We start from the raw sequence: 56,803 nt of genomic DNA on the forward strand, positions 1-56,803 counted from the left end.
ACCGATCACCAGCACCGGCGACGTTCCGCTGAGATCGACCTCGTCGACCGTGCCCGTGAGGCTCGTATCGACCGAAACGCTCGAGCCGGTGGCATCCGTGGCCGCCACCTTGATCGAGTAGTTCCCGCCGGGCGCGGTCAGGCCGGCCGAGGTCTTGCCGTTCCACGTGTAGGTCTGGCTGCCGGCATTGAGCGCGGTGGTCTGCGTGGCCACGACGTTGCTCTTCGAGTCCAGGACCGTGATCACCGCCTTCGAGGCGGCCCGGGCCGGGTTCAGCGTCCAGGAGGCGGAGCCGCCGGACAGCTGCGAGGCGCTGCCGTCGGCCGACACGGTCTTCCCGATGTAGCTCGTGGCCGAGGCCGAGCTCGCCGATTGCGAGGCGCTCAGGATGCTGTCGAGGCGGTCGTTGGTCTTGAGCTGCTGCTCGACGCCGGCGAACTGCACCAGCTGCTGCGTGAACTGGTTGGTGTCCATCGGGTCGAGGGGGTTCTGATTCTTGAGCTGCGTGGTCAGCAGCGTCAGGAACTGCGTGAAGTTGCTGGCGATCTCGGTGGCGTTGCCGCTGCTGCTCGTGGACGAGCCCGTCGTGTTCGTCGTGCTCGTCAGGCTCGATATACCGCTCGTCATGCTGATCTCTCCTGTGCCGCGTCCTGGCGCAGGGGCCGGATGCGCGTCGTGTCTGTGTGGGTCCGCGATGCGGGCGCCGCGCGTACCGCCTAGATCCTCATGTCGAGGCCGCCGTAGCCGCGCAGGACGCGGATCGGGGCGACCTCGTGCGGGGCTTCCGCCTGATCGCGCGACCAGCCCGTGCCGCCCCCGCGCGGGGAATCGCCCGGCTGACCGCCGCTGCCGCCGCTCTGGGCGCTTCCGTCGCCCCGCAGCGACAGGTTGATCCCGCCGGCCGAGGGATCGAAGCCGGCCTGGGTCAGCGCCTGCTGCAGCTGGCCGGCGTCGCGCTGGAGCAGCGCGAGGGTCTCGGGCCGGTCGACCACGAGGTGGGTCATGACGCGGCCGTGTGCCTTGTCGATCTCCAGCTTAACGTCGATGCGCCCGAGCTCGGCCGGGTCGAGCCGGATCTGGAACTCGTTGGATCCGCGCAGCGACCTCAGGCCGATGGTCATCGGCACCTGGCCGATCGGGATGGGTGGGTCGGTCTGGAGCGACGCGGTCTGCGTCGGCGCGGCGGTCTCCTGGGCGGCGCGCGTCGTGTCCACGGCCTGGCCGGATGTCGCGGGCGGCGCCGGACCACCCTGCGCCGCCGCGGGCAGCGTCTGAAGCGGACCTGCGCCCTGGCCAACGTCGGTCAGGGCGGTGAGGAAATCCTGGGCCGCCGCATCGGACGTCGCGGCCGCCGCGCCGCCGGCCGTCAGGCCGTCGACCGGGACGCTGCCCGGTCCGACTTTGCCGGGTTCGTGACCGGCGCCCGCCGATGCCGGAGCGGTCCCGGCGATGCTGGGTACGGTTCCGGCCGCGCGGCCGCCGCCCTGAGCGTTCGTGCCGGAAGGGCCCGCGGTTGCGCCGGTTCCGGAGAGAGCCGCCGAGCCGTCCTGCGCTGGCGCCGTGCCGCTACCCGCATCCGTCTCAGCCTCGGCCTCGGTCTTGACCGTCCCGGTCGCGCCGCCCCCCTCGGACAGCGCGGCGATGAGGGCCAGCAGGGAGGCGGACGGCCCCGAGGCCGCGGGCTGCGCGGCGGGCTCGGCCTTCTGCGGCGGCACTGCCGCGTCGGCCTCGGGGCCTGCGGTGCCGGCCGCCTCGGCGGCCGGATCCTGCCCGGCCGCGACGGCCTCGGAATCCTGCTGCCCGGCGGCTCCCGTCCGGCCGGTCTCGGCGGTGCGCGCCGCGCCCGCCTTCGGAGCCTCGGCGCGCGCGCCCGCGGCGGAGGGCGGTCCCTCGGCCCGCGCGGCCGAGGCCGGCGCATCCGCCGGCTTGGCGAGGCTGACCCTCTTGTCCGCGACCCGGGCCTCGGTCTGAAGCGCCGCATCCCGGGCGCGGTCGCCGGCCAGCCGCGCGGCGTCGGCCTGATCGCGCAGGTCGGCCTGACGGGCGCGGGCCGAGGCGGCGACGTCGCGCTGATCGGCGGCGCGGGCCCGCGCCGTCGCGGCGTCGTCGCGGGCCTGGGCCGCGCTCAGGGCGGCGCCGAAGCGGTCCTGCGCGGAATTGCCGGCGCGGGCCGCCACGCCCGCGGCCTCCCAGCCCGAACGCTGCGCCTGCGCGTTCCGCGCGGACGGAATCCACGTGGTGACATCCAAACGATCCGCCGCGCCGCTCGCCATTCCGGACTCCTCTGGGCCGCACAGCAGCAAGGCGCGCGCCACCGTACCGGACGGATAAGTCTCTGAAAAATATCGTTCTCTGCTTGCAGCGCGCGGGTCGGACCTGATCGAAGCTGCCGCCCGCCCGGCAGGATCTGCCGAGTGTCCGATCCCGCTGCCCTGGAAAGCCGGGCGAAGTCCCGCTATAGACGGCCCGTGCAGCCAGGGAGCTTTCGGGCCGGCGGCTGCGGACCCTCGCGATGAACGCCCTCGATCTTCCCAAAGCCCCCCACGAGACGCGCGTCGTCGTCGCCATGTCGGGCGGCGTCGATTCCTCCGTGGTCGCGGGCCTGCTGAAGCGGCAGGGCTTCGACGTGGTCGGCGTCACGCTCCAGCTCTACGACCACGGCGCGGCGAGCCACCGCAAGGGCGCGTGCTGCGCCGGCCAGGACATCCACGACGCCCGGGCGGCGGCGGAGCATCTCGGCATCCCGCACTACGTCCTCGACTACGAGGATCGCTTCCGCGACGAAGTCATCGAGAAGTTCGCCGAGAGCTACCTCGCGGGCGAGACGCCGATCCCCTGTGTCGAGTGCAACCGCACGGTGAAGTTCCGCGACCTGCTGGGCCTCGCCCGCGACCTCGACGCCGACGCGCTCGCCACCGGCCACTACGTGGCCAGCCGGGCGCTCCCGGGCGGCGGCCGCGCGCTCTACCGCGCCCTCGATCCCGCCCGCGACCAGAGCTACTTCCTCTACGCGACCACGGCGGAGCAGCTGGACTTCCTGCGCTTCCCCCTGGGCGAGATGGAGAAGACCGAGACCCGCGCGCTCGCGAAGGATCTCGGCCTGTCGCTCGCCGAGAAGCCGGACAGCCAGGACATCTGCTTCGTACCGCAGGGCCGCTACAGCGACGTGATCGCGCGTCTGCGCCCCGACGCGGCGCGGCCCGGCGAGATCGTCGACCTCGCCGGCCAGGTTCTCGGCCGGCACGACGGGATCGTGCATTACACGGTGGGCCAGCGGAAGGGCCTGGGCCTGTCCGGGCCCGAGCCGCTCTACGTCGTGCGGCTGGAGCCGGACTCGGCCCGCGTTGTGGTCGGGCCGCGCACGGCGCTGGCCACGACCCGGATCCGCCTCTCGGACCTGAACTGGCTCGGCGAGGGGCCGGTGGCGGCCGTGCGCGACCTGCCGGTGGCGGTCCGCGTGCGCTCGACCCGTCCGCCGCGCTCGGCAACGCTGACGGTCGGGCCGGACGGCGCGGCCGAGGTCGTGCTCGCCGAGCCCGAGGACGGCGTGTCGCCGGGCCAGGCCTGCGCGATCTACGCGGATGACGGCCCCCGGGCCCGGGTCCTGGGCGGCGGCACCATCCGGCGTGTCGACGCGTTGTCGGCCCGGCCCCGCGAGGCCGCCTGATCTCAACCTCTGGAAACTTCGAACGATGCTGAGCGAGCCGCAGATGGCCGGGCCGAGCACGGCCCTGATGCGCAAGGCCTATGCCCGCTGGGCCCCCGTCTACGACGTGGTCTACGACAAGCTCACCGAGCCCGCGGCCCGCGCCGCCGTCGAGGCGGCGGCCGAGCACGGGCCGCGGATCCTGGAGGCCGGCGTCGGCACCGGGCTGGCGCTGGGCTACTATCCGAAGGCCAGCTTCGTCTGCGGCGTCGACCTCTCCGAGGACATGCTCAAGCGCGCCCGCGCCAAGGTCCGGCGCCGGAACCTGGCCCACGTGAAGGGCCTCCAGGTGATGGACGTCTGCCACCTCGGCTACGCCGACGCGAGCTTCGACGCCGTCGTGGCCCAGTTCCTGATCACCCTGGTGCCCGACCCCGAGGCCGCGATGTCGGAGTTCCTGCGGGTGGTGCGCCCGGGCGGCGGCATCGTCCTCGCCAACCATTTCGGCCAGAGCGACGGCCCTCTGGCCCGGGTCGAGGAAGTCGTGGCGCCGCTCTGCACGAAGATCGGTTGGTCGTCGGACTTCAAGGCGACGCGGATCGAGGCCTGGGCGCGGCGCAACGGCGTCGAGGTCCTGGGGTTGAAGCCGACCTTCCCGGGCGGGTTCTTCAAGATCCTGCGGATGCGCAAGCCCGGGTGAGCGAGACCGGCAACGCCCCCGTCGCCGAAGGCTGCGTCGAGAACCGCGAGGGGCGCTGGAAGCGCCTGCGGCGCTGGCTCCCGCTGGCGCTGCTCCTGACGGTGTCGGCGGTGGTCCTGGTCTCGGGAGCCGCGCAACTCCTCAGCCTCGACCGCCTGCTCGCGTCCCGCCTCTGGCTGCGCGGCTTCGTCGAGGCCGGGTATCTCCGCGCGCTGGTCGCGGCCTACTGCCTCTATGTCGGGGCCGTCGTCGTGTCGGTGCCGGCCACGCTGATCCTCACGATGGTCTGCGGCTTCCTGTTCGGCATCGTGCCGGGGGCCCTCACCGCGGTCTGTGCGGCCACGACCGGGGCGGCCATCGTGTTCGCGATCGGCCGCGGGCCCGGCGCCGACCTGCTGCGGCGCATGGGCGGCACGCGCCTGGCCGGGCTGGCCGAGGGCTTCCGCCGCGACGCCTTCGGCTACATCGCGGTGCTCCGCCTCCTGCCGCTGTTCCCGTTCTGGGTGACCAACCTCGCGCCCGCCGCCTTCGGGGTGAAGATGCGGGTCTTCGTGCTCGCGACGTTCCTGGGGCTGCTGCCGGGCGCGGTCGTGTACGCCACCACGGGCGCGGGCATCGAGGACGTCGTCGCCGCCCACGAGGCCGCCAGGGCCGCCTGCCTCGCGACGGGGTCGGGCGGCTGCGACCAGGCCCTGACCCTGCGCGCCCTGGTCACGCCCAAGATGGTTGCAGGTCTCGCGATGCTGGCCGTCTTCGCCCTGGTCAGCATGCTGCTGAGCCGCCGCGCCCGACGCGGCTGAGATGCGCCGCCGAGACGCGCGATCCGCCACCGGCTGTGTTTTTCGGTGTCTGAGGGCGCGTGCAACCGCTTGGAGGGTGATATCGTATAGTGCTCGCCGCCGGGAGCCTGTATTCCCGCCTGCGAATCTGTGGCTTGCGAACATGTATCCCGCGAAGGCCGAACCCGGCTCGAGCTTTCTCAATCCTCTCTCCGCCGATCCTCATCCGCGATGCCGGCGCGGAGCGTGACCGGCGTGTCCCTCGAGTCCCATCAGGCCGCGGCACCGGCAACGCCGGCGCCCGCACCGGCCCGCGACGTCCCCGAGCGGCGCACCGCGCGCCTCGGCCTGTCCGGGCGCCTGTTCCTCGTCACCGTCGCGTTCGTGGTGGTGGCCGAGGTGCTGACCTACGTGCCGGCGGTGGCCAATTACCGGATCGAGTGGATGTCCGACCGCCTGGCGGCCGCGCAGGTCGCCGCTCTGGTGCTCGACGGGCGGACCGGCGAGCCGGTCTCCGAGCCGCTCGAGAGCCGGCTCCTGGCCGGCGTGAACGCCCGCGCCATCGCCGTCCGCGGCGGCGGCGCCCAGCGTCTGCTCGCCATCGAGCCCATGCCCGAGCAGGTCGCCGACACCGTCGACCTGCGCGACGTCACCGCCCTGTCGGCGATCCGGGGCGCGTGGCGCACCCTCGTGGCGCCGGTCCACGAGCCGATCCGCGTGGTCGGGGAGGGCGGCATCGGTTTCGACCGGGTCGAGATCCTGCTCGACGAGGCGCCGCTGCGCACCGCCATGATCGACTACGCGCTGCGCCTGCTGGTCTCCTCGCTGATCATCGCGGCGGCCGCCGCCGGTCTCGTCTTCGTGGTGCTGCAGGTGCTGATCGTGCGCCCCGTGCGGCGGCTCGCCACCAGCATCACGGCCTTCGCGGACGATCCGGAGGATGCCGGGCGGATCATCGCGCCGTCCCGCCGCAGCGACGAGATCGGCCAGGCCGAGCGGGCGCTCGGGCGGATGCAGCGCAGCCTCGCCGATCAGCTCCGGCAGAAGCGGCGACTCGCCGAACTGGGCTTGGCGGTCAGCAAGATCAGCCACGAACTGCGCAACCTGCTGACCGGCGCGCAGCTCCTGGGCGACCGCCTGGAGGGGACCGAGGATCCGACCGTGCAGCGCGTGGCCCCCCGCCTCGTCGGGACGCTGGCCCGCGCGATCCGCTTCTGCGAGGCGACCCTCGCCTACGGGCGCGTCTCCGAGCGGGCGCCGCTCCTCACCAGCACGCCGCTGGCACCGGTCTTCGCGGAACTTCCGGATCTCGCCGCGCTGGCGGCGCATCCGGTCAGCGTCCAGGTCGCGGCGGGCGATCTCTCCGTGCAGGCCGATCCGGAGCAGCTCGGGCGGGCGCTGGCCAACCTCGTGCGCAATGCCGTGCAGGCGCTGGACGGGGCGGCCGTGCCGGAGGCCGCCGTGAGCGTGGTCGCCGCCCGCGCGGCACCGGGCCGGGTCACGATCCTGGTCGCCGATAACGGTCCCGGTCTCCCGGCGCGCGCGCGGGAGAACCTGTTCGCGCCGTTCCAGGGATCCATGCGGTCCGGTGGCACGGGCCTCGGGCTGCCGATCGCCGCCGAGCTGATCGGGATCAACGGCGGCACCCTCACCCTCGACGATTGCGAGGCCGAGGGGCTGAGCGGCGCGCGCTTCCGGATCGTGCTGCCGGAGGGCTGACGGGACCGGACCCGCGAGACGGTGCCCCGCTGCCGCTACTCGGCCGCGGCCCGGACGGGCTCCCCGACCCGGATGCCGAGATCGGCCAGCAGCGCCGCGTCGTCGTCCTGCCCGTTATTGGCGGTGGTGAGCAGCCGCTCGCCGTAGAAGATCGAGTTGGCGCCGGCGAGGAAGCACAGCACCTGGGCCTCGCGGGTGAGGCTCTTGCGGCCGGCGCTGAGCCGCACGCGGGAGCGCGGCATCACGATCCGCGCCGTGGCGCACATGCGCACCAGATCGAACGGGTCGACCGCCGGCTGGTCCTCCAGCGGGGTGCCGGGCACCGCCACGAGGGCGTTGATCGGCACGCTTTCCGGATGGGGGGCGTGGTTGGACAGAACCTGGAGCATCGCGGCGCGGTCGGTGACACCTTCGCCCATCCCGACGATACCGCCGCAGCACACGCCGATCCCGGCCTCGCGGACGTTCGCGAGGGTCTGCAGGCGCTCGTCGTAGGTCCGGGTGGAGATGATGTCCTCGTAGAAATCCGGGCCGGTATCGAGGTTGTGGTTGTAGGAGGTCAGCCCAGCCTCGGCGAGGCGTCCGGCCTGCGAAGGCGTGAGCATGCCGAGCGTCACGCAGGCCTCCATGCCGAGGCCGCGCACGCCGCGCACCATGGCGAGCACCGCGTCGAATTCCGGGCCGTCCTTCGGCTGGCGCCACGCGGCGCCCATGCAGAAGCGCTGGGCGCCGGCGGCCTTGGCGGCGGCCGCCTCGGCCAGCACCGTCTCCACGGGCATCAGCCGCTCGCGCGCGACGCCCGCGCCCTTGTGATGGGCCGATTGCGGGCAGTAGGCGCAATCCTCCGGGCAGCCGCCGGTCTTGATCGACAGGAGCGAGGCCCGCTGGATGTCGGCGGGGTCGTTGTGCCGGCGGTGCACCTGCGCGGCCCGGAACACGAGGTCCATCAGCGGCAGGTCGTGGATCGCGCGGATCTCCGCCACGCTCCAGTCGTGGCGGATGTCGCCGAGGTCGGGCTGCTGGGAACCGGGGAGGGAAGTCGCGCTCATGCGGTGTTTGAGCCGGATCGGCGGCCAGAAATCAAGCGGGCCTCGCGCCCGAACCTCCGACCGAGGGGTCGGTCTGGACGATCATGCCGTACCAGCCCAGCCCGCGATAGGTCTCGTATCCCGGTGTCCGATGGAAGGCCGTGACCGTGCCCGACCGCGGATCCCGCACGACTCCGCTCGTCTCGCCGTCCATCCGGCAGGAGACCCGCTCGGTCAGGAGGCCGACCTGATCCGAGGCGGCCAGCACCCGGCCGCCGGCATCGACCAGCAGGGCGCGGGTGCGCCCCCGATCTTCCGGCGCGACCCGGATCCCCGAAACGATGGCGTGGGCCTGCGGTGCCCAGTCGAAGTGGATCGCCAGGACGCCGAGCGGTGCGCCGGTCGCCTGACCGCCCGCCCGCACGCTCGCCGCGTAGGTGGCGACCTGCGCGCCGCCCAGCGCATCCTCCTGCCGCACGTCGGCGCAGACGAAGGCGTCGCCGCTCTCCAGGGCGAGCGCCTCCCGGAACCACGCTTCCCCCGCGACGCTCCGGCCCTGCAGTCCCGGGTAGCGATCGGCGCGGCCGGTCGCGAGGATGCGGCCGTCCAGGCCGCAGATCCAGAGATCGAGATAGACCGTGTAGGCCGAGAGGATGATGCCGAGGCGGTCGCCCGCGAAGGCCGCCGCGGCCGGGCCGGGATCGGCCGCACAGGCGACGACGGCGGCGTCGGTCGCCCACCAGCGCACGTCGCAGGTCCGCTCGTAGAGGTTGCGATCGATCAGCTCGACCGCGTTGAGCGCGAGATCGACCAGGCGTTCTCCCTGGACGCGGCCCGCCATCGTCTCGACGGTGCGCTGCAGCTCGACGATGCGGCCGGACAGGTGAAGCTCCAGCTCGCCGGCGATGACGTCCACGGACTCGCCGAGGGCGCGCACTTCCTGGGCGACGACCGCGAAGCCGCGTCCCTCATCTCCGGCGCGCGCGGCCTCGATGAGCGCGTTGAGGGCGAGGATCTTGGTCTGCGCCGTGATCCGCCGGATCCGGCCGGTCTTCTCCTGCGCCGCCTGCTTGACGGCATCGGCCAGGATCTCGATCGACCTGAGCGTCGGTGGCTCGGACTCCGATCCGGAGGTCCGGTCATTGGGGAAATCAGTTTTCGCAGTCATGCCGGGCCCGATCGACGAGGCGGGCATTTTACAGCTATAATATAATACAGTCTTAACCGATCAAGGTCGACGATATAACTTACAATAATAAAATCAATCCATAATTCAATCGAGAGTATATAAATCCCGTCGGTCGCGGGTGCCGGGCGCTCGCCAATATCGATGACGTTGCCTGGACGCGGGGCCGCCGCCCGGACGCGGGCGGCAGCCCGTCTGTCAGCCCGTCTGTCAGTGCGTCGGCTCGCCGGACGAGACCTTGGCGGTCCAGTCGTCGAAGGCGATGACCTTCTGTCGCTGCTCGCCGAGCCGGTCGATGCGCAGGACCATCTCGTCCCCGGCCTTGAGGTAGTGCGGCGGCTTCATGCCGAGGCCGACGCCCGGCGGCGTGCCGGTGGTGATCACGTCGCCCGGCTCCAGCAGCATGAAGTGCGACGCGTAGGCGACGAGTTGGGGAACGTCGAAGATCATCGTTGCGGTCGAGCCGGTCTGACGGCGCTCGCCGTTCACGTCGAGGCTCATGGCGAGGTTCTTCAGGTCGGGAATCTCGTCGAGGGTCACCAGCCAGGGGCCGAGAGGGCCGAAGGTCGGCGCGCTCTTGCCCTTGGTCCAGGTCGGACCGCGGTTCATCTGCCACTCGCGCTCGGAGACGTCGTTGCAGATGCAGGCGCCCGCAACGTAGCTCAGCGCCTCGTTGGCGTGGACGTAGCTGGCGCGCCGCCCGATCACCACGGCGAGTTCCACCTCCCAGTCGGTGCTGTGCGACCCCTTGGGAATGATGACCGTGTCGTTCGGCCCGCACAGGCTGGACGGGGCCTTGTTGAAGATGATCGGCTCCGCGGGGATCGGCGAGCCGGTCTCTTCGGCGTGGTCGGCGAAGTTCAGGCCGATGGCGACGACGTTCCGGGTGCCGCCGACGCAGGGGCCGAGCCGCACGTCCGGGGGCAGCTTTGGCAGGGTCTCGGGATCCAGGGCGCGCAGCCGCGCCAGCGAGTCGGGCGCGAGGGCCGGCCCGGCGATGTCGCGCACGATGCCCGACAGGTCGCGCAGCCCCCCGCTGGCATCCACGAGGCCGGGCTTCTCGTCGCCGCTCGGGCCGTGCCGGAAGAGCTTCATGGCCGCACTCCTCATCCTTCCCTGAACCGGTCTGCGCCGGACGCCGGGACCATGGCCGGGCCTCGACCCGGGTGCAAGGCCGGCCGCGTCGGCGTATCGGTCCGCCGGGTGTCGCCGCAGGGCAACAGGACGGCGGAAAAGTGCAGGGTCGGCGACGTTCGGATATATTGTTCCTGTCGCCGTCTCGGTGTGACAGCTCGGATCAAGACTGAAAAATCTCGATCATCACGGGCTTTCGCTCGTGAAGGTGCCGTTTACCGCTCCTTATCTACTACTATTCCTCTCGGTGCCGAAAATGGTCGGGGTCATTGCGGTTCCGCATCCGAAACCGGCACCATGCATGGAAGGTCGCCGCATAACGGGTCTCGAACAATCGACGGCGCCCAGCAGAACGAAGGCTTGGGGGAAGAGATGGGCGGGACGGTTCGCGCTGCGATGCTGGCGGCGACGGCGGTGGTCCTCGGCGCCGGGCAGGTGCAGGCGGGGGCGTTCGGGATCCGGGAGCAGAGCACCGAGGCCCAGGGGCTGGCCTTCGCGGGCGCGGCGTCGGGATCGGGCGGCGTCTCGTCGATGTTCTGGAATCCCGCGACGATCACGATGAACCCGGGCTTCGTCGCGGAGCAGAACTTCACCTATATAGGCCTGTCCTCGGAGATCCGGCCCGCGCCGGGCACCAATCCGGGCTTCGCGCGGCTGGGCGGCTCGGGTGAGCTGGGCCAGGGCGCCGTCGTGCCGGCGGGCGCGACCTCGTACCAGTTGAACGACCGCCTGTGGCTCGGCCTCTCGACCGGCGCCCCCTTCGGCCTCGTCACCAAGCCGCGGGACGTGTGGGCCGGCGAGGTCTACGGACGCTCGTCGCGGATCTTCTCGCTGGCGATCAACCCGGTCATCGGCTTCAAGGTCAACGAGTGGCTCTCGATCGCGGCCGGCCCGAACATCGAGTATTTCCGCCTGACCCTGCGGCAGGCGCTGCCGATCCCCGGCATCCTGCCGACCTCGTATCCGAGCTCCTTCCTCAAGGGTGAGTCCTGGGGCGCGGGCTTCACCGCCGGCGCCACGCTGACGCCCCGCGACGGGACCGTGCTGGGCATCGGCTACCGCTCCTCGGTGCACCATGACATCGACGGCTCGATCGGCGTCCCGCTCGTCGCCCTGGCGCCGCTGGCCGGACAGGTCCGCGCCAAGCTGAACACGCCCGAGAAGCTGAGCGTCGGCCTGACCCAGGCGGTCTCGCCGGTGGCGCGGGTGAATCTCGGCTTCGAGTGGGACAACTGGTCGAGGCTCGGCACCATCGGCATCGTGTCGAAGACGATCGGCCTGCCGGTGAACAACCTGCCGCTCAACTACAAAGACGGGTTCACCTACGCGATCGGCGCCGAATACGACGCGTCGCCGAACCTGACGCTGCGGACCGGCTTCGCCTACGAGACCTCGCCCATCGACTTCCGGAACCGCTCGGTGCGCCTGCCGGACGGCGACCGGTACAACGTCTCGGTCGGCGCCAGCTACCGCTGGAGCCAGCAGCTGACGCTGAACCTCGCCTACTCGCACTTCTTCCTGGACCGCTCGCGGATCCTCGCGGGCATCGGCCGCGACTACAACATCAGCAACATCGCCTTCGCGGGCGTGGTGGATTCCAGCGCCGACATCGTCTCGGTGGGCTTCCGCTACGTCTTCGGCGCGCCGCCGGCCCCGGCCCCGGCGCCGCTCGTGCGGAAGTACTGACGGGCAGCTCCGGTCGCGTCCCGCGCTGCCGCCGTCTTCGCGAGCGGAATGAAGGGATCCAGGGCAGCGCCACGCCGACAGGTGTCGCGCTGCCCCGGGTCACGTCGCTCCGCTCGTGATGACCGGGCGGCTCCGTGATCGTCGCGGCCGTTCACCCATCGATCCGCGTGCGTCGCGCGCCTCAGGCGCGCATCCGCACGTATGTGCCGGGCGCGGGCCCTAAGGATTGCAGCGCGTCGCCGCCCGGCTGCCGGGCCGGCACCCGCTCCGGGGCCTGCGCCTCGATCCACTGGAACCAGTAGGGCCACCACGAGCCCTTGGTCTCGACCGCGGCCCTGATCCACTCCTCGAGCGTCCCCTTCACGGGGCCGCCGGTCCAGTAGCCGTATTTCGGCTTGGACGGCGGGTTGATCACGCCGGCGATGTGGCCGGAGCCGGCGAGGACGAAATCGACCTTCCCGCCGAAGACCTTCGAACCCTCGAAGACCGACAGCGCCGGCGCGATGTGGTCCTCGCGGGTCGCGAGGTTGAAGATCGGCACCTGGACCTTCCTGAGGTCGAGGCGGACGTTGCCGAGCACCATCCGCCCCTGCGCCAGCGTGTTGTCGAGGTAGCAGTTGCGCAGGTAGAACGAGTGGTTGGCTGCCGGCATCCGGGTGGCGTCGGAGTTCCAGTACAGCAGGTCGAAGGCCGAGGGTGCCTTGCCCTTGATGTAGTTGTTCACGACGTAGGGCCAGATCAGGTCGTTCGGCCGGAGCATGTTGAAGGCGTTCGCCATGCGGGCGCCCTCCAGGTAGCCCTGCTCGGCCATGCGCGCCTCGACCTGGCGGATCTGCTCCTCGTCGGCGAAGACCTTCAGGTCGCCCGCGTGGGTGAAGTCGACCTGCGTGGTGAGCAGCGTCGCGCTCTTGATCCGTCGGTTGCCGGTGGCCGCCTGCATGGCGAGCGTCACCGCGAGCAGCGTGCCGCCGACGCAGTAGCCCGCCGCCGTGACCTCGCTCTCACCGGTGGCGACGCCGATCGCGTCGATGGCCGCCTCGATCCCCTCGCGCATGTAGGACTCGAAGTCCTTGTCGGCGTGGCGGGAATCGGGATTGACCCAGGAGATGCAGAAGACCGTCAGGCCCTGGTCGACCATCCACTTCAGGAAGCTCTTCTGCGGATTGAGGTCGAGGATGTAGAACTTGTTGATCCAGGGCGGGACCATCAGGAACGGGCGCCGCAGCACGGTCTCGGTGGTGGGCGCGTACTGGATCAGCTCGATCAGGTCGTTGCGGAACACCACCTCGCCGGGGGTGACCGCCATGTTGCGCCCGACCTCGAACCCGCTCGGGTCGGTCTGGCGCACGCGCAGCTGCCCGCCGCCGGCCGCCAGATCCTCCTCGTACATCTTGAGGCCGCGGACGAGATTGGCGCCGTTCTCCTGCAGGGTGTGGCGGATCAGCTCCGGGTTGGTCGGCAGGAAGTTCGAGGGCGACAGCATGCTGGTCACTTGGCGCAGGTAGAACTGCGCCTTGTGACGCGTGTGCGCGTCGAGCCCCTCGGCCTCGTCGACGAGGCTCTCGGCCCAGCGGGTGGCGAGCAGGTAGGCCTGCTTGAGGAAGTCGAAATACGGGTTGGTCGTCCACTCGGCGTGGGCGAAGCGCGCGTCCCGGGGCTCGGGCAGCGCCACCGGATCGGCGGGCTGGCCCTGCAGGCGCAGGTAGGTCGAGCCCCAGAGCGACAGGAAGGCCTGCGACAGGCGCGCCTGCGCCTCGGCGCTGCGGTTCGGATCGGCGAGCCAGGCCTCGGCCACCTGGCCGAGCACCTTGGCCGCCTCGTTCATCTCGCTGCCGGGTGCGCCCGCCTGGCCCTCGGGCCCGAGGAGGCGGGCGACGTTGCGCCCCATCGCCTCGACGAACTGACCGGCATTGCGGGAAATCGCCTCGAAATCCGGCATCGGGGCGACCGTGCCGTCCGGCATCGCGCCGTTCGAGACCGACTTCGGAGGGGCGGTCCGATCCGGCGCCTGCGGGCTCGTCAAACGTGCCTCCCTGTGCTTCATCTGTTGACCCGATGGCGCGGGCCTCGTTTCCGACAAAATAAGGAGTGAGCCAGAGTTTTCGCCAGCCCGGCTCAGGACGTCGCCGAAACATCCGTCCGATCTTTTCATACGCATGTGACGATGGATCGTGCCATTTTGAACCCCGCTATCCGCCCGCATCGCGCCGGTCCGCTGCGCCGCCTGACGCGCGCGGCCGGCCTGGGCGTGCTGGTCGGCGCGCTCGGGGCTTGCTCGGGCGACGTCGTCCGCTCGCTGGCCTCCGATGCAGGCTACGGGCCGCGGGTCGTCGCGGCCCCGGATTTCGTCACGGACACCCGCAGCAAGGCGCAGCCCGACTTCATGCCGGTGGGCGTCGACGCGCCGAAGCGGCCGGTCCGGGCCAAGTCGGTCACGGGCCAGAAGGCCCTGGAGGCGGAGCTGGAGGGTGCCCGCGGCCGCAACGAGGCCCGGGGCCGGGCCGCCGAGAGCGCCGGGCGGGGCGCGGCCGCCACCGTCAAGCCGGCTCCGGCGGCGTCGCAGTAGCGGCCCTTTTTCAGGGTCGGCGGCGGCCCGCAACTCTGCTAGAGCACGTGGTTCGCCCGACCGGCCCAGACGAGAGACGCCGGATCCGGGACGCGCCGATGGACACGCCCATGACCGACTTCCACCGCATCAAGCGACTGCCGCCCTACGTCTTCGAGCAGGTCAACCGGATCAAGGCCGCCGCCCGCGCGCAGGGCGCCGACATCATCGATCTCGGCATGGGCAACCCCGATCTGGACGCCCCGAAGCACGTCATCGCCAAGCTGTGCGAGACGGCCGGGCGGCCGCGCACGGATCGCTACTCGGCCTCCAAGGGCATCGCCGGCCTGCGCAAGGCCCAGGCGGGCTATTACCAGCGGCGCTTCGGCGTGACCCTGAACCCCGACACCCAGGTGGTGGCGACTCTCGGGTCCAAGGAAGGGTTCGCCAACATGGCCCAGGCGATCACCGCGCCGGGCGACGTCGTGCTGGTGCCGAACCCGAGCTACCCGATCCACGCCTTCGGCTTCCTGATGGCCGGCGGCGTCATCCGCTCCGTGCCGGCCGAGCCGACGCCGGCGATGTTCCCCGCCCTGGAGCGGGCCATGCGCCACTCGATCCCGAAGCCGGTGGCGCTGGTCGTCTGCTACCCGTCGAACCCGACCGCCTACGTGGCGAGCCTCGACTTCTACCGCGACCTCGTGGCCTTCGCGAAGCAGCACGAGCTGATCCTGCTGTCGGACCTCGCCTACGCGGAAGTCTATTTCGACAACAACCCGCCGCCCTCGGTGCTGCAGGTGCCCGGCGCTATCGACTGCACGGTGGAGTTCACCTCGCTGTCGAAGACCTACTCGATGGCCGGCTGGCGGATGGGCTTCGCGGTGGGCAACGAGCGCCTGCTCGCGGCGCTCACCCGGGTGAAATCCTACCTCGATTACGGCGCCTTCACGCCGATCCAGGTCGCCGCGACGGCCGCCCTCAACGGCCCGGACGACTGCATCCACGAGATGCGCAGCATCTACAGGAAACGTCGCGACGCGCTGGTGGAGTCCTTCGGCAAGGCCGGCTGGACTATCCCGTCGCCCGCCTCGTCGATGTTCGCCTGGGTGCCGATCCCCGAGCGGTACCGGGAACTCGGCAGCCTCGAATTCTCCAAGCTGCTCCTGGAGAAGTCCGACGTGGCGGTCGCGCCCGGCATCGGCTTCGGCGAGTTCGGCGACGAGTACGTCCGCATCGCGCTGGTGGAGAACGAGCAGCGCATCCGGCAGGCGGCGCGCAATATCCGCCGGTTCTTCGACGGCACCGACAAGACGCTGCACAACGTCCTGCCGATGGCCCGGACCGGCTAGACCGGCCCGCGCAAATTGTTGCCGCGGGGCGACAGACGCCGTCAAAGGTGTCGGCGCCCCGCGCCGGCGCTTGTCAGCGCGGGGCGCGATGGCCAGGGTCAGGTGCGGGGGTCTTCCCGCGTCCCGAGTCTCGCATGCGCCGCCTGAACCTCATCGCCGCCCTGCTGCTCGCCGCCGCGGCCTCGGCCTGCGCGCCGAACCCGATCATCGCCCGGGACCCGATCCCTGCGCCGGGGCCGGCGGACGTGTACGCGTGCGACTCGAAGCCGTTGCCGGTCAACGCCTTCACGACCGATTGCCGCCCCGTCCCGGCGAGCCCGCAGGTCGTGCTGCGCGCGCGGGGCTGAACCCGCCCGGAATTTCGGTAACCGGTCGATTCGGACGGGCCGGACAAGCCGCCCGCGATCAGCTAGACTGTAGGCCAGATGCCGGCCCGCCCGGCCCCCTGACGGAGCATCGCGTGAGCACCAAGACCCTGATCGCCGCCGGATTGCTCGCCCTCCTGGCGGGGCAGGGCGCCTCGGCCTCCGACGCCGCCTACCCGCCGGCGCCCTACCAGCCCCGCGCCTTCGTGTTCACCGCCCCGAACGGCCCGACGGTCCTGCAGACCGAGGGCTGCTGCCAGGTGGTGGTGCCGCCGGGCCGGCCCGATCTCGCCCAGCCCGCCGTGCCGGTGGCCGAGGTGATGAACGGCGGCGGCTTCGGCTACACCGGGTTCGACTACTACAACGACCAGATCACCGAGGGGCGGTTCGGCGCGCGCAAGCGGCCGCGGGAGTACGTGATCGCTCCGTCCTACATCGTGCCGCCGCGCTACTGAGCCGCCGGGCGTTCCGGGGCCTCAATCCTTCTGCGGATCGTGGCCCCAGTTCATCAGCGACATCCGCCACGGGGAGTCGGGGTCCTTCCGGGCCTCGCCGCCCTGCTTGAGATGGCGGTGGACGTAGCCCACGACCTTGCGCATGGCGGCGTAGTCGTCGTCCGTCAGGTCGGCCTTCTTGGTGTCCTTGATCGCCAGGATCCGCCGGCCCATCTCGTGCCCGGTCGACTCGCCGCCGTCCTTCTTCTGGCCGACCTCCCGGCTCGCCGCGCTGTCGAGGTGCTTCTTCAGCGCCGCCGGCGTCATGTTGACGGCCTCGTTGAAGTCCTTCCACGTCGCCGCGTGATCGTCCGCCATCCGTCTGCCTCCCGGGCCGTGTCGCTCGTCCCCGACAACGCGCCCGAGGCTCGCCGGCTCGCCGCCATCCCTGCGGTCGGGCGCCGCACGGGCAACGGGCGACGCGGCGGGCGACGTGGCGGGGAAGCGTTTACAGGCCGGGTCACGGGGGGTATCACCCCGACCCGACGAGCTTCCATTCTCTCCCCACACCCCATTCCCGAAAAGCCAGATGCGCGCCGAGATCGAGCAAGCCTCGGATGCCGCCAAGCAGTCTATAGGGCTGCTGAGGAGGCATCTTTGACTGGGATACAGTCGATAAACGCCTCGCGGAGCTGAACGCGGCTTCCGAGGACCCCGACCTCTGGAACGACGCCGAGGCCGCCCAGAAGGTCATGCGCGAGCGCCAGCAGCTCGACGAGGCCGTCACGGCGATCAAGAAGCTGGAGCGCGACCTCGAGGACGGCGCCACGCTGATCGAGCTCGGCGAGATGGAGGGTGACGAATCCTCGATCCGCGAGGGTGAGGCGGCGATCCTGGCCGTCGAGAAGGAGGCCGCGAGCCGGCAGGTCGAGACGCTTCTGTCGGGCGAGGCCGACGGCTTCGACACCTATCTCGAGGTCCATGCCGGGGCCGGCGGCACCGAGAGCCAGGACTGGGCCAACATGCTCCAGCGCATGTATGCCCGCTGGGCCGAGCGCCGGAAGTACAAGGTCGAGGTCGTCGAGATGACCGACGGCGAGGAGGCCGGGATCAAGGGCGCCACGCTCCTGATCAAGGGCCACAACGCCTACGGCTGGCTCAAGACCGAGTCCGGCGTGCACCGTCTGGTCCGGATCTCGCCCTACGATTCCAGCGCCCGGCGGCACACCAGCTTCGCCAGCGTCTGGGTCTACCCGGTGATTGACGACCGGATCGAGATCGAGATCAAGGAATCCGACTGCCGGATCGACACCTACCGGTCGTCCGGCGCCGGCGGCCAGCACGTCAACACCACCGACTCGGCGGTGCGCATCACCCACAACCCCACCGGGATCGTGGTCGCGTGCCAGCAGGAGCGCTCCCAGCACAAGAACCGGGCGACCGCCTGGAACATGCTGCGCGCCCGCCTGTACGAGCTGGAGCTGAAGAAGCGCGAGGAGAAGGCCAACGCCGAGGCCGCCGCCAAGACGGATATCGGCTGGGGCCACCAGATCCGGTCCTACGTGCTGCAGCCGTATCAGCTGGTGAAGGACCTGCGCACCGGCACCCAGTCCACCGATCCGGACGAGGTGCTCGACGGCGACCTCGACCCGTTCATGGAGGCCTCGCTCGCGCAGCGGGTCTACGGCGGCGGTGAGGCGGTCGAGGATATCGACTGAGGCGGCGTGAGCTGCCTCCCCGTCATCACGAGCGCAGCGAAGTGACCCAGGGCGGCGCGCGATCGATCAGCGTGGCGCGACCCTGGATTGCTTCGCTCCGCTCGCAATGACGGCGGTGCTGACAGAGAGCGCCGTTGAGGCCGCCAAAGGATGAGCGCCGGCGGCGCCCATCCTCCCACGCCTCTCAATACCCCAGCGCCGCCCCGTCCTTGCGCGGGTCCGAGCCGGCCGCCAGCGTGCCGGCCTCCCGGTCGATCCAGATGACCTGACCACCGCCGAGCGGCAGGGGTGCTCGGATCGCCGGATGGCCGCGTTCCTTCAGCCCCGCCATCACGCTGTCCGGGATCCCGCCCTCGACCTCCAGGCTGCCGCCGTAGGCGAAGCTGCGCGGGGCATCGAGGGCCTCCTGCACGTCGAGGCCCCGGTCGAGCAGGCCCGACAGCAGCTCGACATGGCCCATGGCCTGGTAATGGCCGCCCATGACGCCGAACGGCGCGACGGCCTGCCCGTCCTTCATCAGCATGCCGGGGATGATCGTGTGCATCGGCCGCTTGCCCGGCCCGACGCTGTTCGGGTGGCCGCCCTCGGTGCGGAACGACAGGCCGCGATTGTGCAGCAGCACGCCGCTCTCGGGCGCCAGGATGCCGGAGCCGAAGCCCTGGAAGATCGAGTTGATCAGCGACAGCGCGTTGCCGTCCCGGTCGACCACGCAGAGGTAGACCGTGTCCTTGTGGGCGCGGCCCTCGGCCATCTCGCGGGCGATCTCGGGATAGATCTCCGGCTCGCGGGCCCGGCCCATGTCGATCGCGCCGTGGGCGGCGGCCCTCCAGGCGTCGGAGAGCAGGTGCTCGACCGGCACGTTGGCGAGGGCCGCATCGCCGAACAGCACGTCGCGGTGATGGTAGCCCTGCTTGCAGACCTCGGCGAAGAGGTGGAGCCGGTCGAGGTCGGAGAGCGCGCCGACATCGTAGTGCGACAGCACGTTCAGCATCATCAGCGCCGCCAGACCCTGGCCGGCGGGCGGGCACTCGTAGACGTCGTAGCCACGGTAGCGGGTCGAGACCGGCGCGACCACGTCGGGCCGCGCGGCGGCGAAGTCGTCCAGCGTGTGCAGGCCGCCGAGGGCGTTCAGCCGGCTCACCATGTCCTCGGCGACGGGGCCCTCGTAGAAGGCGCGCGCCCCCGCCTCGGCGATCGCCCGGAGCGTCGCCGCGAGCTTCGGCAAGCGGACGACGCTGCCGATCGCCGGCACCTCTCCGCCGGGCAGGTAGGTCGCGGCGGCGTGGGGATCGGCGGCGACGCGCTCGGCGCCGCGCAGCCAGTCCCAGCCGACCCGCTGCTGGACGACGAACCCGTCCTCCGCGTAGCGGATCGCCGGCTGGAGCAGCTCGCCCATCGACCGGGTGCCGTGCTCGCGCACCAGCAGATCCCAGGCCGCGACCGCGCCCGGCACCGTCACGGCGTGGGGGGAGGTGGGCGTGATCGCGACGCCGTGCTCGGCGTACCAGTCGGGCGTCGCGGCGGCGGGCGCGCGGCCCGAGCCATCGAGGGCGATGGGCTTGGTGGCGCCCGCGGGGGCGTAGAGCGCGAAGCAGTCGCCGCCGATCCCGGTCATCAGCGGGTCGACCACGCACTGCACGGCCACCGCCGCGATACCGGCATCGACGGCATTGCCGCCCGCGCGCAACACCTCGATGGCGGCGAGCGTCGAGAGCGGGTGCGAGGTCGCGACCGCGGCGTTGGCGGCGTAGACCGGGGAGCGGCCGGGGGCGGAGAAGTCTCTCACGGGATGTCCTGCTCTGCTGGGTGACTTAAAGAATCACCGCTCGATGCACATCGCCACCTCGGGATGAGGCGGTGACGCAGATGACGGCGCGGCCTCGGCCATGACGGATGGCTTCGCCGCCTCGTCTCTGCGAGCGCAGCGGAGCAATCCAGTCGGCGCAACGCCGGGCAACCTCGCGCTGCCCTGGGTCACTCCGCTGCGCTCGTGATGACGGCGGAGGCCGGGCTGACCGGTTGTTCCGATCGAGGATCGCCTGGACGATCACGCGTGCTGCCCTCTCGGCAGCGCCACCCAGTGCCCCGGCGCCACCTCGGTGAGCGGCCCGTCGGGCGGCTGGTCGTGGCCGGCGAGGTCCCGCGCGGCGAGGCGGGCGCGCTCGTCGGCCGGGTGCGGCACCGGCACCGCGGCGAGCAGGCGGCGCGTGTAGGGGTGGCGCGGATCCTCGTAGAGCGCGTCGGCCTCGGCGAGCTCGACGATCCGCCCGCGCCAGAGCACCGCGACCCGGTGGCAGAGGTAGCGCACCATCCGCAGGTCGTGCGAGATGAACAGGTAGGACAGGCCCATCTCGTCCTGCAGGTCCTGCAGCAGGTTCACCACCTGCGCCTGGATCGAGACGTCGAGCGCCGCGATCGGCTCGTCGGCGACGATGAAGCTGGGCTTCAGGGCGATCGCCCGGGCGATGCAGATGCGCTGGCGCTGGCCGCCCGAGAACTGGTGCGGGTAGCGCCCCATGAACCGCGGATCGAGCCCGACTCGCTGGAACAGGGCCGCCACCGCCTCCCGCCGCTCCGGGCCGCGCATGTCCCGCCGATGCAGCTTGAACGCCTCCGCGACGTACTCGCCGGCGCTCATCCGCGGGTTGAGGGCCGCGTAGGGATCCTGGAACACGGTCTGGATCCGCGCGCGCATCTTGCGCATGGCGCCCGCCGAGAGCTTGGCGAGGTCGGTGCCCTCGAAGGCGATGGTGCCCGAGGTCGGCGGGTTCAGCATGGTCACGGCCCGGCCGATGGTGGATTTGCCGGAGCCGGACTCGCCGACGAGCCCGAGGGTCTCGCCGGGGCGGATGTCGAAGCTCACGCCCTCGACGGCGCGGAACACCGCGCCCTTGCCGCCCCACCAGGAGCGGAGGGGATAATGCTTGGACAGGTCGCGCACCGAGACGACCGGCTGCTGCGACGCGTTCATCGCGCGGCCTCCTCACCCAGGAGCTTCGGCAAATCGTACCAGGCGGCGACGAGGTGGCCCGGAGCGGCGCCGGGCGCCTGCGCCAGGGGCGGCATCTCGGCCCGGCAGCGCGGCGTCGCGTAGGCGTTGCGCGGCGCGAACGGGTCGCCCGGCGGGAGATGGCGCATGTCCGGCGGCGCGCCCTCGATCTGGTGGAGGCGCCGCCGCCCGGCGCGGCCGCCGGAGAGATCCGGCAGGGACCGCAGCAGGCCGAGCGTGTAGGCGTTGCGGGGATCGGCGAAGATGTCGTCGACCGGGCCGCGCTCCAGGATCCGGCCGGCATACATCACCTGCACGGTGTCGCTGATGCCCGCCACCACACCGAGGTCGTGGGTGATCCAGATGATCGCCATGCCGAGCTCACGCTTCAGCTCCTGCACCAGGGAGACGATCTCGGCCTGGACGGTGACGTCGAGCGCCGTGGTCGCCTCGTCGGCGATCAGAAGCTTCGGCCGGCAGCTCAGGCCGATCGCGATCATCACGCGCTGGCGCTGGCCGCCGGAGAACTCGTGCGGGTACTGGTCGAGGCGCGCGGCCGCGTTCGGGATGCGCACGAGGTCGAGCAGCTCCCGGGCCCGGGCGCGGGCCGCGCGGGCGTCGAGGCCGAGATGGATGCGCAGCGGCTCGACGATCTGCGCCGCCACGGTCATGCCGGGATTGAGCGAGCTCATCGGGTCCTGGAACACGAAGCCGATCGCGCCGCCGCGGATCTTGCGCAGGTCCCGCTCCTTCAGGGCGAGGAGGTCGCGTCCCTCGAACAGCACCTGTCCGCCGGTGATGCGGCCGGGCGGGCGCGGGATCAGGCCCAGCATGGCCAGCACGTGCACGCTCTTGCCGGAGCCGGACTCGCCGACGATCCCCAGCGTCTCGCCCTCGTGCAGGGTGTAGGACACGCCGTTGACCGCGTGGACCGCGCCGCCGTCGGTGTCGAAGGCGACCGCGAGGTCGCGGACGTCGAGGAGGGGCTTCGTCATCGCGGCCGTCATGTGCGCTGCCTCGGATCGAGGGCGTCCCGCAGGCCGTCGCCGAACAGATTGAAGGCGAGCACCGCGAGGAAGATCGACAGGCCGGGCCAGATCGCCATCCAGGGCGCCTCGTCCATGAAGTTCTTGGCGGTGTTGAGCATCGCCCCCCAGGACGGCTCGGGCGGCTGCTGGCCGAGGCCGAGGAACGACAGGCTCGCCTCCGCGATGATCGCGGCCGCGATGGTCAGCGTCGCCTGGACGAGGATCGCCGGGACGATGTTGGGCAGGATGTGGACGCGGGCGATCCGCCAGGGCGGGTTGCCCATGGCGCGGGCCGCCTCCACGAACTCCTCGGCCGCCACGGCGCGCACCTGCGCCCGGGTCAGGCGGATGAAGGTCGAGGTAGCCGACAGGCCGATGGCGATCATCGCGTTGACGAGACTCGGGCCCAGGAAGGCGGCGAGCGCGATCGCCAGGATCAGGAACGGGATCGCCAGCAGCGCATCGGTGAGTCGGGAGATCGCGCCGTCGATCCAGCCGCCCGAGTAGCCGGCGAGCAATCCCAGGGGCAGGCCGAGGGAGACGGCGAGCGCCACCGAGACGAGGCCGGCGCCGAGGGAGGCCCGCGCGCCGAAGATGATCCGCGAGAGCACGTCGCGCCCGACCTCGTCGCCGCCGAACGGGTGTGCGAGGCTCGGCGCGCCGCGGACGTTGGCCCAGTCGGTGGCGGTCGGATCGTAGGGGGCGATCCAGGGGGCGAAGGCCGCCATCACGATCAGCAGGCCGACGATGACGAGGCCGGCGACGGCGCTCTTCCGCGCGCGCAGGCGCCGCCAGAAGGCCGCGAGCGTGCCGGGTTCCTGGATCAGAGCCGGGGCTCCGGCGGGGGCGCCGAGGCCGGCCGCCTCGGCGATGGGGGTGCCGGTGCTCATGCCCGCCTCAGCTTCGGATTCACGGCCGCGGAGAGCAGGTCGGCGGCGAGGTTCAGGGCGATGTAGGTGGCGGCGGTGCAGATCACGACGCCCTGCACGGTCGCGAAGTCCCGGTTGAACACCGCATCGACCATCAGCTTGCCGAAGCCCGGCACGGAGAAGACCTGCTCGGTGAGCACCGCCCCCGACAGGAGCTGCCCGAATTCCAGAGCCCCGAGCGTGATGATCGGGATCGCGGCGTTGGGCAGGGCGTGCCGCAAGGTGACGCGCAGTGGCGAGACACCCTTGGCGCGGGCCGTGCGGACGTAGTCGGAGCCCAGCACGCCCAGCATCGCCGCGCGGGTGTGGCGCATCATCACCGCCGCGATGGCGTTGCCCAGCACGAAGGCCGGCATCACCATGGCGGCGAGGTTTTCGGAAAAACTCTCGAACGGCGAGACGTAGCCCGAGGCCGGCAGCCAGCCGAGTTCCACCGAGAACAGCAGGATCAGCAGGATCCCGAGCCAGAAGTTCGGCACCGACAGGCCCCAGAGCGCCACGCCGTTGGCGATCGTATCGGCGGCCTGGCCGCGCTTGACCGCCGAGAGCACCCCCATCGGCACGCCGATGGCGAGCGCCACCAGCATGGCGAGGCAGGCGAGTTCGAGCGTCACCGGCAGCTTTTCGACGATCAGCTCCGAGACCGGCTTCTGCAGCCGGATCGACTCGCCGAGATCGCCCCGCAGCACGCCGCCGGCCCAGTAGGCGTAGCGCACCGGCAGGGGCTCATCGAGGTGGTATTTTTCCCGGATGAAGGCGATCACCTGCGGATCGCGCTCCTCCCCGGTGAGCGCCGTGGCGACGTCGCCCGGCAGCAATTGCTGCAGGGCGAAGATGATCATCGAGGCGAGGATCAGGGTCGGGACCGCCAGGGCGAGGCGTCGCGCCAGAAACCGGAGCATCAGTTGAGCTTCAGCCCGGTGAAGCGCACGAGCCCGTCCGGATAGGGCACGAAGCCGGTGATCTTCTGGCTGTAGGCCCAGAGCAGCTTGCGGTGCAGGATGTAGATGCCCGGCCGGTCCTTCAGCACCTGATCGGCCAGGGCCTTCCAGGCGGCCTTGCGCTTGGCCGGGTCGATCGTGCCCCGCTCGGCCTGGAGCGCCGCGTCGGCCTCCGGGCTGCAGTACTTCGGGTAGTTCAGCGCCGCCTTGCAGGAGAGAAAGCTGAACGTGTTGCCGTCCGGGTCCGAGCGGCCGCTCCAGGAATAGAGCTGCGCCTCGTAATTCCCCTTGTCGGCGGCATCGAGCGCCGTGGTGAAGTCCACGGCCTGGATCTTCACGTCGAAGCCGGCCTCCTTGGTCATCGCCTGGATCACCTGACCCACCTGGGGCGACTCGCTGTTGGCGTAGACGGTCAGCGTGATCTGCGGGTTCGGCTTGCCGGCCTCGGCGAGCAGCGCCTTGGCCTTGGCGACGTCTCGCTTCGGGATCGGGTACTCGGCCACGTAGTTCGGGTTCTTCGGGTTGACCCACTGGTTCCCGGCCAGGAACTCGCCGTTGTAGACGACCTGATTGATGGCGTTGCGGTCGATGGCGGCCTCGAAGGCCTCGCGCACCTTCGGGTCGGCCACGGCCGAGCCGGCCTTATGGGGGTTGAACAGGATCTCTTGGAAGCCGAGTTCGGTGGTCGAGTCGAGCTTCAGTTTGGCGTCGCGCTTCACCTGCGCCACGTCGGTGGGGGCGAGCCGCTCCAGGAGGTCGAGCTGCCCGGCCCGCAGGTTGGTGAGCCGCACGGTCGCGTCGGGGATCGGCCGGAACTCGATCCGCGGGATGTGGATCGCATCCTTGTTCCAGTAATCGGGGAAGCGCTCGACCACGATCCGGTCCTGCGGCACCCGCTCGACGAACTTGTACGGCCCGGCGCAGACGGGCCCGGAGGCGAATTTGTCGCCCAGCCGCTCGGCGGCCTTGGGCGAGACCATCATGCCGGCGCGGTCGGTGAACTGCGCCAGCAGCGGCGCGAACGGCTGCTTCAGGTTGATGCGGAAGGTCAGGTCGTCGACCACGTCAACGGTGTCGATCGGCGCGATCTCCGAGCGGCGCTGCGAGCCCGGCATCTTCATGTGCCGCTCGATCGAGTACTTGGCCGCCGCGGCGTCGAGCTTCTCGCCGTCGTGGAACAGCACGCCCGGACGCAGGTGCATGGTCAGCGCCTTCTCGTCGGGCGACAGCTCCCAGGAAGTCGCGAGCTGCGGCACCGGCTTCAGGTTTGGGCCGATATCGACGAGCTTGTCGCAGAGCGCCGCGAACACCATCCGGCTCGCGAAGGTGCGGGCGAGCGTCGGGTCGAGGGCGTCCGGATCCTCCATCATGCCGTAGCGCAGGGTCTGCGCGGCGGCGGGCCCGGTGAGGGCGAGCCCGGCGAGGAGACAGGCGGCGTAACGCAACATGAGACCGATCCGGGTGGAGGCGGGAGAAGCGGAGCGGACCGGCCGGTCCGTTCCGGAGGCGGCCGGCAGTGTTGCGCGGCCGTTTGGCATGCACAATCCCAGGCAGCATCCATGCCATACAATCAGGATGCATCTTTTATTCAATCCGCGCCGCGAGCCTCTGAGGCCACCGTTTCGAGCCGGCCGGCGGCGTTCGATGACGGCGCGACCGCGCCAAGGTCGAGATCGGCCTGCGAACAGCTTCGTGAGCGCCGGATCTGAGGTGCGACTTAGATCGGGATAAGTCCAATTTTACGCATTGCCTGAACAGGCCAGAAGAAACTTCGGCCCCAGAAGGTCGCCGATGTATTCTTTATGATGATGCGGGTGTGATGGTCCGGCGGCACATCGTCATGTTGCCCGCGTTGTGCTGGAACCAGCGGCGTCGCGATTTCTACGCCGTGACCGCCGACGTCTCGACCGAGGGCATCCGGTTCCGCTCCTCGTCGCTCTTGGTGCCGGGTGAGCATCTCACCTGCAGCATCCGCCATATCGGCACGCTCGAGGCCCGCATCGCCCGCGTCGCCGGTCAGGAGTTCGTTGTCTGTGTCCGCGGTGGACGCGCGATTCTCACTCACGTCGCGCGTCAGTTCGTGACGCTGGCAAAGGCCCAGGACCTGCAACCCGAACCGATCCGCGCGCACCGTCGGATCGTGCCGAAGCAGAAGATCGTCCAGATCACCACTGCATCGGGCGAGGCCCTCCAGGGACACGTCCTCAACGTTTCGGCCTCCGGCGTCGCCCTGCTCGTCGACCACGCGCTGGAGATCGGGGCGATGATCCGGGTCGGGCGAAAGACCGCCACCGTGATGCGCCACTTCACCCACGGTGTCGGGGCCGCCTTCTCGGAGCCGTTCGCGCCGTCCGCGGTCCACGAGGCGATGTCGCTCTGAGGGCCGCCCGCGAAACCGGGCGCCGCCGCGGTGCGGCGATCATCGGCCACCCGCCCCTCGCAGAGGCGGCGGAAGGGCGCTACAACTTCGCGGGTCCAGCGAAGGATCACCGATGAAGCGACCGCTCTCCGCCCGTTCCGCCACATGCCTCGCGCTCCTGCCGGCCGCACTCGCCCTGCTGCCCCAGGCGGCCTTCGCCCATCCGGGGCACGGCACCGCGACGGGCGCGGAGGCGGGGTTCCTCCATCCGCTCCTGGGCGCCGATCATGTTCTCGCGATGGTCGCGGTCGGCCTCCTCGCCAGCCTGCGAGGCGGACGGGCGCTCTGGGCGCTGCCCCTGTCGTTCCTGGCGTTGATGAGCGTGGGGGCGGGGCTGGGTATGGCCGGCGCGGTGCTGCCGCATGTCGAGCTCGGGATCGCGCTGTCCATCGTCGTGTTCGGCCTCGCCGCCATCGTCGGCCTGCGCGCGCCGGTGGCCCTGCTGGCTGCCCTGGTCGGCGTCTTCGCGGTGTTCCACGGCTACGCCCACGGTGCCGAGATGCCCGAGACCGCCTCCGGCCTGTCCTTCGGCCTCGGGTTCCTCGCGGCCACCGCGCTCCTGCACGCCGCGGGGATCGGACTCGGCGCCGCGGCGTCGCGGATCGGAGCGACGCGGGCCGCCCCGGCCCTCGGTGCCGGCCTCGCCGCGGCCGGTCTCGCGCTGCTGGCGCTCCCCGCCTGAGCGCCGTACCCGACCCGCTCCGGAGCCCCGCCCGGGCCGCGGGCGCGGCGCCCCGGCTGAGCATCCGCATCGATCTCGGGCCGGGGCACCGCCTCGGCCCCGGCAAGGTGCGGCTCCTGGAGATGATCGCCGAGCACGGTTCCATCGCGGGCGCCGGCCGCGCGCTTGGCATGTCGTACCGCCGGGCCTGGCTGCTGGTCGAGGCGATGAACACCGGCTTCGGCCGCCCCGTGGTCGAGGCGCAGACCGGTGGCCGGGCCGGCGGGGGCGCGCGCCTCTCGGCCTTCGGCGCCGACGTGGTGCGGCGCTACCGGGCCGTCGAGGCGGCCGCGGAGGCTGCGGCCGCGCCGTTCCTGATCTGTCTGGGACAGGCCGGGGACGCGTAACCGGGCCGGGCACGGGCGCGAACCCGGATGCGATGTCACAGGCCCTCGTGGGCTGACGTCCCATCATCCCGCCCCACGTCCAGCCGGTCGCGACAATCCCGGCACCAGGAAGAGAACCCCCATGGCAAAACTCACGACGCTCGCCCTGATGGGGCTGCTGGCCGTCACCACCGGTGCGCAGGCGGCGCCGAAGGTCGAGCGCCTGCGCGGGACCGTCGAGGCGGTCGCGGGCGGCGGCTTCACGCTGAAGACACGGGACGGCGCGTCGGAGACCGTGGTGCTCGCCCCCGACGCCAAGGTTTCCTGGGTGGTCCCGTCAAGTCTCGACGCGATCAGGGACGGGGTCTTCATCGGCACGGCCACGAAGGGCGAGCCGCCGGTGGCCCTGGAGGTGGTGCTGTTTCCCGAGGCGATGCGCGGCACCGGCGAGGGGCACTACGACTGGGACATGATCCCCGACCACACGGCGGGCGGGGCGCCGGTGCGGAGCGCCATGACCAACGGAACCGTGAAGGCGGACGTGCGCTCGACCGCTCCCGACGCGCCCCGCGTGAAGAGCGCGATGACCAACGGGACGGTCAAGGCGAGCCGCGGCGGGGCGGAGCGGACCCTCACGGTCGATTACGGTCAGGGCCAGTCGCTGCAGATCCTGGTGCCGCCACAGGCGCCGGTCGTCAGCTTCGAGCCCGCCAGCGCCGCGGCCGTAGCGCCCGGCGCCAAGGTCTTCGTGATCGCCGCGCGCGGGGACGACGGCCGCATCACGGCGCGGCGCGTCGCCGTCGGAAAGGACGGGCTGACGCCGCCCATGTAAGGCGCCCGTCCGGCGCCGGCGAATCGGCTGGGACGGCGTGAGCCGCCCGGTCCCGGGTCGGGGCCGGGCGAAAGGCTGCCCGTCGGCGCGGCAGCTCAGCCGCTCAGGACAGCATTCGTGCACATTCGGCGGACCGTTGCCGACTAAAGCGCCCCGAGAATGTTGCCAGGCCGCAACATCGCGCTGGAACTGCCAAGGCAGCCGCGAATCCTCGTTGCTCGCGGAAACCCGTTCGCACATGGTGATCGTGCACGGGGGCATCGCCAAGCGAGAGCCCGCAGGAGCCTGCCACCTAAGACGCAGGCCAAACCTACAGAACGTGCGGCTAGACCCGGATAACCGGGCAGGTCCGCATCATTGGGTCTCGAAGCTTTGGAGATGTCTATGAAGCTCTTGAAGAGCTCATTGCTCGGGTCTGCTGCTGCGTTCGCGGCGGTAGGCGCAGCCCACGCCGCCGACCTCCCGGTCAAGAAGGCGGTCCCGATCGAGTACGTTCGCGTCTGCGGCGCCTACGGCGCCGGCTTCTTCTACATCCCCGGCACCGACACTTGCCTGCGTCTCTCCGGCCGCGCCCGGTTCGAGGGCGGCTACATGACCAGCTACTCGCGTCAGGGTAGCAACGGCGACACGTCGGGCTACCAGGGCCGGATGCGCATCAACCTCGATGCCCGCACCCAGACCGCCTACGGCACCCTGCGCGCCTTCGTGCGCCTCGATGCCGGCTCCCGCACCGGCTATTCCGGCGTCGGCACCTCCGGCACCCAGCAGCGCATCGGCCAGGCCTTCCCGGGCCTCGGCATCGACCAGTTCGGCCGCGCCCAGCAGTTCGTGAACGTCGACAAGGCCTTCATCCAGTTCGCCGGCATGACCGCCGGTCGCGCCTCGTCGTTCTTCGACTTCTACGCCCACGACTTCGAGTTCGCCGGCGCCACGCTCGGCTCCGACATCGCCTCGACCAACCTGCTCGCCTACACGGCCACGCTCGGCAACGGCCTGTCCGCCACGATCTCGGCCGAAGACCCGGTCTTCCGCCGCAGCGTGATCTTCTCGCAGACCAACAACCCGGGCGGCGTGACGGTCAACGCCAACCTCGCCAACTTCGCGCAGTCTCAGTCGCCGGCCGAGGTGTTCATCGGCTACACCAACGGCGTGCCGACCCGGTACAGCTTCGTCGACGTGATCCAGCGCTCGCGCATGCCCGACTTCGTCGGCGCCCTGCGCCTCGACCAGGCCTGGGGCTCGGCTCAGGTCTCGGCCGCCGTCCACGAGCTGAACGTCGGCAACGTGGCCAACGGCGCCGGCACCGGCACCGGCTCGAACATCAGCATCCCGCACGCCAGCAACTCGTACGGCTGGGCGGTGCAGGGCGGCCTGAAGATCAACACGCCGTTCATCGCGCCGGGCGACGCCCTCTACCTGCAGGGCGCCTACGGCTCCGGTGCCCAGATGTACACCGGCTACTGCGCCTTCAGCGGCTGCTACTCGCAGAACCCGGCCACCATCCAGGGCCAGAAGTTCGCGCAGTACATCAATGACGCGACGCTCAACCCGTTCACGGGTCAGCTGGAGCAGTCCACGAGCTTCACCGCGACGGCCTCGTACCTCCACTACTGGTCGCCGGAGTGGCGCTCGGCCTTCTTCGGGTCGTACGGTGAGATGAGCTACGGCAGCGGCGCTCGTCTGGCCCAGGGCGCGGCCTTCGCGCTGGCGAACAACACCGGTGGCAACTCGTTCGGCGTGAACGGCGTCGGCGTGCCGGGCAGCCGGTTCTACCAGCTCAGCGAGGCGCTGCGCGACACCTACCAGTTCGTGGCGGGCGGCAGCATCATCTGGTCGCCGGTCAAGGATCTCGATATCGGTGTCGAGGGCTTCTACACCCAGATCGGCGTCAAGAACGGCCGCGTGATCGACCGCGACAAGAGCCCGACGGCCTACGCGAACGTCGCCGGCATCAACAACGGCACCTTCGTGCCGCGGACCACGACGGCGGACAGCGTGTCCACCTTCCGCTTCCGCGTCCAGCGCGACTTCTAAGCCACTCCACCGGCGCCGGGGCCTCGGCCTCCGCGCCGGTCCCCGTGCTTCAGGAACCTCAAGGCTCGGCTTCGGCCGGGCCTTTTTCGTTGTGCCGGGCCGCCCTGGATCCGTAACGCCTCCGGCCGCCAGCGCGCGGTCGGCACGCGACCCGGTGCGTTCCGCGCCGCGATCCCGCCCGCTCCCGGCCGGTCCGTTGACCGACCCATGATAGGGGCCGGCGATGCGCGGCCCCGCGCGCAGGGTGCCGCCGATGCGCGCCATCATTCGTTCGGACCCGCTTTCCGGGCGCGCGCCGCGTCCATCGAGCCGGGCAAACGCCGCCGCGCCGTGCGACACGTGCCGTCCCGCAAATGAGCCGAGCCTCCGGCCGACGCGTCGGACGGGCAGGACCCGCGCGTCGAATCGCTCGCCGGCGACCGCGTGCCGTTCGCGGGGCACCCAGGCGGTTCTGACTGCATCCGCCACGCCTGTCCGGTCAGAGACGGCCCGCAAGACAGCTCCGAGTCGACTTCCGGGCCGTCGCCTCTCGATTGGTGCTGGTCGTTCGAACGAGCCGGTTTTAGCAATATTTCATCCGTCCGGATAACCTGATAATATATAGATATACTGAGTAATTATCTCCGATTTTGCATTATTAGATAATATTTTGTTGCGGACGCGCAACGTTCATCTGCAAGATTGAAGATAAATCTGAATCTTTGTTGCGCGCGGTGGGGCCTCTGCACATCGTCGCCGGGCAAATGGGCCTCAAAACCGCCGTGGCGAGCGAGAACATGCCAATGATCTGCGAATAACTCGTGGATTATATTTGGTGTGTCCGGTTTCGCTCATCCGTTTGCGAGAATTGAGCTTCAAATTCCGGAGACATCGATGACATTGCTGAGATCATCGCTGCTGGCGACTGCCACCGCGTTCGCGACAATGGGCGCTGCGCACGCCGCCGACCTGCCGATCAAGAAGGCTGTCCCGGTCGAGTACGTCCGCGTCTGCGGCGCGTACGGCGCCGGCTTCTTCTACATCCCCGGCACCGACACCTGCCTGCGCATCTCGGGCCGCGCCCGGTACGAGGGCGGGTACATGACGGCGTCGACGCGGCAGGCCGGCACCAACGCCGGCGACAGCGCGGGCTATCAGGCGCGTCTGCGCATCAACCTCGATGCCCGCACGCAGACCGCTTACGGCACCCTGCGCGCCTTCGTCCGCCTCGATGCGGGATCCCGCACCGGCTACGCGCGCTCAGGGACGCAGGCGCGCATCGGGCAGGCCTACGACGCCACCGGCGTCGACCAGGCCGGGCATGCGCAGCAGTTCATGAACGTCGACAAGGCGTTCATCCAGTTCGCCGGCCTGACCGCCGGTCGCGCGGCGTCGTTCTTCGACTTCTACGCCCACGACTTCGAGATCTACGGCGCGACCGCGGGCTCGGACGTCTCCTCCACCAACCTCCTCGCCTACACGGTGACGGCCGGCGACGGGCTGTCGGCCACGCTGTCGGTCGAGGACCCGGTCTTCCGGCGCAGCCCGATCTACGCGCCGGCCGGCACCGCGTCGCCGGTCAGCCCGGTCTTCGTCGGCTACTTCAGAGGCGCACCGATCGGGGTCAGCGGTGTCGACAGCATCCAGCGCGAGCGGCTGCCCGATGTCGTCGGCGTCCTGCGCGTCGATCAGGGCTGGGGCTCGGCGCAGCTCTCCGCCGCGGTTCACGAGCTGAACGTCGGCAACATCGCGGCGACGCCCGCGGCGGGCGCCAATGTCAGCGTCGCGCACACCAGGAGCGTCGAGGGCTGGGCGGTGCAGGGCGGCCTGAAGGTCAACGCCCCCTTCGTCGCGCCGGGGGACGCCCTCTATCTCCAGAGCGCCTACGCCGACGGCGCGCAGATGTATACGGGATACTGCGCCTTCACCGGCTGCTACACGCAGCTCAACAACGGCTTCCAGGGCCAGAAGATCTACCAGAGCTTCTCGGACGCGACGGTCAACCCCTTCACCGGCCAGTTGCAGACATCGCAATCCTTCTCGGCGGTCGCGTCGTTCCTGCATTACTGGACGCCGGAATGGCGCTCGGCGGTCTTCGGCGCCTACGGAGAGCAGGACTTCTCCCGCAACGCGCGCCTCGCCCAGGGCGCGCTCTACAACGTCCTGAGCTTCAACGGCGCCGCCAATCTCGGCTCCAACGCTGTCGGCGCGCCAGGAACCCGCTTCTACCAGTTGAGCCAAGCGCTGCGCGACACCTATCAGTTCGTCGCGGGCGGCAGCATCATCTGGTCGCCCGTGCGCGACCTCGATATCGGCGTCGAGGCCTTCTACACCCAGATCGGCGTGAAGCACGGCCGCGCGATCGACACCGACAAGAGTCCCACCGCCTACGCCAACGTCGCCGGCATCAACAGCGGCACGTTCGTCCCGCGCACCGTGACGCAGGACTCGGTCTCGCAGGTCCGCTTCCGCGTCCAGCGCGACTTCTGATCGACGATCCCGGCGGCGGGGCCTCGGTCCCGTCGCCTGTCCCCGTCCGATGCCGTCATGGCCCGGTCGGCCGCGTGGCCTATTCTCTGAACTGTGATCACGACAGAGACGGGATCTTAATCCCGGCCGACGGGACAGGTCGCGTCCTTTGTTCCCTGGATCGCGTTGCCGCCCTTCATCCGCGCTGATACGCCGGATGTCACTTTATCGCCGCCGATCGTGCGCGATCCGATGGATCGCGGCCCGGCGCGCGGTCGCGAGGGCGCGGCGAAGCGGCCCGCGAGCGGTCAGAGATCCGGGGGGACGCCATGACCAGCACCGTTTCACCGAGCCCGATCCCGTCGCCGGCGGAGGGCCGGGCCGAGGACGGGCGCGCGGCCCGGTTCTGGCCGTACGTCTGGTGGCGGCTGATCGACTTCAAGATCGGCATCATACCGCTCCCGATCTTCGTCGTGCTGGCGATCCTCCTCACCGTCCTGGTCCAGGAGGGCGAGATCAAGCCCGACGGGCCGACCATGATCGCCGTGCTGGTGATGGGCGGCTTCACCTGCGCGGAGATCGGCAAGCGGATCCCGATCCTGAAGAACATCGGCGCCGGGGCGATCTTCGCGACCTTCATCCCCTCGGCGCTGGTCTACTACGCCCTGGTGCCGCCGCAGATGGTCAAGGCGATCACCGATTTCACCAAGTTCACCAACTTCCTCTACATCTACATCGCCACGATCATCGTCGGCTCAATCCTCGGGATGGACCGCGAGGTCCTGATCAAGGGCTTCCTCAAGATCTTCGCGCCGCTCGCCCTCGGCTCGGTGGCGGCGGCCCTGGTCGGGACGCTGGTCGGCACGCTCCTCGGCCTCGGCCCCTACAAGACCTTCTTCTTCATCGTCGTGCCGATCATGGCGGGTGGCGTCGGCGAGGGGGCGATCCCGCTCTCCATCGGCTACGCGGCGATCCTGGGGATGCAGCAGGGCGTGGTCTTCGCCCAGGTGCTGCCGCCGGTGATGCTGGGCTCCCTGACCGCGATCATCCTGTCGGGCACGCTCAACTCTGTGGGCAAGCGCTACCCGCACCTCACCGGCGAGGGCCGACTCCAGCCCGATTCGGACGGCATCAAGTCGAGCGACGCCCAGGCCAAGGCCGAGGCGGCCAAGGGCCAGATCGATCCCGCCACGATCGGTGCGGCCGGGCTCACGGCGATCACCCTCTACCTGCTCGGCGTCATGGCCCACCACCTCGTCGGCCTGCCGGCGCCGGTGGCGATGCTGTTCCTCGCCGTCCTGGCGAAGCTCGCCAGCGCGGTGTCGCCCCATCTCCAGGCCGGCGGCTTCGTGGTCTACAAGTTCGTCCAGGTCTCGATGACCTACCCGCTGCTCTTCGCCATCGGCGTCGCGCTGACGCCCTGGCACGAGCTGATGGCGGCCTTCACTCTGGTGAACCTGATTACCATCGTGTCGACCGTCGTGACGCTGATGACAGTCGGCTTCTTCGTCGGCCGCTGGCTCGGCATGTACCCGATCGAGACCGCCATCGTGAACGCCTGCCACAGCGGCCAGGGCGGCACCGGCGACGTGGCGATCCTCACGGCGGCGAACCGCATGGCCCTGATGCCCTTCGCGCAGATCGCCACCCGCATCGGCGGCGCGCTGACGGTGACCGGCACGATCGTCGCCATGAAGTGGATCGGTGCCTGACGGGCACCCGCAAAGGACGTCGTCATGGCCGGTGATCCCGGGGCCGTCGGGGCCACGCTCAAGTCGCGGATCGGCGCGATCCTCCGCTCGACGAGCGGCAACTTCCTGGAAATGTTCGACTTCTTCCTGTTCGGGTTCTACGCCACCTACATCGCGCGGGCGTTCTTCCCCTCGGGCAACGAGACCACCGAGCTGCTCCTGACCTTCGGCACCTTCTGGCTCGGGGCGCTGATGCGGCCGCTCGGGGCGATCGTGCTCGGCGCCTATATCGACCGGATCGGCCGCCGGAAGGGCCTGATCATCACCCTCGCCATCATGGCGAGCGGCACGGTGCTCATCGCCTTCTGCCCGAGCTACGACACGATCGGGGTCGCGGCCCCGCTGATCGTGCTGGCCGGGCGCCTGCTGCAGGGCTTCTCGGCGGGCGTCGAGATCGGCGGCGTCTCCATCTACCTGTTCGAGATCGCCACGCCGGGCCGGCGCGGCTTCTACACGTCGTTCCAGTCGGCGAGTCAGCAGGTGGCGATCATGTTCGCCGCCCTGATCGGCTACGGGCTGAACGCGTTCCTGACCAAGCAGCAGCTCGGCGATTTCGGCTGGCGCATCCCGTTCTTCATCGGCTGCCTGATCGTGCCGTTCATCTTCTTCATCAGGAGGTCGCTCCAGGAGACGCAGGACTTCGCCAAGCGGACCCGCCACCCGACCACCCGCGAGATCCTGACCACGGTGGCCGCCAACTGGCGGATCGTGCTGCTCGGCATGATGCTGACCACGATGACGACGGTGACGTTCTACATGATCACCGTCTACACCCCGACTTTCGGCAAGAACGTCCTCAAGCTCACCGAGACCGACAGCCTGATCGTGACGCTGTTCGTGGCGATCACCAACTTCGTCTGGCTGCCCGTGGGCGGAGCCCTGTCGGACGCCATCGGCCGCAAGCCGGTGCTGCTGACGATCTCGACCCTGTCGCTGCTGACGACCTACCCGGCGCTGCACTGGCTCGTGGCCGATCCGACCTTCGGCAAGATGCTCGCCGTCGAGCTGTGGTTCTCGTTCTTCTTCGGAGTCTACAACGGCGCGATGGTGGTCTCGCTCTCGGAAGTCGTGCCGGCCCATGTCCGCGCCAGCGGCTTCTCGCTGGCCTACAGCCTCGCCACCGCGCTGTTCGGCACGGCGACGCCCATGGTCTCGACCTTCCTGATCGAGAAGACCGGCGACCGGGCGGCGCCGAGCTACTGGCTGATGGCGGCGGCCGCCTGCGGCATCGTCGCGACGCTCGCCCTGTTCCGCGGCCGGCCCAGTCTGGAGCGCGTGCCGGCCCACGCCTGAGGGTCGGGGGCCCTCAGCTCTCCTGCCAGATCCGGATCCGCGCCTTGAAGGCGGCGCGGATATGGGCCCGGGCCGCGGCCTCGGCGGCATCCCCGTCGTGGGCTCGGATCGCCGCCACGATCGCGGCGTGCTCGGCGAGCGATTCCGCGGCGCGGTCGGGCGCCGCCAGCGTGGTGGCGCCCGGGAGCAGCACCAGCGACAGGCGCATCGTCTCCAGCGTGCCCTGCAGGAAGCGGTTGCGCGCCGCCCCGTGGATCTGGCGGTGGAACAGCCGGTTGGTCCGTGCCAGCGCGGGCGCGTCGCCGAGCAGCGTCCGGTCCCGGGCGACCATCTCCTCCAGGATCTCGGTCTCGACCGTGCTGGCGTGGATCGCCGCGAGGCGCGCGGCCGTCCCCTCCAGCACCTCGCGCAGGTCGTAGAGCTCGCTCACCTGCCCGTAGTCGAGCTGCGCCACGCTGGCGCCCCGGTGCGGCTCGTGGGCGACGAGTCCCTGCGCCTCCAGCCGGCCGAGCGCCTCGCGGACCGGCGTGCGGCTGATCTGGAACCGCTCGGCGAGCTCCGCCTCGCGCAGGCGGCTGCCGGGGGCGAGCTCGCCCTCCTCGATCGCCCGCAGCAGCCGCTCGTAGGCGCCGGCGCCGCTGGAGCGCTCCGCTTCGCTGGCCTTCATGTCCGGCTCTCCTCGGCTCGGCCATAGCGCGAAAGCGTGACGCCTGAAACGCTTGCGTGAAATTGCATGCAGACGTATACAATGCGCTGAGATCGGCCACTGGAGAGGAGGCAGGCATGCAGCGTCCGGACGATGCGCCGTGGGATGTGGTGGTGGTCGGCTCGGGCAACGCCGCCATGAGCGCCGGTCTCGCCGCCCTGGAGCGCGGCGCCTCGGTGCTGATGATCGAGAAGGCCGAGCGGGACCTCGCCGGCGGCAACACCGCCTACACGGCCGGGGCCATGCGCTTCGTCTACGCGGGCAACGACGACCTGATCCCGCTGCTGGTCGATCCCGAGGACCCGCGCCTGCCGCGGACCGATTTCGGTGCCTACACGGCACAGAAATTCGAGGCGGACCTGCTCGGCTTCAACGACGGGCGGCCGCTCTCGCGCGAGCAGCGCATCCTGATCGACGAGAGCGGCGCGGCCCTGCGCTGGCTGGCGACGCAGGGGGTGAAGTTCGAGCCGATCTACTCCCGTCAGGCGTTCGAGAAGGACGGGCGCTTCGTGTTCTGGGGCGGCCTGACGCTGGCCACCCACGACGAGGGGTTCGGCCTCGCCCGGGCCGAGCTGGAGGCCTTCACCCGGGCCGGCGGCGAGATCCGCTACGGCTGCCCGGCCCGAGGCCTGATCGTGGAGGACGGGCGCGTCGTCGGCGTGGAGACGCCGCAGGGTCCGGTCCGGGCGACGTCCGTGGTGCTGGCCTGCGGCGGCTTCGAGTCGAACGCCGCCCTCCGGACACGCTTCATCGGCGAGGGCTGGGACAAGGCCCGGGTACGCGGCACGCCCCACAACCAGGGCGACGGGCTACAGATGGCGCTCGACCTCGGCGCGAAGGCCCACGGCTTCTACGGTGGCTGCCACGCCACGCCGATGGACCTGCACACCCCCGATTACGGCAACCTCGAGCTGCCGCACGGCGAGCGCAAGCACTACCGGAAGATCTGCTACTTCCTGGGCCTCATGCTGAACGCGGACGGCGAGCGGTTCGTCGACGAGGGCAAGAATTTCCGCAACTACACCTACGCCCAGTTCGGCCGCTCGATCATGGAGCAGCCCGGGCACGTGGCGTGGCAGATCTTCGACGCCAAGGTCGATCACCTGCTCTACAGCGAGTACCGGTTCCACGACGCGCACTTCGTCGAGGCCGACACCCTGGACGGGCTCCTCGACAAGCTCGAGGGCATCGACCGCGCGGCGGCGCGGCGGACCATCGCGGCGTTCAACGCCGCCGTGGACGAGAGCGTGCCCTTCGACCCGACCGTGAAGGACGGGCGCGGCACGAAGGGGCTCGCCCTGCCGAAGTCGAACTGGGCGCAGAGGATCGAGACCGGGCCGTTCAAGGCCTACCCGGTCACGGGCGGCATCACCTTCACCTACGGCGGCGTCGAGGTCGGCGACGACGGCGGCGTGAAGCGCGCGGACGGCGGCGCGATTCCCGGCCTCTACGCCTGCGGCGAGATGGTCGGTGGCGTGTTCTTCAACGGCTATCCCGGCGGCTCGGGGCTGACCTCCGGCGTCGTGTTCGGCCGCCGCGCCGGCTACGGCGCCGCCGCGAGGGCGAGGGGCTGAGGTCAGCGGCGGAGCGCGACCGAACTCCTCCGATGCGGGGAGGGAAGCCGCGCGATCGTTCCCCAGCGGCCCATCGTCCCCTGTCCGCCGCCCCGGCGCGGGCGTAGAAGCCCAGCCATGCCCGCCCGACAGGCCGTCTTCACCATCTCCCGCGGCGTCCCGTTCCTGCCGACGCTCGCCGAGGCGCTGCTCTCCGGCCGCCTCGTCGGGCCGGTGGCGGACGATCCGCTGGCGCTCGCCTCCGTCACGATCTACCTGCCGACCCGTCGCGCGGCTCGGGCGCTCGGCGCGATCCTGGCCGAGAGGCTCGGCCGGGACGCGCCCGGCCAGGCGACGCTGCTGCCGCGGATGGTGCCGCTCGGCGAGGCCGACGAGGCCGAGCTCGACCTCGCCGCCGAGCCGCTGCTGGAGGAGAACGCCGATCCCCTGAGCATCCCGATGCCGCCGCTGGAGCGCCGGCTGATCCTGGCCCGCCTCGTCCAGGCCTGGGCCAGGACCGTCGACCGGACGCTGCTGCCGCTGGACGCCGAGGTGCCGTTCCTCGTGCCGTCCTCCCCCGCCGACGCGGTCGGGCTCGCCGGCGATCTCGAGCGCCTGATGGACGCGCTCACCGTCGAGGGCCTGCCCTGGTCGGAGATCGGCGCGGCCGTCGAGGCCGAGTATTCCCGCTACTTCGGCCTGACCCTCGACTTCGTGAAGATCGCTGCCGAGAACTGGCCGAAGCTCCTGGCCGAGCGGGGCCTCGCCGATCCGGTCGCCCGCGCCCGCGGGCTCGTGCTCGCCGAGGAGCGGCGCCTGTCGCGCGGCGCGACGCCGGACCCGGTGATCGTCGCTGGATCGCTGGGCTCCGTCCCCGCCACGGCCCGGCTCATCGCCGCCGTGGCCAAGCTGCCCCACGGCGCCGTGGTCCTGCCCGGGCTCGATCTCGACCTCGACGCGGCCGGCTGGGACGGCATCGACACCGGCGAGGGTTTTTCCCGCGTGATCGCGCACGGCCATCCGCAGGCGGTGCTGCACCGGTTGCTCGGACCGGAGAACCTCAACCTCGACCGCGCCGAGGTCGTCGCCCTCGGCGAGCCCGACCCCGGCCAGGCGGCGCGAGCCGCGCTCCTGTCGCAGGCCCTGCGGCCGGCCGATACCACCGACGCGTGGGCCGCCCTCGACCCGGCCGCGCGCGACACCGTCGCCCGCCTCGGCCTCGCGGGGCTCGCGCTCGCCGAAGCGGCCGACGAGCGCGAGGAGGCGCTGGTCGCGGCGCTGGCGCTGCGCGAGACCCTGCAGACCCCCGGTGCCACCGCGGCGCTCATCACGCCCGACCGCGGGCTCGCCGGCCGCGTCGCCGTCGAGCTGCTGCGCTGGGGCATCGTGGCCGAGGATTCCGCCGGGCTGTCCCTGGCCGTGAGCCCGGCCGGGCGGCTCGCCCGGCTCGCGGCGGAACTCGCCGCCGACCTCGCCCGCGATCAGGCCGACGCGATCCCGGCCCGGCTGATCGCGCTGCTCTCCCATCCGATGGTCCATCTCGGCCTGCCGCGTCCCGACGTGGTCCGGGGCGCGGCCGCCCTGGAGATCGGATTGCTGCGCGGCCCCGTTCCGGCCCCGGGCTTCGACGGCCTGCGCAAGGCCCTCGCCGCCGAGCGCGCCGGGCCGCCCGAGCACCGGCCCCGGGCCAAGCGCCGCCTGAAGGACGTCGACTGGGAACTGGCCGCGGACCTCCTGGACCGGCTGGATCTGGTGTTCCGGGATTTCCCGGGCCCGGACGGCGCGGGCGATTGCGACCTCGTCACCACGGCCACGGGTCACCGTGAGGCGTGCGACCGGCTGATCGCCGGGCCGGAGGACGGTCCCCCGGTCGAGACGGACGGATCCCTGTCCTGCCTCGACGCCCTGTTCGACGACCTGGAGATGGCCGAGCCCGGCCTGATGCCGGGGCGGTTCGACGATTACGCCACCTTCTTCACGTCGCTCGCCCGGGAGCGCAAAGTCGCCTGCTCGGGCGAGGCGCCGCATCCGCGCCTGCGCATCCTCGGGCTGCTGGAGGCGCGCCTGCTCTCGGTGGATCGCGTGGTGCTCGGCGGGCTGGACGAGGGCGTCTGGCCGGTGCGCACGCTGACCGACTCGTTCCTCAACCGGCCGATGCGCGAGCGGGTCGGCCTCAACCCGCCCGAGCGGCGGATCGGGCAGATGGCCCACGACTTCGTGCAGTCGCTCGGTTGCCGCGACGCGGTGATCACCCGCGCGCTGAAGCGGGAGGGCGCGCCGACCGTGCCGTCGCGCCTGATCCAGCGCCTGCGCGCCCTCTCGGGCGACGCCCGCTGGGACAGCGTCCTGCACGCGGGGCGCCGGCTCACGGGCCTCGCCGCGCGGCTCGACGCGGCGCCGCCGGAGCCGCGGCTGAAGCGCCCCGCGCCGAAGCCGGACCCGGCGCTGTTCCCGCGCTCGCTCAGCGTCACCGAGATCGAGACGCTGGTGCGCGATCCCTACAGCATCTTCGCCCGCCACGTGCTCGGACTGGACCCGCTCGACCCGCTGGCGGCGGCGCCGGGCGTCGCCACCCGCGGCTCTCTGGTGCACGACGTCTTCGCGGAGTTCGCCGCCCGCCATCCCGCGGACCTGCCGCCGGACGCGGCCGAGCGGCTGCTGAACCTCGCGGTGAACGCCTTCGGCGACATCGAGGCGGAGTACCCGAACCTCTACGCCGAGTGGTGGCCGCGCTACGAGCGCATGGCCTCGGCCTATCTCGACTGGGAGGCGCAGCGCCGGCCCGGCCTGACCCGGGTCTACCCGGAGGTCTCCGGGCGCTGGGCGATCCCGATGGGGCGCGAGACCTTCACGCTGCGCGCCCGGGCCGACCGGATCGAGCTGCGGCCGGACGGCACCGCCTGCATCGTCGATTACAAGACCGGGACGCCGCCCTCGGGCAAGATGATCTTCTCCGGGTTCTCGCCGCAGCTCACCCTGGAGGCGGCGATGCTGATGCACGGCGCCTTCGCGGAACTGCCGGCCGTGAAGACGACGCCGGACCTGCTCTACGTCCACGCCTCGGGCGGCCGGAAGCCCTTCGTCCCGATCCCGGTGAAGCCGCCCCGGGGCGAGGAGCGCGGCGTGGAGGCGATCGTGGCTGAGCACGCCGCGCGGCTCCGGGGGCTGGTGGCCCGGTTCATGACCGGCGAGGCGGCCTACACGGCGCGGCCCTACCCGCAATACGCCAGCCGGTACGGCGCCTACGACCACCTCGCCCGGGTGCTCGAGTGGTCGCTCGCCGGGGACGAGGGCGGGGAGTGACCCCGCCCGCGCCCTCGTCCTGAGGTGCCGAAGTGCAGCGGAGGTCTCGAGGAAGCCTCCCGATATCGCCGCGGTTCCGGGGGACTTCTTCGAGGCGACTGCGCCGCACCTGAGGATGAGGTGACCCGGTGGGAGGCGCGTCCTCCGCGCCTCAGAAGAACGCCTGCAGCCCCGTCTGGGCGCGGCCCAGGATCAGGGCGTGGACGTCGTGGGTGCCCTCGTAGGTGTTCACCGTCTCGAGGTTCTGGGCGTGGCGCATCACGTGGTACTCGCCCATGATGCCGTTACCGCCGTGCATGTCCCGGGCGGTGCGGGCGATGTCCAGCGCCTTGCCGCAATTGTTGCGCTTGACCAGCGAGATCATCTCGGGCGCCATCTTGCCCTCGTCCATCAGCCGCCCGACCCGGAGCGAGGCCTGGAGGCCCAGGGCGATCTCGGTCTGCATGTCGGCGAGCTTCTTCTGGACGAGCTGGGTCTGCGCCAGGGGCCGGCCGAACTGCTTGCGCTCCAGCGTGTAGGTGCGGGCGCGGTGCCAGCAATCCTCTGCGGCGCCCATCGCGCCCCACGAGATGCCGTAGCGCGCCCGGTTGAGGCAGCCGAACGGCCCCTTCAGCCCCGAGACGTTCGGCAGCAGCGCGTCCTCTCCGACCTCGACGCCCTCCATGACGATCTCGCCGGTGGTGGAGGCGCGCAGGGACAGCTTGCCCTTCAGCGTCGGGGCGGACAGGCCCTTCATGCCCTTCTCGAGGACGAAGCCGCGGATCGCGCCCTCGTGGGCCTCGGACTTCGCCCAGACCACGAAGACGTCCGCGAAGGGCGCGTTCGAGATCCACATCTTGGCGCCGGTGATCCGGTAGCCGCCGTCGATCTTCTCGGCCTTGGTCTTCATGCCGGCCGGGTCCGAGCCGGCATCCGGCTCGGTGAGGCCGAAGCAGCCGATCCACTCGCCCGAGGCGAGCTTCGGCAGGAACTTCTCGCGCTGCTCCTCCGAGCCGTAGGCGTGGATCGGGTACATCACGAGGGAGGATTGCACGCTCATCATCGAGCGGTAGCCGGAATCCACCGCCTCGACCGCCCGCGCCACGAGCCCGTAGGCCACGTAGGAGGCGCCCGCGCAGCCGTACTCCTCGGGGAGGGTCACGCCGAGCAGGCCGAGCTCGCCCATCTTCCGGAACAGGCCGGGATCGGTCTTCTCGGAGGCGTAGGCCTCCACGATCCCGGGCAGCAGCTGCTCCTGCGCGAAGCTCTGGGCGACGTCGCGGATCGCCCGCTCGTCCTCGGTGAGCTGATCCTCCAGCAGGAAGGGATCGTCCCAGACGAAGCGGGCCGAGGCCGGGGCCGACGGGGAGGCGCTGCCCGGAGGGCGCATCGGAGCGTTCATCGAGATTCCTCGCCTGTAGGGTGGCGCGGGTCTTCGCGGCCCGCGCGCTTGACCCTACCCTAGACCCGCGCGCCGCCCGGTCCAACGCGCGCGGTGACGCCGGGGCGCCGCCGTCACGCCCGGCCGAGGAGCATGAGCCAGAGCAGCGTGGTGAGCGGCGCCAGCAGCGTCGAGACCAGGACCGAGGCCGCGACCATGCCGGTCTCGGTCCGGTAGCGCGCCGCCAGCAGGTAGGCGTTGATCCCCACCGGCATGGCGGCGAACAGGGTCGCGACGCCCGCGTAGGCGGCCGGCATCGCGAAGACGTGGAAGGCCAGGACCCAGACCGCCAGCGGGTGCAGGAGGTTCTTCAGGAGCGCGATCACGAGCGCACCCTTGAGGTCGAACAGCACCCGGTAGCGCTTCAGGCCGGCGCCCAGCGCCACCAGGGCGCAGGTGGAGGCCGTGCCGGCGAAGGCGTCGATCAGCGACTGGGCGATGCCGACCGGCGCGAGGCCGAGGGCCTTCATGGCCATGCCGATCAGCAGCGCCACGAAGATCGGGTTGCGCAGCAGCACCAGGGCGAGCCCGCGGATCCGCGCCAGGACCGGCAGGCCGGAATCGGACTCGATCAGGAAAGTGGCGCTGCCCATCATCAGGGGCAGGTGGACGGCCAGCAGCATGAACAGCGGGAAGGCACCCTCCTCGCCGTAGGCCTGGAGGATCATCGGGACGCCCACGAACACCGTGTTCGACTGGCTCGCCGCGAAGCCGTGGAGGATCGCACCCCGGCGCTCGATCCCGGCCCGCCGCCGGGCGATCAGCGTGCCGACGGACCACGAGATCGCCGCGCCGCCGAAATACGCGACCCAGTAGGACCACGCGATGGTCCCGCTCATCCCGGGCTTGGTCAGCGTGGCGATGATCAGCGCCGGGACGGCGACGGCGAAGACGTATTCCGACAGCCCGTCGCTGACCTTGTCGGAGAGGAGCCCCGCGAGGGCGGCGGCCCAGCCGATCAGGACGATCCCGAAGATCGGGGCGATGATGGCGAGGGCGTTCACGGGGCCGGCGGGAGCGGGGGCTGAAGCGCGGGGGGAGGACTCGGCCCATAGCACGCCCGCGCGCCGCGTCGCGCCCCGTCGGAAGCTGTGCTGGCATGCCGGACGAGAGGGGGGGAGAATCACCGCGCCGCCGAGCGCGCCCGGGTCGCCGCGGCGGTGCGGGCCCTCATCGCGGGCACCCGGTAACGCGCCGGCCGCGAGACCGTGGACCTCCCCTTCGTCACCACGGCCGACAGCGGCGCGTGACGGCGCCCGCGCCGCCTACTTGTTCTCCAGCACCTGGATCGGATCCGTGCGCTGGCTCGCGGGCGGTTCCTTGGTCAGGTTGGCGCCGCCCTCCCGCTGCACCTTGACGTCCTTCGGCGCACCCGGCCCGCCCACCGCGCGGCCGCCCTCGGCGCTCTGGGTCGGCACCGTGCCGGACGCCAGTTCCAGGCAGGTCACCATCTCGACGTAGGAGGGGAAGCCGCCCGCCTTGAACTGGTTCTGGCACTGGCTCTTCGCGGCGGGCGTGTAACTGCTCCAGTGGCGCTCGGCCTCCTTCTTGGCGTCGCGCTCGGAGCGGATGCAGCCGTCGTAATTCGCCTTGTCGCTGATGCTCGTGTTGGCGACCTGAGCCGACCGGCAGGTCCGCTCGACGTCGAGATCGGGCACCGCGTCGGCCCGGGCGGAGGCCGGCGCGAGCGCCAGCATGAGCAGCGCGAAGGTGCCGGGGACCATCGTGCGGGAACGGGTCGTCATGTCGTCAGACTCGCGATCTGTGGCGGTTCGCGCCGCCGGAACTGCCGGCACAACGCGCCAGGAGCCGGTTCGGCACCAAGCGCCCGCGACGATCAGCCCGCGTGGGCGCCGCGCAGGGCCTGGTCGAGATCGCCGTACAGGTCGTCCGTGTCCTCGATGCCGGTGGACAGGCGCAGCAGGTCCGGCGGGCAGGGGCTGCCCGGGCCTTCCACCGAGGCGCGGTGCTCGATGAGGCTCTCGACGCCGCCGAGCGAGGTCGCCCGCTTCCAGAGCCGCACCCGCGCCGCCGTGGCGATGGCGCCGGCCTCGCCGCCGGCGACCCGGATCGACAGCATGAAGCCGAACCCGTCCCGCATCTGCCGGCAGGCGATCGCGTGGCCGGGATCGTCCGGAAGGCCCGGGTAGAGGACGCGGGTCACGTGCGGGTGCCCGCTCAGGCGCCCGGCGAGGCGCAGGGCGCCCGCCGCCTGCGCGGCCGCCCGCAGGTGCAGGGTCCGGAGCGAGCGCATCAGCAGGTAGGCCTCGAACGGCCCGAGGATGCCGCCGCTGCCGGCGCGGATCCCCCGGATCCGCTCCCAGAACGCGTCGGCCCGCGCCCCCGCCAGCACGCCCGCAACCACGTCGGAATGACCGTTCAGGATCTTGGTGGCCGAGTGCATCACGATGTCGGCGCCGAGTTCCAGAGGGCGCGTGTGCACCGGTGAGGCGGCCGTCGAATCGACGGCGAGCCGCGCCCCCGCCGCGTGGGCGATCTCGGCCGCCGCGGCGATGTCGGTGACGGTCCAGAGCGGGTTGCCGGGGGTCTCGATCCAGACGAGCTTGGTCCGGCCGGGCTCGATCGCAGCGCGCAGGGCACCCGCGTCGTCCGTGTCCACGAAACTCAGTGTGAGGCCGCGCCGGGGCGCCTCCTCGCGCAGCCAGCGCTTCAGCGCCCAGTACATGACCGTGCCGGCGACCACGTGGTCGCCGGGCTCCAGCGCGCCGAACACCGCGGTCGCCGCCGCCATCCCCGAGCCGAACAGCAGCGCGCCGGCGGCGGCGCCCTCCAGCATCGCCAGGACCGACTCCGCCTCGCGCACCGTGGCGTTGTCGGGCCGCGCGTAGCTGTAGCCGGAGCTGTAGCCGTTGTCGGGATCGCGGATGAAGGTGGTGGCGACGTGGAGCGGCATCACCACCGCCCGCGTCTCCGGCTCGATCCGCCCCATGGCCTGGGCGGCGAGGCTCCGGCGCGTGTATTCCGGCTCGGCGTCGCTCCGGGTATCCGACGGACCCTGCGGCGCGTAAGGCTGTGACATCTGGCGATTCTCGGCGGATGGAGACGGGCGCGTGCCACGGCGCGCGAATGCCGGCAAGCCGCGCCACATGCCGGGCCACATGCCGCGCCACATGCCGCGCCCCGTGGAGACAGACGATCATGACCGCCGCCACACAGGTCCCCGAGGGATCGCCCCTGCCGCGCTGGCTCCGCCTCGCCGCCGCGATCCTGCCCGTCGCGGCCACGGCCGCCGTCGGCTCGGTGTCGACCCAGGCGGAGATCCCGGGCTGGTACGCGAGCCTGAACAAGCCGGCCTTCAACCCGCCGAACTGGGTGTTCCCGGTCGCCTGGACGATCCTCTACACGATGATCGCGGTCTCGCTCTGGCGCCTGCTCGGCGCCATGCCGCGCACGGGACCGAGCCGCCAGGGCTGGTGGCTCGCCCTCGCGGCGTTCGTGGTGCAGATCGCCCTCAACGCCGCCTGGACGCCGGTCTTCTTCACCGCCCACGCGATCGGCGCCGGCCTGATCGTCGTCGCGATGCTGCTGGTGATGGTGCTCTGGACGATCCGGCTGACCTGGCGGTTCGACCGGCTCGCGGCGTGGCTCCTCGTCCCCTACGCGGCCTGGGTCGCCTTCGCGACGCTCCTCAACGCCGCGATCCTGCGGATGAACTGATTTCCGATTCCGGTTCGGTTTCCTTCCGTCATCGCGAGCGAAGCGACCCAGTGCAGCGTTACCTCGGTCGGCGTGGCGCAACTGGATTGCTTCGCTGCGCTCGCAAGGACGGTCAGGGCAATCCGGACACCGTCAGGCGTACGGATCGGTGCAGGTCCTTCGTGAACGCCGCGAAGGCGCGCGGATCTCAGGACACGTGCTCGGGCTTCTCCTCGCCGGCCGGCCTGCCGTCGTCGCGGGCGCGGTGCAGCAGGAAGATCGCGAACACCATCGTGAGGATCAGACCCGCCAGCACGCCGAGCTCGATCATCGAGGCCTGGAACAGCGCCTGCTTCTCCGGCGACCAGTCCTTGGCGTGCATGATCTCCGACGATTGCAGGGTGATCACCAGAACCCGCCGGATCGAGGCGATCAGCCCGACGATCAGGAACGGCTCGCAGGTCAGCGTCCCCGACCGCATCGAGACCCGGACCGTGTGCAGGATCTCGATCAGCATCAGCAGGAACAGCAGCCGGTCGATCACCTCGAGGATCTGCTGAGCGCCGCCGAGCGCCCGCATCGCCTCCCAGGTCATGCCGGCGGCCTCGATCAGCGCCACGAGGGCGGTGAGCGCCAGCAGGATGCCGAGCGCCGCGTAGATCGCGTGCTCGGTGTGCAGGAAGATCGCGCTGGCGACCTTCGTCAGGCGTCCCTGGTCTTCTGAGTGTTCCGACATCATTCCCCCCTGGAATGCGCCGAGACGATCAGCTTCCGGACCGCGCGTCCAGTGCGGCGACGCTTGTGCTCGATCGATCGGGATCCGGGGTGGCGTTACGTCGCTGCCGGCGGCCGGGGCCGCTCAGTGGAAGAACGGCAGGGCGTGCGGCGCGAGGTAGCCGAAGCCGAGCAGCGCCGCCCCGGCGAGGCCCAGGAAGCCGCCGGCGAAGACCAGCAGGCTGATCCCGGTGATGACCTCGGCCGAGGCCAGCACGATCCCGATCTGGAAGGCCGCCGAGGCCAGCTCGTAGTGGTGGTAGCGCAGCAGCGCGAGGTCGCGCCGGCCCTCCGAGGCGCGGGCCTTCTCGGACAGCTCCTTGCGGCCCTCGCCGGTCGACGGCTCCGAATCCCAGCGCGCCAGCGTCTTCGACCACTCGGCGCGCTTGGCGGCGATGGCCTCCTGGTTCGGCCCCGGGGGCACCAGCGCCAGGGCCTCGTCGGCGGTCTTGAGCACCGTCGCGCGGATCGTGCGGGCCTGGAAATAGGCCCACTGGTTCGCGGCCTCGACGTTGGCGCCGATCGAATCCGTCTGGGACGCCTTGCCCAGTGTCTCGCTGAACGCGAGGAACAGCGCCAGCACCGAGATCAGCAGCGCCACGCGCTTGTTCGACCCCTCGACCGCCCCGTGACCACCCGACATCGTCTCGCTCGTCTCCGTTGATTCGGCGGGGCCGAGTCACAGCCCATCGCGGCGCGCGACGCAATCCGCGACGCAATCCGCGACGCAATCCGCGCCGCCGATCCGGCACCCGCTCTCCGCGCCGACCCGCTCTACTCCGCGGCGATCCGCGGCGGCGGCGGGTGCCCGTCATTGGCCGGATGGGCCGGATCGAAGACGGGGGCATCCTCCGGATCGTCGCGCTCGCCGATGAAGCGGCCGAACAGCCGCGTCAGCAGGCGCGACAGGTCGTCCATCAGCACGAAGATCGCCGGCACGAAGACGAGCGACAGCACCGTCGAGACGATCAGGCCGCCGATCACCGCCACCGCCATGGGTGAGCGGAACTCGCCGCCGATCCCGTAGGCCATCGCGGAGGGGACCATGCCGGCCGCCATGGCGATGGTGGTCATCACAATCGGCCGGGCGCGCTTGCGGCCGGCATCGACGATCGCGACGTTCCGGTCGACGCCGGCGCGGATCTGCTCGACGGCGAAGTCCACCAGCATGATGGCGTTCTTGGTCACGACGCCCATCAGCATCAGGATGCCGATCACCACCGGCATCGAGATCGGCATGTGGCAGATCAGCAGCGCCAGGATCGCGCCGCCGATGGAGAGCGGCAGCGAGAACAGGATGGTCAGCGGCTGCAGGAAGTTGCCGAACAGCAGGATCAGCACGCCGAAGACCATCATCAGGCCGGCGCCCATGGCCAGCGCGAAGCCCTCGAAGACCTCGCCCATCACCTCGGCGTCGCCGGTCTGGCTGATCGTGACGCCGGGCGGCAGGTTCTTGGCGGTGGGCAGGTTCATGACCTGGCTGATCAGCGCCGCGAGCGCGTCGGTGCCCTGCATGTCGCCCTCCAGGGCGACGCGCACGGCGCGGTCGTAGCGGTCGATGCCGGTCGGGCCCTGGCCGAGGCTAATGTCGGCCACGGTCGCGAGCGGGACGGCCGTCCCGCCCTTCACCGGCACCTTCAGGGTCTCGAGGTCGGAGAGCCGGCCGCGCACGCTCTCGGGGAGCTGCACGCGGATCGGGATCTGCCGGTCGGTGGCGTTGAACTTGGCGAGGTTCATGCCGATGTCGCCGATCGTCCCGACCCGCACGGTCTCGGCGATGGTGTCGGTGCTGACGCCGAGATCGGCCGCCACGGCGGGCTTCGGCCGGATCCGGACCTCGGTCCGGTCGAGGGGGGCCGTCGACATGACGTTGACGAGGTGCGGGACCTGCTGGGCCTCGCGCTGGAGCTTGGCCGCCGTCTCGGCCACCACGGCCTTGTCGGGGCCGGCGATGATCAGCGCGAGGTCGCGCTGGCCGCCCTCGCGCAGGGCCCAGAAGCGCAGGTCCGGCTCCTCCCGGAGGATCGCCGCGACCTCGGCGTCGATCTGCTTCTGCGTCTTGTCGCGGGCGTTCTTCGGCGTGAGGTTGATGGTGAGGCTCGCGAGGCGCACCTCCTTCTTGGCCGGCAGCTGACGGCCGCCGTCCACGAACACGCTCTTCACCTCGGGCAGCGCGCGGATCTTCTCCTCGATGCGGTCGGTGACCCGGACCGTGTCCTGGAGCCGGGCGCCCGGCGGCAGCTCCACCACGAACAGGGTGCGGGCCTGGTCCTCGGCCGGCAGGAAGCCCGCGGGCAGCAGGCCCGTGGAGGCGATGGAGCCGGCGAAGCACGCGAGGCCGAGCACCAGCGTGATGAACTTGTGCCGGACCGACCACGCGACGAGGCGGGTGTAGCCGCGCATGACGACGCCGTCCCGCTCGTGGTCCGGCCCGTGGTCGCGCAGGAAGTAGGCGGCGAGCAGCGGCGTGATCAGGCGCGCCACGAGCAGCGACATGAACACCGCGGCCGCGATGGTCAGGCCGAACTGCTTGAAGTACTGGCCGGCGATGCCGCCCATGAACGACACCGGCGAGAAGATCGCGATGATCGTCGCCGTGATGGCGATGACCGCGAGGCCGATCTCGTCGGCGGCCTCGAGGGACGCGCGGTAGGGCGACTTCCCCATCCGCATGTGCCGGACGATGTTCTCGATCTCCACGATCGCGTCGTCCACCAGGATGCCGGTGACGAGCGTGATCGCCAGCAGGCTGACGGCGTTGAGCGAGAAGCCCAGGGCGCTCATCACCCAGAAGGTCGGCAGCACCGAGAGGGGCAGCGCCACCGCGGCGATCAGGGTCGCGCGCCAGTCGCGCAGGAACAGCAGCACCACCACGACGGCGAGGAGGGCGCCCTCGATCAGGCCCATCATGGCGGAGTGGTAGTTGCCGATCGTGTTGACGACGCTGGTGTCGATCAGGTCGAACCGCACGTTGGGATTGGCCGCGTGCAGCGCCGCGATCTTCTTGGCGACGCCCATCGACACGTCGGCGTCGCTGGCGCCGCTGGCGCGGGAGATCGCGAAGGCGACCACCGGCTCGCCGTTGAAGCGCGCGAAGGTGCGGGGCTCCTCGGCGGTGTCCGACAGGGTCGCGAGCTCGTCGAGGCGGACCTTGCGGTTGCCCGGCACCACGATGGAGGTCTTGGCGAGCGTCTCGAGACTCGCCGAGGCGGCGAGCGCCCGGATGGACTGCTCCTGGCCGCCGACCTCGGCCCGGCCGCCGGCCATGTCGGCCGAGGTCAGGCGCAGCTGCCGGTTCACGTCCGCGGCGGTGATGCCCAGCGCCAGCAGGCGGTCGGGCTTCAGGGTGACGCGGATCTCGCGGGCGACGCCGCCGAGGCGCTCGACGCCGCCGACGCCCTTTACGCTCTGCAAGCCCCGGGCGACGACGTCGTCCACGAACCACGACAGGTCCTCGGGCGTCATGGCGGGCGCGGAGGCGCCGTAGACCATGATCGGCAGGCCGGCGATCTCCACGCGCGAGACGATCGGCTCGTCGATCGTCCGCGGCAGGTTCTGGCGGATCTTGGCGATGGCGTCCTTGACGTCGTTGGTCGCCCGATCCTGGTTCACCTCCAGGCGGAACTCGATCGTGGTGGTGGAGGTGCCCTCCGTGATCGTCGAGAGGATGTGCTTGACGCCCTTCACGCCGGCGACCGAATCCTCGACCCACTTGGTGACCTGGGTCTGAAGTTCGGCGGGCGCGGCGCCCGATTGGGTGATCGTCACCGAGACGATCGGGATGTCGATGTTGGGGAACCGGGTGATCGGCAGCGCGCGGAAGCTCACCAGCCCGAGGATCATCAGGACCAGGAACAGGACCACCGAGGGCAGGGGCCTGCGGATCGCCCAGGCGGAGACGTTGAGGCGCATGGCCGGATCCTTCGACTCGTCCTACCGCGGGGCCGCGTCGGCGATCGGCGTGCTGGTGGGCGCCGGCACGGGGCGCACCCGGTCGCCGTCGCGCAGGAAGCTCCCCGCGCGGGCCACGACGCTCTCGCCGGCCGCGACGCCGGAACGGAGCTCGGTGAAGCCGTCGGCGGAGAGGCCCGCGGCCACGGGCCGCGCCTCGACGCGCCCGTCCTTCACCACGAGGACGCTGGCGCGGCCGTCGGCCGCGTAGAGCAGGCTGGAGACCGGCACGGCCACGCCGGTGCGGCGCGCGATCTCGACGTTGCCGCGCGCGAAGGCGCCGATGCGCAGGGCCGGATCGTCGCCGAGACGGATGCGCACCTTGCCGAGCCGCGTGGCCCGGTCGACCTCCGGGTAGACCCGGCGCACCTTGCCGGCGAGGCGGCGGCCATCATCGAGGTCGAGGCTCGCCGGGTTGCCGACGTGGATGCGCGCCAGCGACGTCTCCGGCACCTCGCCTTCCAACTCGATCTCGCCCCGGGCGATCAGCCGGAACAGCGGCTCGCCCACCGCGGTGGCTGTGGCGCCGATCCGGGCGGTGCGGCGATTGACGATGCCGGCCTCGGGGGCGCGGATGTCGGTGCGAGCGCGCCGCAGGGCGATCTCGGCGCCGGCCGCCCGGGCGGTGGCGAGGTCGGCCTGGGCCGATTGCAGGCCGCCCCTGGCGGCGGCGAGGCGCCCTTCCGCCCCCTGCGCCGCCGAGACGCGCTGTTCCAGCACGGCCGCGGTGGCGTTCCCGGTCTTGGCGAGCGCCTGGGCCCGCTCCAGCGACTGCTTGGCTTCGACGTTGGCCGCCTCCGCCTGGACGATCTGGCTCTGGGCCTGGACGATGGCCGCCTCGGCCCGGGCGATCGCCGCGGCGTTCGAGGCCTCCTGGGTGACGATCATCTCCAGCGACAGCTTGGCGAGAACCTGTCCCTTGGTGACGCGGTCGCCCTCCTCGACGAGGAGATCGGTGATGCGCAGGCCCTCGACCTCCGGGGAGACGAGGATCTCGTCGCGCGGGACCAGCGTGCCGGTGACGACGGCCCGCTCGACGATCTCGCGGTTCTCGGCCGGGACCACGGTGACGGCGGGCGCGATGGCGGCCGCGTCGGGAACGGCGGCGGTCTCGACGGCCCTGGCCGGCGCCCCGGCGAGGATCGCGAGCCCGCACAGGAGAGTGAGGCGGGGCGCGCGCCAACGGACGGAGTTCACGACGGGGGCCTCGCAATCGGCGCTGGACTGGTATTGCCTCTCCCTCGCTGGGCAGGTCGGCGTTTTCATGGCGAGCCACTCCACCGGAGACCGAGCATAGCGCCATCCGGCCGGGCCGTCGCCGGGCCTCGCGCCGCAGGTGATCGGGCCGGCCGGAGCGCGGCCGTTCACGGCGCTGGACCTGCAACCAGCCATGAATAGCGACGTTAATAGGCCGATGGTCTTCTCGGGACCGGGGAGGGGTCGATGAGCATTTTTCAGATTAGGCAGAAGAAGAGCGGCGCGGTGCTCTGGACGGGAGCGGCCGACGACGAGCAGACGGCCCTCGACGCCATGGCGCGCGAGGCGGGCTATCGCGACTTCTCGTCCCTGCCGGACACGATCCGCGCCGACGGGATCGAGGCGGCGAAGCTCGACCTGATCTCCTGAGTCCGGACTTGAGTGCGGACTGAGGCACCCGCGCCGGCGCGGCGACCGCCCGCTCCGTCGCGGCCCGGCCGTTCAGAGATCCGCGACCAGGGTCTGGATCGTCGCGGCGCAGGTCCGGACCGCGTCCGGGTCGTGCAGGCCGCCGATCACCGATGGGTCGATGGCGCGGGCCGCCGCGATGAGGCCAGGCCACGCCGCGGCCGAGGGCCAGCCGGGATGAACGATCGCGGCCCCGAGCCGGGCCAGCGCCTCGGCCTTCTCGGTCTGCTCCCCGTAGGCACGCTCCTCCGGGAGGCAGACGAAGCGCTTCCGCTGCGCGGCCGCCAGGGCGACCACGCCGTCGCCGCCGCCGCCCACCAGCAAAGCCGCTCGCGCGACCCGCGCCTCGACGTCCGGGACCCAGCCGTGCAGGTGCAGGTTGCCGGGGACGGCGCCCGAGCCTGATACCGGCCCCAACACGTGCCACGGCCGGTCCGGCACCGCCCGCGCGGCCGCGGCGAGATCCGCGAGGTCGCCCCCCGCGCCGCCGCGGCCGAACACGACCACGATCTCGCGGCTCGCCTCGGTCGGGGCCTGCGCCGGCGCGCCGAGGAAGCCGGCATAGAGCGTCTTGGCGCGAACCCAATCCGGCACGCCCGCGCCGTCGAGCGCCTCGGGGAAGGGGGCGAGCAGCCGCGCCGCGCCGCGGAAAGCCTCCAGATGCGGCCGGTCGGTCCGGGTTCCGGCGAGTCGCACCACCAAAGTCGGGACCGAGAGCAGGCGCGCGAACAGCGCGACCTCCACCGAGACATCGACCACGAGGAGGGCCGGATCGGCCCGCTCCGCCCAGGCGGCGATGCGCGCCATCCGCGCGCGGACCCCCGGATGGTTGAGCGGCGCGTAGTGCAGGGCCTCGGGCCGCTCGGTCGCGCCGTCCCGGCCGTCGAAGGCCGCGTCGCCGAGGGGGCGGTCGTCGGGCAGGTCGACGGTGTCGAGGCCGGCGGTGTCGAACCCGGTCAGAGTGCCGAGGATCGTGCAGGGCCGGTCCAGGGCACCGGCGACGGCCCGGGCCCGCTGGAGATGGCCGGCGCCCTGGTGATGGACGTACCAGCCGATGCCGCGGGTCACGCGGCGTCCCTCAGGGACGACGCGAGGGCGTCGAGATCGGCGACCGCCTGGTCGAGGGCGCAGTCCCGCGCCGGCGGGCTGCGCGACTCGAGGATCCGGTCGGCCCGCTCCACGAAGGCGATGTCGTTCGGGCAGGCCCCGACGGCGGCGAGGTCGTCGGCGTCGAGACCGAGCCGTGCGCAGGCCGCAGCGCGGGCCTGCGGGTCGAGGTGGAAGGCCCGGCGCAGGGCCGCGCGGCGCAGGATCAGCGCCTGCCAGTGCGCGGCCTCCGGCAGCAGGTAGGCCTCCCCGTCGAGGACGCGGGTCCGGCGCAGCATCTCGGTGGCCATGCCGCCCGAGACCCGCCCCTGGTGGCGGGACGAGACCAGCACCTGCACGTCCGGGCAGTGGCGCAGGCGCGCGCCGTTGGCGCGCAGCAGCCCGACGAGGGCGTTGTCCTCGCCGCAGGGCAGCGCCGGCAGCCCGCCGACCGCTCGGTACAGGATCGCGGGCACGGCGAGGCTCGCGCCGGTATGGTCGCCGTGACGGGGGGCGGGATCGTAGGGCGGCGGGTCGAGCAGGTCCTCCAGGCGTCGGACGCCGGACCAGTAGCGCTCGATGCGCGCGTGCAGGTCCGTCAGGGCGGGGTCCGGCGTGCCGTCGTCGTCGATCACCAGCCGGCCACCGACGATGTCGGCGGCCTCCAGCGCGCGGAGATTGGCCGCGACCCACTCGGCCGGCAGGCGGGCATCCGCGTCGGTGGTGAGGAGGATGCCGTCCGGCTCCCCGTCCGCCTCCAGCCAGTCGGCCCCGGCATCGAGCGCCATGCGCCGCGCCGTGCCGACATGGGCGTCCGCGCCGCCGAGCTCGACCGCGATCAGCCGGAGGGTCAGGGTCGCGAGGATGCCCGAGGCCTCGACGTCCCGCACCGCCTGGACGGTCCCGTCCGTGCAGTTGTTGGCCAGCACCACGACGCGCAGGGGCGCCCGCGCCGAGACGCCGTTCTGCGCGGCCAGGGAGGCGAGCAGGCGCGGCAGGCGCTCGGCCTCGTTCCGGGCGGGGATGCAGACGACGCAGGGCGGTGGGGCCGGATGGTCGGCGTCGGTGGTCATGGCAGGTCTCCCGTGGCACCCTCGTGCGCCGCGGAGGTCGGGGGCGGCCCGTCATGCCGCCGGGCTCCGGGCTCGGGTGCGGATTGCGGCGCGCGGATCCGCGCCGTTCAGCCGCGTCCTCCGGCGACGCGCAGGGCCGGCCGTGCCCGCTCGGCGCAGCGCGCGATCACGGCGTCGTAGGCCTCCAGGTAGCGCCCGGTCATGGCGGCGGCGTCGTAGAGCGCCTCGGCGCGGTTGCGGCAGGCCCGGCGCGACAGGCCGGCGGCCTCCCGGATCGCCACCGAGAGATCCTGCGGGTCGTCCGGGCGGGCGAGGCGGCCGCAGGACGCATCCAGGATGTCGGGCATGGCGCCGCGCCGGAAGGCGGCGACCGGCGTGCCGCAGGCCAGGGCCTCCGCCACGACGAGGCCGAAGGGCTCCTCCCAGCGGGGCGAGACGATCGCCACGCGGGCCCGGCCGAGATGATGGGCGAGGTCCCGGTGGGAGAGATGGCCGAGATGCGTCAGGTCCGGCCCGAGACGCGGGGCGATCTCGGCGGCCCAGTAGCCGGGATTGAGCTTGGGACCCGCGAAGATCAGCGGCAGCCCGGCGGCGCGCGCCGCGTCGATCGCGAGGTGCAGCCCCTTCTCGGGCACGATCCGGCCCGACCAGAAGGCGAAGGGCGTATCGTCGGCAGCGTGTGAGAACGCGAAGGTCGAGAGGTCCACGCCGTTGTCGACCACCTGGGCGCCGGGCACGAGATGCGCCCATTCCTGCGCCAGCGACGGGGACACCGCCAGAAAGGCCATGTCGGGGTCGGCCTGGACGACGCCGCCGACCAGGGAGTCGAAGGGCGGCGTGTGCAGCACGGTGACCCAGGGCAGGCCGAGCCGGGCGCTCTCGCGCAGCGGCAGGGCGTGCAGCGCGTTGTTGTGGACGAGATCGAAGCCTCCGGCCGCGACCATCTCCATCATGCGCCGGTAGGCGTCCTCCTCCTCCCGGTCGATCGCCTCCTCCCGCTCCGGGTCGAGGAGCGCGTCCCCGGTCGGATCGCAGAGCATGACCGGGTCGAGCGCCGGGTCGGACCCGCGGCTCGCGAACAGCGTGACGTCGTGCCCGTGCCGCTTCAGCGCGACGGTCAGGAGATGCGTGTGCATCTCCAGGCCGCCGGCGTAGGGCTGGCCGATCGGGTATTTCAGATGTGCGAGGACAGCGATCTTCACGCGCGCACCGAGTCCGGTTGGGTGGGGATTTCTGCCGCCCGCAGCGGCGCGAAAGGACTTCTTTCCGCAGCGAGGGTGGCGGGGATCATGCCGAATATTTCTTCAACAAGCGTTGCGTTGACGGGGTCGGAGCGACGACGAACGCGACGCTTGCCGGCTTCGTAAGCGCGGCGGCCTGAACCATTGATGATCGACATCCGCGGGTGACCGTTCACGCCGCGGCGCGGCACGCCTCCGGGCTGCCCCGCGGACACGCGGTCGCGGAGCCCCGAGCGGCCTGTTAGGCTGCACGGCCGCGCCGGCCGTGGCGCTGTCAGGGGAGGGGTGTCGAAGGGGCTTCCGTTGGGGCTGAGCGTGTTCGCCGTGGGCTTGGCGGTGCTGGCGATCATCACCCTGGCCGCGGGCGTGAAGAT

At 71.3% G+C, this 56,803-nt stretch carries 49 protein-coding genes (2 of these 49 cut by a window edge); 23 read left to right on the forward strand and 26 right to left on the reverse strand.

Features of this window, described 5'->3' with window-relative positions:
- Positions 1 to 627, reverse strand: the 5' portion of a protein-coding gene (locus tag ACLBX8_RS10070) for a flagellar hook assembly protein FlgD (protein WP_447698293.1). 60 nt of this gene lie to the left of the window's left edge; only the first 627 of its 687 coding nucleotides appear in the window; the start codon lies at positions 625 to 627; its stop codon lies off the left edge, out of view.
- Between the two features lie 89 nt (positions 628 to 716).
- Entirely contained in the window at positions 717 to 2,177 is a 1,461-nt protein-coding gene (locus tag ACLBX8_RS10075; RefSeq protein ID WP_447715046.1) for a flagellar hook-length control protein FliK, read from the reverse strand.
- A gap of 335 nt (positions 2,178 to 2,512) precedes the next feature.
- Between ACLBX8_RS10075 and mnmA the strand changes: the two genes are divergently transcribed.
- The 4 genes from mnmA (at position 2,513) to ACLBX8_RS10095 (ending at position 6,844) form a co-directional block, all read left to right on the forward strand.
- Complete coding sequence (mnmA, locus tag ACLBX8_RS10080) at positions 2,513 to 3,667, forward strand: tRNA 2-thiouridine(34) synthase MnmA (protein WP_447698295.1); 1,155 nt, start codon at positions 2,513 to 2,515, stop codon at positions 3,665 to 3,667.
- A 25-nt stretch (positions 3,668 to 3,692) separates the two neighbouring features.
- Positions 3,693 to 4,346, forward strand: a complete 654-nt coding sequence (locus ACLBX8_RS10085; RefSeq protein WP_056531444.1) for a class I SAM-dependent methyltransferase — start codon at positions 3,693 to 3,695, stop codon at positions 4,344 to 4,346.
- On the forward strand, positions 4,343 to 5,146 hold the full coding sequence (locus ACLBX8_RS10090) for a TVP38/TMEM64 family protein (RefSeq protein WP_447698296.1): 804 nt from the start codon (positions 4,343 to 4,345) through the stop codon (positions 5,144 to 5,146). Before ACLBX8_RS10085 ends, ACLBX8_RS10090 begins: the two co-directional genes overlap by 4 nt.
- 210 nt (positions 5,147 to 5,356) lie before the next feature.
- Positions 5,357 to 6,844, forward strand: a complete 1,488-nt coding sequence (locus ACLBX8_RS10095) for a sensor histidine kinase (RefSeq protein WP_020090826.1) — start codon at positions 5,357 to 5,359, stop codon at positions 6,842 to 6,844.
- Between the two features lie 35 nt (positions 6,845 to 6,879).
- Here ACLBX8_RS10095 and bioB read toward each other — a convergent pair whose 3' ends face one another.
- The 3 genes from bioB to ACLBX8_RS10110 all read right to left on the reverse strand — a co-directional run bounded on the left by bioB (position 6,880) and on the right by ACLBX8_RS10110 (position 10,153).
- Positions 6,880 to 7,893 (reverse strand): biotin synthase BioB, encoded by a 1,014-nt coding sequence (bioB, locus tag ACLBX8_RS10100; protein WP_020090825.1) that lies wholly within the window; start codon positions 7,891 to 7,893, stop codon positions 6,880 to 6,882.
- Positions 7,894 to 7,924: 31 nt separating this feature from the next.
- Complete coding sequence (locus ACLBX8_RS10105) at positions 7,925 to 9,040, reverse strand: methyl-accepting chemotaxis protein (protein ID WP_447698297.1); 1,116 nt, start codon at positions 9,038 to 9,040, stop codon at positions 7,925 to 7,927.
- Between the two features lie 228 nt (positions 9,041 to 9,268).
- Positions 9,269 to 10,153 carry a fumarylacetoacetate hydrolase family protein gene (locus ACLBX8_RS10110; RefSeq protein WP_447715047.1) on the reverse strand — a complete coding sequence of 295 codons (885 nt, stop codon included), beginning with the start codon at positions 10,151 to 10,153 and terminating at the stop codon, positions 9,269 to 9,271.
- Positions 10,154 to 10,564: 411 nt separating this feature from the next.
- Here ACLBX8_RS10110 and ACLBX8_RS10115 point away from each other — a divergent pair, with 411 nt between their 5' ends.
- A complete protein-coding gene (locus ACLBX8_RS10115; protein ID WP_026604564.1) occupies positions 10,565 to 11,878 on the forward strand; it encodes an OmpP1/FadL family transporter in 1,314 nt (437 codons plus the stop codon).
- A 181-nt stretch (positions 11,879 to 12,059) separates the two neighbouring features.
- On the opposite strand, the gene ACLBX8_RS10120 is transcribed toward ACLBX8_RS10115, so the two are convergent.
- Positions 12,060 to 13,841 (reverse strand): PHA/PHB synthase family protein, encoded by a 1,782-nt coding sequence (locus tag ACLBX8_RS10120; RefSeq protein ID WP_447715056.1) that lies wholly within the window; start codon positions 13,839 to 13,841, stop codon positions 12,060 to 12,062.
- 216 nt (positions 13,842 to 14,057) lie between these two features.
- On the opposite strand from ACLBX8_RS10120, the gene ACLBX8_RS10125 reads away from it, so the two are divergent.
- The 4 genes from ACLBX8_RS10125 to ACLBX8_RS10140 all read left to right on the forward strand — a co-directional run bounded on the left by ACLBX8_RS10125 (position 14,058) and on the right by ACLBX8_RS10140 (position 16,592).
- Positions 14,058 to 14,444: a hypothetical protein gene (locus ACLBX8_RS10125; RefSeq protein WP_244492163.1), complete on the forward strand. Its 387-nt coding sequence runs from the start codon at positions 14,058 to 14,060 to the stop codon at positions 14,442 to 14,444.
- Between the two features lie 110 nt (positions 14,445 to 14,554).
- Positions 14,555 to 15,772, forward strand: coding sequence for an LL-diaminopimelate aminotransferase (locus ACLBX8_RS10130; RefSeq protein WP_026604561.1), 1,218 nt, complete (start codon positions 14,555 to 14,557; stop codon positions 15,770 to 15,772).
- Positions 15,773 to 15,906: 134 nt separating this feature from the next.
- Positions 15,907 to 16,119 carry a hypothetical protein gene (locus tag ACLBX8_RS10135; RefSeq protein ID WP_020090818.1) on the forward strand — a complete coding sequence of 71 codons (213 nt, stop codon included), beginning with the start codon at positions 15,907 to 15,909 and terminating at the stop codon, positions 16,117 to 16,119.
- A gap of 113 nt (positions 16,120 to 16,232) precedes the next feature.
- The gene (locus tag ACLBX8_RS10140) at positions 16,233 to 16,592 is read left to right on the forward strand and encodes a hypothetical protein (protein WP_020090817.1); all 360 of its coding nucleotides are present in this window, start codon (positions 16,233 to 16,235) and stop codon (positions 16,590 to 16,592) included.
- Between the two features lie 21 nt (positions 16,593 to 16,613).
- Here the strand turns inward: ACLBX8_RS10140 and ACLBX8_RS10145 are convergent, their stop codons facing one another.
- Entirely contained in the window at positions 16,614 to 16,949 is a 336-nt protein-coding gene (locus ACLBX8_RS10145) for a DUF3140 domain-containing protein (RefSeq protein WP_100250567.1), read from the reverse strand.
- A gap of 211 nt (positions 16,950 to 17,160) precedes the next feature.
- Here ACLBX8_RS10145 and prfB point away from each other — a divergent pair.
- Positions 17,161 to 18,289 (forward strand): peptide chain release factor 2 gene (gene prfB, locus ACLBX8_RS10150; protein WP_106427873.1). Its coding sequence is split into 2 segments (ribosomal slippage): positions 17,161 to 17,229 and positions 17,231 to 18,289, totalling 1,128 coding nucleotides; the frame shifts between segments, so codons are not numbered across the junction.
- Positions 18,290 to 18,473: 184 nt separating this feature from the next.
- Here the strand turns inward: prfB and ggt are convergent.
- From ggt to ACLBX8_RS10180, 6 genes are all read right to left on the reverse strand, one after another.
- Entirely contained in the window at positions 18,474 to 20,075 is a 1,602-nt protein-coding gene (gene ggt / locus ACLBX8_RS10155) for a gamma-glutamyltransferase (protein WP_447698301.1), read from the reverse strand.
- A gap of 261 nt (positions 20,076 to 20,336) precedes the next feature.
- On the reverse strand, positions 20,337 to 21,260 hold the full coding sequence (locus ACLBX8_RS10160; protein WP_091979334.1) for an ABC transporter ATP-binding protein: 924 nt from the start codon (positions 21,258 to 21,260) through the stop codon (positions 20,337 to 20,339).
- On the reverse strand, positions 21,257 to 22,285 hold the full coding sequence (locus ACLBX8_RS10165) for an ABC transporter ATP-binding protein (RefSeq protein WP_447698302.1): 1,029 nt from the start codon (positions 22,283 to 22,285) through the stop codon (positions 21,257 to 21,259). Before ACLBX8_RS10165 ends, ACLBX8_RS10160 begins: the two co-directional genes overlap by 4 nt.
- Entirely contained in the window at positions 22,282 to 23,196 is a 915-nt protein-coding gene (locus ACLBX8_RS10170) for an ABC transporter permease (protein WP_447698303.1), read from the reverse strand. The genes ACLBX8_RS10165 and ACLBX8_RS10170 overlap by 4 nt, the downstream gene beginning before the upstream one ends.
- Positions 23,193 to 24,137, reverse strand: coding sequence for an ABC transporter permease (locus ACLBX8_RS10175; RefSeq protein ID WP_447698304.1), 945 nt, complete (start codon positions 24,135 to 24,137; stop codon positions 23,193 to 23,195). The genes ACLBX8_RS10170 and ACLBX8_RS10175 overlap by 4 nt, the downstream gene beginning before the upstream one ends.
- On the reverse strand, positions 24,137 to 25,624 hold the full coding sequence (locus ACLBX8_RS10180; RefSeq protein ID WP_447698305.1) for an ABC transporter substrate-binding protein: 1,488 nt from the start codon (positions 25,622 to 25,624) through the stop codon (positions 24,137 to 24,139). Before ACLBX8_RS10180 ends, ACLBX8_RS10175 begins: the two co-directional genes overlap by 1 nt.
- Positions 25,625 to 26,016: 392 nt before the next feature.
- On the opposite strand from ACLBX8_RS10180, the gene ACLBX8_RS10185 reads away from it, so the two are divergent.
- The 8 genes from ACLBX8_RS10185 (at position 26,017) to tcuC (ending at position 36,000) form a co-directional block, all read left to right on the forward strand.
- Positions 26,017 to 26,556, forward strand: a complete 540-nt coding sequence (locus tag ACLBX8_RS10185; RefSeq protein WP_447698306.1) for a pilus assembly protein PilZ — start codon at positions 26,017 to 26,019, stop codon at positions 26,554 to 26,556.
- Between the two features lie 112 nt (positions 26,557 to 26,668).
- Complete coding sequence (locus ACLBX8_RS10190; protein ID WP_447698307.1) at positions 26,669 to 27,277, forward strand: HupE/UreJ family protein; 609 nt, start codon at positions 26,669 to 26,671, stop codon at positions 27,275 to 27,277.
- Between the two features lie 62 nt (positions 27,278 to 27,339).
- The gene (locus ACLBX8_RS10195) at positions 27,340 to 27,663 is read left to right on the forward strand and encodes a winged helix-turn-helix domain-containing protein (protein ID WP_210186914.1); all 324 of its coding nucleotides are present in this window, start codon (positions 27,340 to 27,342) and stop codon (positions 27,661 to 27,663) included.
- A 121-nt stretch (positions 27,664 to 27,784) separates the two neighbouring features.
- On the forward strand, positions 27,785 to 28,474 hold the full coding sequence (locus tag ACLBX8_RS10200; protein WP_447698308.1) for a metal ABC transporter permease: 690 nt from the start codon (positions 27,785 to 27,787) through the stop codon (positions 28,472 to 28,474).
- 384 nt (positions 28,475 to 28,858) lie between these two features.
- Positions 28,859 to 30,508, forward strand: coding sequence for a porin (locus ACLBX8_RS10205; RefSeq protein ID WP_132368113.1), 1,650 nt, complete (start codon positions 28,859 to 28,861; stop codon positions 30,506 to 30,508).
- A gap of 873 nt (positions 30,509 to 31,381) precedes the next feature.
- Entirely contained in the window at positions 31,382 to 32,977 is a 1,596-nt protein-coding gene (locus ACLBX8_RS10210; protein ID WP_447698309.1) for a porin, read from the forward strand.
- A gap of 308 nt (positions 32,978 to 33,285) precedes the next feature.
- Positions 33,286 to 34,668: a 2-hydroxycarboxylate transporter family protein gene (locus ACLBX8_RS10215; RefSeq protein WP_447698310.1), complete on the forward strand. Its 1,383-nt coding sequence runs from the start codon at positions 33,286 to 33,288 to the stop codon at positions 34,666 to 34,668.
- Positions 34,669 to 34,692: 24 nt separating this feature from the next.
- On the forward strand, positions 34,693 to 36,000 hold the full coding sequence (tcuC, locus tag ACLBX8_RS10220) for a tricarballylate/proton symporter TcuC (RefSeq protein ID WP_447698311.1): 1,308 nt from the start codon (positions 34,693 to 34,695) through the stop codon (positions 35,998 to 36,000).
- A 13-nt stretch (positions 36,001 to 36,013) separates the two neighbouring features.
- On the opposite strand, the gene ACLBX8_RS10225 is transcribed toward tcuC, so the two are convergent.
- Positions 36,014 to 36,667, reverse strand: a complete 654-nt coding sequence (locus ACLBX8_RS10225; RefSeq protein WP_056531487.1) for a GntR family transcriptional regulator — start codon at positions 36,665 to 36,667, stop codon at positions 36,014 to 36,016.
- A 116-nt stretch (positions 36,668 to 36,783) separates the two neighbouring features.
- On the opposite strand from ACLBX8_RS10225, the gene tcuA reads away from it, so the two are divergent.
- Together tcuA and addB are read left to right on the forward strand one after the other, a co-directional pair.
- The gene (gene tcuA, locus ACLBX8_RS10230; protein WP_447698312.1) at positions 36,784 to 38,280 is read left to right on the forward strand and encodes an FAD-dependent tricarballylate dehydrogenase TcuA; all 1,497 of its coding nucleotides are present in this window, start codon (positions 36,784 to 36,786) and stop codon (positions 38,278 to 38,280) included.
- A 117-nt stretch (positions 38,281 to 38,397) separates the two neighbouring features.
- Entirely contained in the window at positions 38,398 to 41,562 is a 3,165-nt protein-coding gene (gene addB, locus ACLBX8_RS10235; RefSeq protein WP_447698313.1) for a double-strand break repair protein AddB, read from the forward strand.
- Positions 41,563 to 41,713: 151 nt separating this feature from the next.
- Here the strand turns inward: addB and ACLBX8_RS10240 are convergent, their stop codons facing one another.
- From ACLBX8_RS10240 to ACLBX8_RS10255, 4 genes are all read right to left on the reverse strand, one after another.
- A complete protein-coding gene (locus tag ACLBX8_RS10240) occupies positions 41,714 to 42,943 on the reverse strand; it encodes an acyl-CoA dehydrogenase (RefSeq protein WP_132368118.1) in 1,230 nt (409 codons plus the stop codon).
- A 113-nt stretch (positions 42,944 to 43,056) separates the two neighbouring features.
- Positions 43,057 to 43,986 carry an AEC family transporter gene (locus ACLBX8_RS10245; protein WP_020090796.1) on the reverse strand — a complete coding sequence of 310 codons (930 nt, stop codon included), beginning with the start codon at positions 43,984 to 43,986 and terminating at the stop codon, positions 43,057 to 43,059.
- A gap of 261 nt (positions 43,987 to 44,247) precedes the next feature.
- Complete coding sequence (locus ACLBX8_RS10250) at positions 44,248 to 44,727, reverse strand: hypothetical protein (protein ID WP_100250577.1); 480 nt, start codon at positions 44,725 to 44,727, stop codon at positions 44,248 to 44,250.
- A gap of 92 nt (positions 44,728 to 44,819) precedes the next feature.
- Positions 44,820 to 46,022, reverse strand: coding sequence for a trans-sulfuration enzyme family protein (locus tag ACLBX8_RS10255; RefSeq protein ID WP_447715048.1), 1,203 nt, complete (start codon positions 46,020 to 46,022; stop codon positions 44,820 to 44,822).
- Between the two features lie 119 nt (positions 46,023 to 46,141).
- Here ACLBX8_RS10255 and ACLBX8_RS10260 point away from each other — a divergent pair, with 119 nt between their 5' ends.
- Positions 46,142 to 46,660, forward strand: coding sequence for a TspO/MBR family protein (locus ACLBX8_RS10260; protein ID WP_091979357.1), 519 nt, complete (start codon positions 46,142 to 46,144; stop codon positions 46,658 to 46,660).
- A gap of 187 nt (positions 46,661 to 46,847) precedes the next feature.
- Here ACLBX8_RS10260 and ACLBX8_RS10265 read toward each other — a convergent pair whose 3' ends face one another.
- From ACLBX8_RS10265 to ACLBX8_RS10280, 4 genes are all read right to left on the reverse strand, one after another.
- Positions 46,848 to 47,375: a phosphate-starvation-inducible PsiE family protein gene (locus ACLBX8_RS10265; RefSeq protein ID WP_056532064.1), complete on the reverse strand. Its 528-nt coding sequence runs from the start codon at positions 47,373 to 47,375 to the stop codon at positions 46,848 to 46,850.
- Between the two features lie 123 nt (positions 47,376 to 47,498).
- On the reverse strand, positions 47,499 to 48,056 hold the full coding sequence (locus tag ACLBX8_RS10270) for a DUF4337 domain-containing protein (RefSeq protein ID WP_020090790.1): 558 nt from the start codon (positions 48,054 to 48,056) through the stop codon (positions 47,499 to 47,501).
- A gap of 131 nt (positions 48,057 to 48,187) precedes the next feature.
- Positions 48,188 to 51,325: an efflux RND transporter permease subunit gene (locus ACLBX8_RS10275; protein ID WP_447715049.1), complete on the reverse strand. Its 3,138-nt coding sequence runs from the start codon at positions 51,323 to 51,325 to the stop codon at positions 48,188 to 48,190.
- Positions 51,326 to 51,346: 21 nt separating this feature from the next.
- Positions 51,347 to 52,630 (reverse strand): efflux RND transporter periplasmic adaptor subunit, encoded by a 1,284-nt coding sequence (locus ACLBX8_RS10280; RefSeq protein ID WP_081636434.1) that lies wholly within the window; start codon positions 52,628 to 52,630, stop codon positions 51,347 to 51,349.
- A 177-nt stretch (positions 52,631 to 52,807) separates the two neighbouring features.
- Between ACLBX8_RS10280 and ACLBX8_RS10285 the strand changes: the two genes are divergently transcribed.
- Positions 52,808 to 52,990, forward strand: a complete 183-nt coding sequence (locus ACLBX8_RS10285) for a hypothetical protein (RefSeq protein WP_091676367.1) — start codon at positions 52,808 to 52,810, stop codon at positions 52,988 to 52,990.
- Between the two features lie 72 nt (positions 52,991 to 53,062).
- On the opposite strand, the gene ACLBX8_RS10290 is transcribed toward ACLBX8_RS10285, so the two are convergent.
- The 4 genes from ACLBX8_RS10290 to ACLBX8_RS10305 all read right to left on the reverse strand — a co-directional run bounded on the left by ACLBX8_RS10290 (position 53,063) and on the right by ACLBX8_RS10305 (position 56,587).
- Entirely contained in the window at positions 53,063 to 54,097 is a 1,035-nt protein-coding gene (locus ACLBX8_RS10290; protein WP_447715050.1) for a glycosyltransferase, read from the reverse strand.
- Positions 54,094 to 55,188, reverse strand: a complete 1,095-nt coding sequence (locus ACLBX8_RS10295) for a glycosyltransferase (protein ID WP_447698319.1) — start codon at positions 55,186 to 55,188, stop codon at positions 54,094 to 54,096. The genes ACLBX8_RS10290 and ACLBX8_RS10295 overlap by 4 nt, the downstream gene beginning before the upstream one ends.
- Positions 55,189 to 55,295: 107 nt before the next feature.
- A complete protein-coding gene (locus ACLBX8_RS10300; protein ID WP_447698320.1) occupies positions 55,296 to 56,390 on the reverse strand; it encodes a glycosyltransferase in 1,095 nt (364 codons plus the stop codon).
- On the reverse strand, positions 56,387 to 56,587 hold the full coding sequence (locus ACLBX8_RS10305) for a hypothetical protein (RefSeq protein WP_447698321.1): 201 nt from the start codon (positions 56,585 to 56,587) through the stop codon (positions 56,387 to 56,389). The genes ACLBX8_RS10300 and ACLBX8_RS10305 overlap by 4 nt, the downstream gene beginning before the upstream one ends.
- A 145-nt stretch (positions 56,588 to 56,732) precedes the next feature.
- Here ACLBX8_RS10305 and ACLBX8_RS10310 point away from each other — a divergent pair, with 145 nt between their 5' ends.
- On the forward strand, positions 56,733 to 56,803 hold the 5' portion of the coding sequence (locus ACLBX8_RS10310; protein ID WP_447715051.1) for an SPFH domain-containing protein. It continues 898 nt past the right edge of the window; the window shows 71 of its 969 coding nt (coding positions 1–71); its start codon is at positions 56,733 to 56,735; the stop codon falls past the right edge of the window.

This window comes from Methylobacterium sp. D48H (assembly GCF_053345715.1).

Coding starts and splice junctions, on each gene's coding strand:
- ACLBX8_RS10210 (WP_447698309.1), top strand. CDS start 31,382: ATGACATTGCTGAGATCATCGCTGCTGGCGACTGCCACCGCGTTCGCG.
- ACLBX8_RS10190 (WP_447698307.1), top strand. CDS start 26,669: ATGAAGCGACCGCTCTCCGCCCGTTCCGCCACATGCCTCGCGCTCCTG.
- ACLBX8_RS10120 (WP_447715056.1), bottom strand. CDS start 13,841: ATGCCGGACGGCACGGTCGCCCCGATGCCGGATTTCGAGGCGATTTCC.
- ACLBX8_RS10305 (WP_447698321.1), bottom strand. CDS start 56,587: ATGTCGATCATCAATGGTTCAGGCCGCCGCGCTTACGAAGCCGGCAAG.
- ACLBX8_RS10105 (WP_447698297.1), bottom strand. CDS start 9,040: ATGACTGCGAAAACTGATTTCCCCAATGACCGGACCTCCGGATCGGAG.
- addB (WP_447698313.1), top strand. CDS start 38,398: ATGCCCGCCCGACAGGCCGTCTTCACCATCTCCCGCGGCGTCCCGTTC.
- ACLBX8_RS10250 (WP_100250577.1), bottom strand. CDS start 44,727: ATGACGACCCGTTCCCGCACGATGGTCCCCGGCACCTTCGCGCTGCTC.
- ACLBX8_RS10110 (WP_447715047.1), bottom strand. CDS start 10,153: ATGAAGCTCTTCCGGCACGGCCCGAGCGGCGACGAGAAGCCCGGCCTC.
- ACLBX8_RS10270 (WP_020090790.1), bottom strand. CDS start 48,056: ATGTCGGGTGGTCACGGGGCGGTCGAGGGGTCGAACAAGCGCGTGGCG.
- ACLBX8_RS10275 (WP_447715049.1), bottom strand. CDS start 51,325: ATGCGCCTCAACGTCTCCGCCTGGGCGATCCGCAGGCCCCTGCCCTCG.
- ACLBX8_RS10095 (WP_020090826.1), top strand. CDS start 5,357: ATGCCGGCGCGGAGCGTGACCGGCGTGTCCCTCGAGTCCCATCAGGCC.
- ACLBX8_RS10170 (WP_447698303.1), bottom strand. CDS start 23,196: ATGAGCACCGGCACCCCCATCGCCGAGGCGGCCGGCCTCGGCGCCCCC.
- ACLBX8_RS10225 (WP_056531487.1), bottom strand. CDS start 36,667: ATGAAGGCCAGCGAAGCGGAGCGCTCCAGCGGCGCCGGCGCCTACGAG.
- ACLBX8_RS10135 (WP_020090818.1), top strand. CDS start 15,907: ATGCGCCGCCTGAACCTCATCGCCGCCCTGCTGCTCGCCGCCGCGGCC.
- ACLBX8_RS10145 (WP_100250567.1), bottom strand. CDS start 16,949: ATGGCGGACGATCACGCGGCGACGTGGAAGGACTTCAACGAGGCCGTC.
- ACLBX8_RS10240 (WP_132368118.1), bottom strand. CDS start 42,943: ATGAACGCTCCGATGCGCCCTCCGGGCAGCGCCTCCCCGTCGGCCCCG.
- ACLBX8_RS10115 (WP_026604564.1), top strand. CDS start 10,565: ATGGGCGGGACGGTTCGCGCTGCGATGCTGGCGGCGACGGCGGTGGTC.
- tcuC (WP_447698311.1), top strand. CDS start 34,693: ATGGCCGGTGATCCCGGGGCCGTCGGGGCCACGCTCAAGTCGCGGATC.
- tcuA (WP_447698312.1), top strand. CDS start 36,784: ATGCAGCGTCCGGACGATGCGCCGTGGGATGTGGTGGTGGTCGGCTCG.
- ACLBX8_RS10265 (WP_056532064.1), bottom strand. CDS start 47,375: ATGTCGGAACACTCAGAAGACCAGGGACGCCTGACGAAGGTCGCCAGC.
- ACLBX8_RS10260 (WP_091979357.1), top strand. CDS start 46,142: ATGACCGCCGCCACACAGGTCCCCGAGGGATCGCCCCTGCCGCGCTGG.
- ACLBX8_RS10180 (WP_447698305.1), bottom strand. CDS start 25,624: ATGTTGCGTTACGCCGCCTGTCTCCTCGCCGGGCTCGCCCTCACCGGG.
- ACLBX8_RS10205 (WP_132368113.1), top strand. CDS start 28,859: ATGAAGCTCTTGAAGAGCTCATTGCTCGGGTCTGCTGCTGCGTTCGCG.
- ACLBX8_RS10130 (WP_026604561.1), top strand. CDS start 14,555: ATGACCGACTTCCACCGCATCAAGCGACTGCCGCCCTACGTCTTCGAG.
- ACLBX8_RS10255 (WP_447715048.1), bottom strand. CDS start 46,022: ATGTCACAGCCTTACGCGCCGCAGGGTCCGTCGGATACCCGGAGCGAC.
- ACLBX8_RS10160 (WP_091979334.1), bottom strand. CDS start 21,260: ATGAACGCGTCGCAGCAGCCGGTCGTCTCGGTGCGCGACCTGTCCAAG.
- mnmA (WP_447698295.1), top strand. CDS start 2,513: ATGAACGCCCTCGATCTTCCCAAAGCCCCCCACGAGACGCGCGTCGTC.
- ACLBX8_RS10085 (WP_056531444.1), top strand. CDS start 3,693: ATGCTGAGCGAGCCGCAGATGGCCGGGCCGAGCACGGCCCTGATGCGC.
- ACLBX8_RS10215 (WP_447698310.1), top strand. CDS start 33,286: ATGACCAGCACCGTTTCACCGAGCCCGATCCCGTCGCCGGCGGAGGGC.
- ACLBX8_RS10200 (WP_447698308.1), top strand. CDS start 27,785: ATGGCAAAACTCACGACGCTCGCCCTGATGGGGCTGCTGGCCGTCACC.
- ACLBX8_RS10285 (WP_091676367.1), top strand. CDS start 52,808: ATGAGCATTTTTCAGATTAGGCAGAAGAAGAGCGGCGCGGTGCTCTGG.
- ACLBX8_RS10295 (WP_447698319.1), bottom strand. CDS start 55,188: ATGACCACCGACGCCGACCATCCGGCCCCACCGCCCTGCGTCGTCTGC.
- ACLBX8_RS10165 (WP_447698302.1), bottom strand. CDS start 22,285: ATGACGGCCGCGATGACGAAGCCCCTCCTCGACGTCCGCGACCTCGCG.
- ACLBX8_RS10185 (WP_447698306.1), top strand. CDS start 26,017: ATGTTGCCCGCGTTGTGCTGGAACCAGCGGCGTCGCGATTTCTACGCC.
- ACLBX8_RS10175 (WP_447698304.1), bottom strand. CDS start 24,137: ATGCTCCGGTTTCTGGCGCGACGCCTCGCCCTGGCGGTCCCGACCCTG.
- bioB (WP_020090825.1), bottom strand. CDS start 7,893: ATGAGCGCGACTTCCCTCCCCGGTTCCCAGCAGCCCGACCTCGGCGAC.
- ACLBX8_RS10280 (WP_081636434.1), bottom strand. CDS start 52,630: ATGAAAACGCCGACCTGCCCAGCGAGGGAGAGGCAATACCAGTCCAGC.